At 49.1% G+C, this 53,236-nt stretch carries 72 protein-coding genes and 2 tRNA genes (2 of these 74 only partly in view); 38 read left to right on the top strand and 36 right to left on the bottom strand.

Annotated elements, in window-relative coordinates:
• Positions 1 to 31, top strand: partial view of a phage virion morphogenesis protein gene (locus tag BUC01_RS16280; RefSeq protein ID WP_025830949.1) — the 3' end only. It extends 575 nt beyond the left edge of the window; only the last 31 of its 606 coding nucleotides appear in the window; the start codon falls outside the window, past its left edge; the stop codon is at positions 29 to 31.
• Positions 32 to 55: 24 nt separating this feature from the next.
• Positions 56 to 523: a hypothetical protein gene (locus BUC01_RS16275; protein ID WP_025830950.1), complete on the top strand. Its 468-nt coding sequence runs from the start codon at positions 56 to 58 to the stop codon at positions 521 to 523.
• Here BUC01_RS16275 and BUC01_RS16270 read toward each other — a convergent pair.
• Entirely contained in the window at positions 510 to 749 is a 240-nt protein-coding gene (locus tag BUC01_RS16270) for a hypothetical protein (RefSeq protein ID WP_025830951.1), read from the bottom strand. The two genes, BUC01_RS16275 and BUC01_RS16270, sit on opposite strands and share 14 nt — an antisense overlap.
• 201 nt (positions 750 to 950) lie before the next feature.
• On the opposite strand from BUC01_RS16270, the gene BUC01_RS16265 reads away from it, so the two are divergent.
• The 3 genes from BUC01_RS16265 (at position 951) to BUC01_RS16255 (ending at position 2,839) form a co-directional block, all read left to right on the top strand.
• Positions 951 to 1,436, top strand: a complete 486-nt coding sequence (locus BUC01_RS16265) for an HU family DNA-binding protein (protein WP_073314227.1) — start codon at positions 951 to 953, stop codon at positions 1,434 to 1,436.
• 120 nt (positions 1,437 to 1,556) lie between these two features.
• Positions 1,557 to 1,787 (top strand): DUF4248 domain-containing protein, encoded by a 231-nt coding sequence (locus BUC01_RS16260; RefSeq protein ID WP_025830952.1) that lies wholly within the window; start codon positions 1,557 to 1,559, stop codon positions 1,785 to 1,787.
• Between the two features lie 188 nt (positions 1,788 to 1,975).
• A complete protein-coding gene (locus BUC01_RS16255) occupies positions 1,976 to 2,839 on the top strand; it encodes a hypothetical protein (RefSeq protein WP_073314225.1) in 864 nt (287 codons plus the stop codon).
• A gap of 367 nt (positions 2,840 to 3,206) precedes the next feature.
• Here the strand turns inward: BUC01_RS16255 and BUC01_RS16245 are convergent, their stop codons facing one another.
• From BUC01_RS16245 to BUC01_RS16180, 14 genes are all read right to left on the bottom strand, one after another.
• A complete protein-coding gene (locus BUC01_RS16245; protein WP_051568742.1) occupies positions 3,207 to 4,151 on the bottom strand; it encodes a phage integrase SAM-like domain-containing protein in 945 nt (314 codons plus the stop codon).
• Between the two features lie 76 nt (positions 4,152 to 4,227).
• Complete coding sequence (locus BUC01_RS16240) at positions 4,228 to 4,494, bottom strand: hypothetical protein (RefSeq protein ID WP_025830955.1); 267 nt, start codon at positions 4,492 to 4,494, stop codon at positions 4,228 to 4,230.
• Entirely contained in the window at positions 4,491 to 4,748 is a 258-nt protein-coding gene (locus BUC01_RS16235; RefSeq protein WP_025830956.1) for a hypothetical protein, read from the bottom strand. Before BUC01_RS16235 ends, BUC01_RS16240 begins: the two co-directional genes overlap by 4 nt.
• A gap of 3 nt (positions 4,749 to 4,751) precedes the next feature.
• On the bottom strand, positions 4,752 to 5,036 hold the full coding sequence (locus tag BUC01_RS16230) for a hypothetical protein (protein WP_025830957.1): 285 nt from the start codon (positions 5,034 to 5,036) through the stop codon (positions 4,752 to 4,754).
• Entirely contained in the window at positions 5,017 to 5,208 is a 192-nt protein-coding gene (locus tag BUC01_RS16225; protein ID WP_025830958.1) for a hypothetical protein, read from the bottom strand. The genes BUC01_RS16230 and BUC01_RS16225 overlap by 20 nt, the downstream gene beginning before the upstream one ends.
• Positions 5,189 to 5,716: a host-nuclease inhibitor Gam family protein gene (locus BUC01_RS16220; RefSeq protein ID WP_073314223.1), complete on the bottom strand. Its 528-nt coding sequence runs from the start codon at positions 5,714 to 5,716 to the stop codon at positions 5,189 to 5,191. Before BUC01_RS16220 ends, BUC01_RS16225 begins: the two co-directional genes overlap by 20 nt.
• 19 nt (positions 5,717 to 5,735) lie before the next feature.
• On the bottom strand, positions 5,736 to 6,032 hold the full coding sequence (locus BUC01_RS16215; RefSeq protein ID WP_034524075.1) for a hypothetical protein: 297 nt from the start codon (positions 6,030 to 6,032) through the stop codon (positions 5,736 to 5,738).
• A 14-nt stretch (positions 6,033 to 6,046) separates the two neighbouring features.
• On the bottom strand, positions 6,047 to 6,634 hold the full coding sequence (locus BUC01_RS16210) for a helix-turn-helix domain-containing protein (protein WP_073314229.1): 588 nt from the start codon (positions 6,632 to 6,634) through the stop codon (positions 6,047 to 6,049).
• A 7-nt stretch (positions 6,635 to 6,641) separates the two neighbouring features.
• Positions 6,642 to 7,106 (bottom strand): hypothetical protein, encoded by a 465-nt coding sequence (locus BUC01_RS16205; protein ID WP_025830960.1) that lies wholly within the window; start codon positions 7,104 to 7,106, stop codon positions 6,642 to 6,644.
• Positions 7,107 to 7,119: 13 nt separating this feature from the next.
• Positions 7,120 to 7,782, bottom strand: coding sequence for an AAA family ATPase (locus tag BUC01_RS16200; RefSeq protein ID WP_025830961.1), 663 nt, complete (start codon positions 7,780 to 7,782; stop codon positions 7,120 to 7,122).
• The gene (locus BUC01_RS16195) at positions 7,779 to 8,672 is read right to left on the bottom strand and encodes an AAA family ATPase (RefSeq protein ID WP_025830962.1); all 894 of its coding nucleotides are present in this window, start codon (positions 8,670 to 8,672) and stop codon (positions 7,779 to 7,781) included. The genes BUC01_RS16200 and BUC01_RS16195 overlap by 4 nt, the downstream gene beginning before the upstream one ends.
• A gap of 38 nt (positions 8,673 to 8,710) precedes the next feature.
• On the bottom strand, positions 8,711 to 10,834 hold the full coding sequence (locus BUC01_RS16190) for a hypothetical protein (RefSeq protein WP_073314221.1): 2,124 nt from the start codon (positions 10,832 to 10,834) through the stop codon (positions 8,711 to 8,713).
• Positions 10,835 to 10,952: 118 nt separating this feature from the next.
• Entirely contained in the window at positions 10,953 to 11,138 is a 186-nt protein-coding gene (locus BUC01_RS16185) for a hypothetical protein (RefSeq protein WP_025830963.1), read from the bottom strand.
• 13 nt (positions 11,139 to 11,151) lie between these two features.
• The gene (locus BUC01_RS16180; protein ID WP_025830964.1) at positions 11,152 to 11,358 is read right to left on the bottom strand and encodes a hypothetical protein; all 207 of its coding nucleotides are present in this window, start codon (positions 11,356 to 11,358) and stop codon (positions 11,152 to 11,154) included.
• Between the two features lie 105 nt (positions 11,359 to 11,463).
• Between BUC01_RS16180 and BUC01_RS25535 the strand changes: the two genes are divergently transcribed.
• Positions 11,464 to 11,634, top strand: coding sequence for a hypothetical protein (locus tag BUC01_RS25535; protein WP_159106492.1), 171 nt, complete (start codon positions 11,464 to 11,466; stop codon positions 11,632 to 11,634).
• Between the two features lie 150 nt (positions 11,635 to 11,784).
• Here the strand turns inward: BUC01_RS25535 and BUC01_RS25900 are convergent, their stop codons facing one another.
• A complete protein-coding gene (locus tag BUC01_RS25900) occupies positions 11,785 to 12,210 on the bottom strand; it encodes a hypothetical protein (protein ID WP_243462343.1) in 426 nt (141 codons plus the stop codon).
• A 10-nt stretch (positions 12,211 to 12,220) separates the two neighbouring features.
• On the bottom strand, positions 12,221 to 12,496 hold the full coding sequence (locus BUC01_RS16170; RefSeq protein WP_025830966.1) for a hypothetical protein: 276 nt from the start codon (positions 12,494 to 12,496) through the stop codon (positions 12,221 to 12,223).
• A gap of 80 nt (positions 12,497 to 12,576) precedes the next feature.
• On the opposite strand from BUC01_RS16170, the gene BUC01_RS16165 reads away from it, so the two are divergent.
• Both BUC01_RS16165 and BUC01_RS16160 read left to right on the top strand, forming a co-directional pair.
• Positions 12,577 to 13,137 (top strand): hypothetical protein, encoded by a 561-nt coding sequence (locus BUC01_RS16165; RefSeq protein WP_025830967.1) that lies wholly within the window; start codon positions 12,577 to 12,579, stop codon positions 13,135 to 13,137.
• Positions 13,138 to 13,215: 78 nt separating this feature from the next.
• The gene (locus tag BUC01_RS16160) at positions 13,216 to 14,175 is read left to right on the top strand and encodes a hypothetical protein (RefSeq protein ID WP_025830968.1); all 960 of its coding nucleotides are present in this window, start codon (positions 13,216 to 13,218) and stop codon (positions 14,173 to 14,175) included.
• Positions 14,176 to 14,495: 320 nt separating this feature from the next.
• Here BUC01_RS16160 and BUC01_RS16155 read toward each other — a convergent pair.
• Positions 14,496 to 14,568 (bottom strand) — tRNA-Met (locus tag BUC01_RS16155).
• Positions 14,569 to 15,040: 472 nt separating this feature from the next.
• On the opposite strand from BUC01_RS16155, the gene BUC01_RS16150 reads away from it, so the two are divergent.
• The 7 genes from BUC01_RS16150 to BUC01_RS16115 all read left to right on the top strand — a co-directional run bounded on the left by BUC01_RS16150 (position 15,041) and on the right by BUC01_RS16115 (position 22,528).
• On the top strand, positions 15,041 to 15,250 hold the full coding sequence (locus tag BUC01_RS16150) for a hypothetical protein (RefSeq protein ID WP_025830969.1): 210 nt from the start codon (positions 15,041 to 15,043) through the stop codon (positions 15,248 to 15,250).
• 623 nt (positions 15,251 to 15,873) lie between these two features.
• Positions 15,874 to 17,643 (top strand): signal peptide peptidase SppA, encoded by a 1,770-nt coding sequence (gene sppA / locus BUC01_RS16145; RefSeq protein ID WP_073314219.1) that lies wholly within the window; start codon positions 15,874 to 15,876, stop codon positions 17,641 to 17,643.
• 12 nt (positions 17,644 to 17,655) lie between these two features.
• A complete protein-coding gene (lpxK, locus tag BUC01_RS16140) occupies positions 17,656 to 18,759 on the top strand; it encodes a tetraacyldisaccharide 4'-kinase (RefSeq protein WP_025830970.1) in 1,104 nt (367 codons plus the stop codon).
• Positions 18,716 to 19,525: a purine-nucleoside phosphorylase gene (locus BUC01_RS16135; protein ID WP_073314217.1), complete on the top strand. Its 810-nt coding sequence runs from the start codon at positions 18,716 to 18,718 to the stop codon at positions 19,523 to 19,525. The genes lpxK and BUC01_RS16135 overlap by 44 nt, the downstream gene beginning before the upstream one ends.
• A gap of 2 nt (positions 19,526 to 19,527) precedes the next feature.
• Positions 19,528 to 20,601 (top strand): thiamine-phosphate kinase, encoded by a 1,074-nt coding sequence (thiL, locus tag BUC01_RS16130; RefSeq protein ID WP_025830971.1) that lies wholly within the window; start codon positions 19,528 to 19,530, stop codon positions 20,599 to 20,601.
• Between the two features lie 141 nt (positions 20,602 to 20,742).
• Positions 20,743 to 20,818 (top strand) — tRNA-Phe (locus BUC01_RS16125).
• 474 nt (positions 20,819 to 21,292) lie between these two features.
• Entirely contained in the window at positions 21,293 to 22,528 is a 1,236-nt protein-coding gene (locus tag BUC01_RS16115) for a site-specific integrase (RefSeq protein WP_025830972.1), read from the top strand.
• A 103-nt stretch (positions 22,529 to 22,631) separates the two neighbouring features.
• On the opposite strand, the gene BUC01_RS16110 is transcribed toward BUC01_RS16115, so the two are convergent.
• The gene (locus BUC01_RS16110; protein WP_025017658.1) at positions 22,632 to 23,039 is read right to left on the bottom strand and encodes a hypothetical protein; all 408 of its coding nucleotides are present in this window, start codon (positions 23,037 to 23,039) and stop codon (positions 22,632 to 22,634) included.
• A gap of 121 nt (positions 23,040 to 23,160) precedes the next feature.
• On the opposite strand from BUC01_RS16110, the gene BUC01_RS25895 reads away from it, so the two are divergent.
• From BUC01_RS25895 to BUC01_RS16050, 12 genes are all read left to right on the top strand, one after another.
• Positions 23,161 to 23,391, top strand: a complete 231-nt coding sequence (locus tag BUC01_RS25895) for a hypothetical protein (RefSeq protein ID WP_005792615.1) — start codon at positions 23,161 to 23,163, stop codon at positions 23,389 to 23,391.
• A gap of 60 nt (positions 23,392 to 23,451) precedes the next feature.
• A complete protein-coding gene (locus BUC01_RS16100; protein ID WP_025017656.1) occupies positions 23,452 to 23,748 on the top strand; it encodes a hypothetical protein in 297 nt (98 codons plus the stop codon).
• Positions 23,733 to 24,875 (top strand): hypothetical protein, encoded by a 1,143-nt coding sequence (locus BUC01_RS16095; RefSeq protein WP_033892262.1) that lies wholly within the window; start codon positions 23,733 to 23,735, stop codon positions 24,873 to 24,875. Before BUC01_RS16100 ends, BUC01_RS16095 begins: the two co-directional genes overlap by 16 nt.
• Positions 24,876 to 24,878: 3 nt before the next feature.
• Positions 24,879 to 25,766, top strand: coding sequence for a hypothetical protein (locus BUC01_RS16090; protein WP_025017654.1), 888 nt, complete (start codon positions 24,879 to 24,881; stop codon positions 25,764 to 25,766).
• A 69-nt stretch (positions 25,767 to 25,835) separates the two neighbouring features.
• Positions 25,836 to 26,087: a hypothetical protein gene (locus BUC01_RS16085; protein ID WP_025082009.1), complete on the top strand. Its 252-nt coding sequence runs from the start codon at positions 25,836 to 25,838 to the stop codon at positions 26,085 to 26,087.
• A gap of 50 nt (positions 26,088 to 26,137) precedes the next feature.
• Entirely contained in the window at positions 26,138 to 26,635 is a 498-nt protein-coding gene (locus BUC01_RS16080) for a DUF4313 domain-containing protein (protein WP_025017653.1), read from the top strand.
• Between the two features lie 47 nt (positions 26,636 to 26,682).
• Positions 26,683 to 27,282 (top strand): hypothetical protein, encoded by a 600-nt coding sequence (locus tag BUC01_RS16075; RefSeq protein WP_007219083.1) that lies wholly within the window; start codon positions 26,683 to 26,685, stop codon positions 27,280 to 27,282.
• Positions 27,279 to 27,578 carry a hypothetical protein gene (locus BUC01_RS16070; RefSeq protein WP_005789935.1) on the top strand — a complete coding sequence of 100 codons (300 nt, stop codon included), beginning with the start codon at positions 27,279 to 27,281 and terminating at the stop codon, positions 27,576 to 27,578. Before BUC01_RS16075 ends, BUC01_RS16070 begins: the two co-directional genes overlap by 4 nt.
• Positions 27,554 to 27,763 carry a hypothetical protein gene (locus BUC01_RS16065; RefSeq protein ID WP_005789937.1) on the top strand — a complete coding sequence of 70 codons (210 nt, stop codon included), beginning with the start codon at positions 27,554 to 27,556 and terminating at the stop codon, positions 27,761 to 27,763. The genes BUC01_RS16070 and BUC01_RS16065 overlap by 25 nt, the downstream gene beginning before the upstream one ends.
• Before the next feature lie 13 nt (positions 27,764 to 27,776).
• Positions 27,777 to 28,796 (top strand): LPD29 domain-containing protein, encoded by a 1,020-nt coding sequence (locus tag BUC01_RS16060; protein ID WP_005789939.1) that lies wholly within the window; start codon positions 27,777 to 27,779, stop codon positions 28,794 to 28,796.
• A 10-nt stretch (positions 28,797 to 28,806) separates the two neighbouring features.
• Positions 28,807 to 29,508 carry a hypothetical protein gene (locus BUC01_RS16055; protein ID WP_025017652.1) on the top strand — a complete coding sequence of 234 codons (702 nt, stop codon included), beginning with the start codon at positions 28,807 to 28,809 and terminating at the stop codon, positions 29,506 to 29,508.
• A 1-nt stretch (position 29,509) separates the two neighbouring features.
• Positions 29,510 to 30,220 (top strand): hypothetical protein, encoded by a 711-nt coding sequence (locus tag BUC01_RS16050; RefSeq protein ID WP_005789944.1) that lies wholly within the window; start codon positions 29,510 to 29,512, stop codon positions 30,218 to 30,220.
• Positions 30,221 to 30,278: 58 nt separating this feature from the next.
• Here the strand turns inward: BUC01_RS16050 and BUC01_RS16045 are convergent, their stop codons facing one another.
• Positions 30,279 to 30,623, bottom strand: a complete 345-nt coding sequence (locus tag BUC01_RS16045) for a hypothetical protein (protein WP_025017651.1) — start codon at positions 30,621 to 30,623, stop codon at positions 30,279 to 30,281.
• A 330-nt stretch (positions 30,624 to 30,953) separates the two neighbouring features.
• Between BUC01_RS16045 and BUC01_RS16035 the strand changes: the two genes are divergently transcribed.
• The 7 genes from BUC01_RS16035 (at position 30,954) to BUC01_RS16005 (ending at position 36,682) form a co-directional block, all read left to right on the top strand.
• Positions 30,954 to 31,244 (top strand): DUF4120 domain-containing protein, encoded by a 291-nt coding sequence (locus tag BUC01_RS16035; RefSeq protein ID WP_005789949.1) that lies wholly within the window; start codon positions 30,954 to 30,956, stop codon positions 31,242 to 31,244.
• Between the two features lie 281 nt (positions 31,245 to 31,525).
• Positions 31,526 to 31,804: a hypothetical protein gene (locus BUC01_RS16030; protein WP_025017650.1), complete on the top strand. Its 279-nt coding sequence runs from the start codon at positions 31,526 to 31,528 to the stop codon at positions 31,802 to 31,804.
• A complete protein-coding gene (locus BUC01_RS16025; RefSeq protein ID WP_025830973.1) occupies positions 31,791 to 32,597 on the top strand; it encodes a DUF4121 family protein in 807 nt (268 codons plus the stop codon). Before BUC01_RS16030 ends, BUC01_RS16025 begins: the two co-directional genes overlap by 14 nt.
• Position 32,598: 1 nt before the next feature.
• Positions 32,599 to 33,366 carry an N-6 DNA methylase gene (locus tag BUC01_RS16020; RefSeq protein ID WP_025017649.1) on the top strand — a complete coding sequence of 256 codons (768 nt, stop codon included), beginning with the start codon at positions 32,599 to 32,601 and terminating at the stop codon, positions 33,364 to 33,366.
• Positions 33,367 to 33,378: 12 nt separating this feature from the next.
• Positions 33,379 to 34,608, top strand: a complete 1,230-nt coding sequence (locus BUC01_RS16015) for a hypothetical protein (protein WP_025017648.1) — start codon at positions 33,379 to 33,381, stop codon at positions 34,606 to 34,608.
• Positions 34,609 to 34,620: 12 nt separating this feature from the next.
• Positions 34,621 to 35,502, top strand: coding sequence for a hypothetical protein (locus BUC01_RS16010; protein ID WP_005789960.1), 882 nt, complete (start codon positions 34,621 to 34,623; stop codon positions 35,500 to 35,502).
• 25 nt (positions 35,503 to 35,527) lie between these two features.
• Positions 35,528 to 36,682 (top strand): hypothetical protein, encoded by a 1,155-nt coding sequence (locus BUC01_RS16005; RefSeq protein WP_005789963.1) that lies wholly within the window; start codon positions 35,528 to 35,530, stop codon positions 36,680 to 36,682.
• Positions 36,683 to 36,750: 68 nt separating this feature from the next.
• Here BUC01_RS16005 and BUC01_RS16000 read toward each other — a convergent pair whose 3' ends face one another.
• The 16 genes from BUC01_RS16000 to BUC01_RS15925 form a co-directional block, all read right to left on the bottom strand.
• Positions 36,751 to 37,230 (bottom strand): glycoside hydrolase family protein, encoded by a 480-nt coding sequence (locus BUC01_RS16000; protein WP_005789964.1) that lies wholly within the window; start codon positions 37,228 to 37,230, stop codon positions 36,751 to 36,753.
• Positions 37,227 to 37,688: a DUF3872 domain-containing protein gene (locus BUC01_RS15995; RefSeq protein ID WP_025830974.1), complete on the bottom strand. Its 462-nt coding sequence runs from the start codon at positions 37,686 to 37,688 to the stop codon at positions 37,227 to 37,229. The genes BUC01_RS16000 and BUC01_RS15995 overlap by 4 nt, the downstream gene beginning before the upstream one ends.
• A 21-nt stretch (positions 37,689 to 37,709) precedes the next feature.
• Complete coding sequence (locus BUC01_RS15990) at positions 37,710 to 38,297, bottom strand: conjugal transfer protein TraO (protein WP_005789969.1); 588 nt, start codon at positions 38,295 to 38,297, stop codon at positions 37,710 to 37,712.
• Positions 38,294 to 39,208, bottom strand: coding sequence for a conjugative transposon protein TraN (gene traN, locus BUC01_RS15985; protein ID WP_025830975.1), 915 nt, complete (start codon positions 39,206 to 39,208; stop codon positions 38,294 to 38,296). Before traN ends, BUC01_RS15990 begins: the two co-directional genes overlap by 4 nt.
• A 49-nt stretch (positions 39,209 to 39,257) precedes the next feature.
• Entirely contained in the window at positions 39,258 to 40,565 is a 1,308-nt protein-coding gene (gene traM / locus BUC01_RS15980; protein WP_025017642.1) for a conjugative transposon protein TraM, read from the bottom strand.
• Complete coding sequence (locus BUC01_RS15975; protein WP_073314212.1) at positions 40,516 to 40,815, bottom strand: TraL conjugative transposon family protein; 300 nt, start codon at positions 40,813 to 40,815, stop codon at positions 40,516 to 40,518. The genes traM and BUC01_RS15975 overlap by 50 nt, the downstream gene beginning before the upstream one ends.
• The gene (traK, locus tag BUC01_RS15970) at positions 40,812 to 41,435 is read right to left on the bottom strand and encodes a conjugative transposon protein TraK (RefSeq protein WP_025017640.1); all 624 of its coding nucleotides are present in this window, start codon (positions 41,433 to 41,435) and stop codon (positions 40,812 to 40,814) included. Before traK ends, BUC01_RS15975 begins: the two co-directional genes overlap by 4 nt.
• Positions 41,436 to 41,560: 125 nt before the next feature.
• Complete coding sequence (traJ, locus tag BUC01_RS15965) at positions 41,561 to 42,574, bottom strand: conjugative transposon protein TraJ (RefSeq protein WP_025017639.1); 1,014 nt, start codon at positions 42,572 to 42,574, stop codon at positions 41,561 to 41,563.
• A gap of 2 nt (positions 42,575 to 42,576) precedes the next feature.
• Positions 42,577 to 43,206, bottom strand: coding sequence for a DUF4141 domain-containing protein (locus BUC01_RS15960; RefSeq protein WP_025017638.1), 630 nt, complete (start codon positions 43,204 to 43,206; stop codon positions 42,577 to 42,579).
• Positions 43,203 to 43,559 (bottom strand): DUF3876 domain-containing protein, encoded by a 357-nt coding sequence (locus BUC01_RS15955; RefSeq protein WP_005636939.1) that lies wholly within the window; start codon positions 43,557 to 43,559, stop codon positions 43,203 to 43,205. Before BUC01_RS15955 ends, BUC01_RS15960 begins: the two co-directional genes overlap by 4 nt.
• A complete protein-coding gene (locus BUC01_RS15950) occupies positions 43,556 to 46,090 on the bottom strand; it encodes a TraG family conjugative transposon ATPase (RefSeq protein ID WP_025833201.1) in 2,535 nt (844 codons plus the stop codon). Before BUC01_RS15950 ends, BUC01_RS15955 begins: the two co-directional genes overlap by 4 nt.
• The gene (locus BUC01_RS15945; protein ID WP_005789987.1) at positions 46,087 to 46,413 is read right to left on the bottom strand and encodes a DUF4133 domain-containing protein; all 327 of its coding nucleotides are present in this window, start codon (positions 46,411 to 46,413) and stop codon (positions 46,087 to 46,089) included. Before BUC01_RS15945 ends, BUC01_RS15950 begins: the two co-directional genes overlap by 4 nt.
• Positions 46,414 to 46,418: 5 nt before the next feature.
• Positions 46,419 to 46,721 carry a DUF4134 domain-containing protein gene (locus BUC01_RS15940; protein WP_025830977.1) on the bottom strand — a complete coding sequence of 101 codons (303 nt, stop codon included), beginning with the start codon at positions 46,719 to 46,721 and terminating at the stop codon, positions 46,419 to 46,421.
• A 257-nt stretch (positions 46,722 to 46,978) separates the two neighbouring features.
• Positions 46,979 to 47,647, bottom strand: a complete 669-nt coding sequence (locus BUC01_RS15935) for a DUF4122 family protein (protein WP_025830978.1) — start codon at positions 47,645 to 47,647, stop codon at positions 46,979 to 46,981.
• Positions 47,635 to 48,084 (bottom strand): DUF3408 domain-containing protein, encoded by a 450-nt coding sequence (locus BUC01_RS15930; RefSeq protein WP_025830979.1) that lies wholly within the window; start codon positions 48,082 to 48,084, stop codon positions 47,635 to 47,637. The genes BUC01_RS15935 and BUC01_RS15930 overlap by 13 nt, the downstream gene beginning before the upstream one ends.
• Before the next feature lie 8 nt (positions 48,085 to 48,092).
• The gene (locus tag BUC01_RS15925; protein WP_005789995.1) at positions 48,093 to 48,887 is read right to left on the bottom strand and encodes a ParA family protein; all 795 of its coding nucleotides are present in this window, start codon (positions 48,885 to 48,887) and stop codon (positions 48,093 to 48,095) included.
• Between the two features lie 166 nt (positions 48,888 to 49,053).
• On the opposite strand from BUC01_RS15925, the gene BUC01_RS15920 reads away from it, so the two are divergent.
• From BUC01_RS15920 to mobC, 4 genes are all read left to right on the top strand, one after another.
• A complete protein-coding gene (locus BUC01_RS15920) occupies positions 49,054 to 49,263 on the top strand; it encodes a hypothetical protein (protein ID WP_073314208.1) in 210 nt (69 codons plus the stop codon).
• Between the two features lie 350 nt (positions 49,264 to 49,613).
• A complete protein-coding gene (mobA, locus tag BUC01_RS15915; RefSeq protein WP_025830980.1) occupies positions 49,614 to 50,036 on the top strand; it encodes a conjugal transfer protein MobA in 423 nt (140 codons plus the stop codon).
• The gene (mobB, locus tag BUC01_RS15910) at positions 50,021 to 51,277 is read left to right on the top strand and encodes a conjugal transfer protein MobB (RefSeq protein ID WP_025830981.1); all 1,257 of its coding nucleotides are present in this window, start codon (positions 50,021 to 50,023) and stop codon (positions 51,275 to 51,277) included. Before mobA ends, mobB begins: the two co-directional genes overlap by 16 nt.
• 36 nt (positions 51,278 to 51,313) lie before the next feature.
• Positions 51,314 to 53,236, top strand: the 5' portion of a protein-coding gene (mobC, locus tag BUC01_RS15905; protein WP_073314206.1) for a conjugal transfer protein MobC. The gene runs 114 nt beyond the window's last position; 1,923 of the gene's 2,037 nt are visible here — the first part of the coding sequence; the start codon lies at positions 51,314 to 51,316; the stop codon falls past the right edge of the window.

Here is a 53,236-nt window from a genome sequence, read left to right as displayed (position 1 = left end):
AGCGGATGCCAATCGACAGACAGTTTTTTAATTATCAATTCTTAATCTGCATAAAATGAGACGTTTTCTTTATCTCAGCCTCATTGACCGGCTGAAACAAATGACAGACAAGACCGGAGAACCGGTTATCAAGACGTTCGACCTTTGGAACGAACAAGTGGAATTCATCGAACAGGAAGAAGTGTTCGACACGCCCGCCATCTTCATCGAGTTCATGCCCGTGAAGTGGAACACGCTGGGTGCCGGTACACAGCGCGCCGATGCCACCATCCGCCTGCACATCATCACCCCCTGGGACGGAAGCACCCGCGACGGCAGCCAATTCCAGCAGCAAAGCCTCGAACGCTTCGACCTGCTGGATCGCATAGACCGCCACCTGTTCAACCTGACAGGCAGCAACAGACAGACGGAATTCAACATGTTCCGGCGCACAGGCAGCAGTACCAACCACAACCATGAGGAACTGGTGGAAGATATCAGCGATTATACATGCATGGTGATGGATAACATCAGAAAAGAGTAAGTTGTGCCCGCATCTCTTCCTGCTTGCGGATGATCCGCGGGTCGGCACTGGCATTGATGATATTGTAGAAAGTCTTTTCGCAGATGTGGTATTTCGGCCAGATATAGCGGCGCAGGATTTCACGGTTGCTAAGGCCGCTGCGTGCATGTTCGTCGTAGATGCGTACAACGTCTTCCACACGGAAGGCATAACTGCACCCGACTATTTTTGTCCGATTCTTCTTCATACGTTGGCAAGAAATGAAAAAATGAATAATGAAAATCCCTGAAAACCTTGTTACAAAGGTAACCATAATAACATATTAATACAACTAAACCCGCATAAAAGCATGTTCTACCACACCGGATAACCCGTCTTCACCACCTTTGCACCGTCTTTTTCGCGAAACGACACGGATTTAATTATTAATTCTTAATTTGACGAAGTTATGGTAAACTATTCCCTTGCTCACATGAGCACCAAACCGGGCGTTGAGAATGCCCCCAAGAAGTATTACGCCAAAGCCCAGGCCAACGGCGAAATCACCATGGACGAGATAGCCGAGGACATCTCATACGCCACTTCTCTCACGGACGGTGACGTGCTGAACGCCCTTCGCGCCCTTATCCAGCAAATCAACAAGAATCTGGCGGCAGGAAAGATCGTCCGCCTGGAGAACTTCGGAACCTTCCAGATACAGTTATGCTCGGAAGGGGCCGAAACGGAAAAGAAATTCACCAGCGCCAACATCACCGGCGCTTCCATCCAGTTCCGTCCCGGCAGGCCTATCAAGGCGGCAACCCGTGCGGGTGATGGCGGGCTGACGTTTCACCGTGTAGCAAAGAAAGGAGAAGCGGCGTTGCCCGATGGTCCGGACGGTAACGGCGGCAGCGGTTCCGGCGGAGGCGGATTAGACGAAAATCCGTTGGGCTGACAAATTACCTATAAGTAATCAGTCCTCTACCCAGTAGTAGTGAATAAACCACCCGGTAGTAGTTATAAAATTACTACCGGGTAATTTTTTGACCCATTTTAAAAGAAAGGAAAACGCACAATGAATGAAGAAAAGAAACATCCCGGTGGCATTTACCTGAGCGACCTTGCACAAAAGTACTTTCCGGGCAGTACGCCACGGAGTGCGGTGAGCCAACTACATCGCTGGATTGTGCTGAATACGGAACTGACCAGACGTTTGGAAGAACTTTATTATAAGCCGCGGCAAAGAGCGTTGACACCACTGCAACATGAGGCGATGATTGAATGCCTGGGGGAGCCGGGGGAATGAAATCGTTTTCTAATGTCGGGAAGACGATAAAAGAGAGTCACTGTAAACTTTGCAACGACTCTCTTTTTATCTTAATTACTCTATTTTATTTTCAATAGTGTACACCGAGCTTATTGGTTTTAATTAGTATTCCTATAATAATGGCACACTTTTTGTTCATACTTCACTATAACATATAAAAAAGTATTATGAAAACATTTGAGAACATTATCAACATTCCACTCCTAATTAGGAGGTTAAATCAAGGTACTAAAGTCATTCGGGTAAGACCACACAAAATGATTAATCAAATTTTTAAATATAAAAAAGATGTGTCATACCCACCGTCTGAATTTGCAGGCTTAATGAGAGCTAATTTTGAAAAGCAACCAATGTTTTATGGGGCAATTTTTTCTGAAGACCCCAAAGACAAAGATATCCCAAGAATGACATGTCTTCTTGAAACATGCAAAGAGATTAAAGATGATTCATTTATTGGGAAAAAAGATTTCACATATTCTTTGTGGGTTAACAAAAGGCCTATAAATCTTTTTGTTATTCCTGTCTTTGACAGTTATAGTAATCCCCCTATAGACTTTGTTTGGTATTTTGAAATGTGGGAGAAATTAATTAGTGAATTTAAGCTTAGCGAAGATATTGTTTCTGAATTGAAAGAACTATCCCGAAAATTCTCATTTATTGCAAAAAATGAAGAAGAGGAAAGAGAATGTTATACTTATACAGCAACTTTCACTAAGGCACTATTAGATGCTCATCCAGAAATAGATGGAATAATGTATCCAAGTGTAAAGTTGATTGAAGAGGGTATGGGAATTAATGTTGCACTACGTCCAGAAGTTATTGATATTGCTTTTGAACTTAAAGGAAGTAGCATTTGTCGATACTTTAAACAAAGTAAAGAGCAACAAACCATATTGAATTACAAGACTGCCCATATAGCACCAAATGGTAAGCTTCGTTATAGAATGGTTGGTGATTACTTTAGAGGTTTAGATTATATAGACAATGTGGATCCAAGTCATAAAATAAAGGAACTCGAATTCAAATATTAAGGAACTCTATATATTCGAAGGGAGGGCTATCCTTCCCTTCTTCTACATCCTATCCCTTCCTTCTTAGTTATTCTTTAAACCCTAATAAATTACTATACTTATCCAATATCTCGGATAGCCTTTCTGGGTCTACTTCACTCATATCTCTCAGCAAACAGATATCACAAGAGCAATCGTAGAATAGCTCACGAATTTCTGACATAAAGCGGAGACACTCAAAACGTTGCTCATTTGCCTGGTTATTCGTTAAGAGCCTCATGATGGGGGAACGTCTTTTTAATTGCCGGATTCCTACCGGCCCATCCGTTATTGGCTCGTTTCTATCTTATTATGAGCCTCCCCCGAATAACCGGGGAAGGCCCGGTTATTACTTTCTAAAATACATATCTCCACTTATGGCTCGTGCCATGTCATCACCCGTCAAACGGATATAGCGGAAGAAATTCTGTTCTGTCCGATGACCCGTCAATTTCATGATTTCCAGTGTCCTCATGCGTCCAGTGAGATACATATTAGTTGCGGCACTTCTACGAGCCGTATGGCTACTGATAAGTTCCCATTTCTCACGGGTGACGGTTTGTAATTTTCCGCCTTTGGTAAATGAGTAAGTAACCTTATCATTCAGCCCGATCTCCCGCATGATTACCTTCAGGTACTTATTAAAATACTGAATACACAAGCCACAAGGAATGCTACCGTTGTACTTCGCAAAGATTTCCTTTACGTAATCATGTGCCGGAATCTTCACATCAACATTCGTCTTTTTCGTCCGTTTGATGATATAATCACCCTGATAGTTATCTTTCGTCAGTGTGGAGTAATCAGAATAACGAAGAGCAGTGAGACACCCTACCACAAACAAATCACGGATGCGCTCTTTAGCCCTGCGTTTATCTTGTTTCTCGAACTTATAATAATAAATGCGCGTAATCTCATTCATGCTGAGGAATACGGCTGAGGTTTCCTCCAGCCGGATGTCAATCCCTTCATAAGAAGGGTCTACCGCATAATTATACTGACTTGCTTTTCGTACCATAGACTGAATTTTTAAGATGTAACCTACGATTGTATTATGTCGTAATCCGCATTCTTCGAGATAGACAATGAAATCATCCAGAAACTCCTCAGTGATCGAGTTAGTGAAGATACAGCAATCATACTCTTCTGAAAAGCGGTTGATGTGCCTGATGACAGCATCATAAACGGCGGGATATTGTGCAGACTTGCGTCTGGATTTCTTTTCGACTACCTCACGGATAAAGTCCGCGAAATAAACGCCTTCGAGCGGTTTGCTCTGCCTGAAATGATTGATATAGTCCTTTCTTGGCTTGGCCGCAAGGACCGGAGATAAAACTGCTAATGTTGTTTTGGCTTTTCATATTTAAAGGTTAAAACAAAAACACATCCTCCACCGTCAGCGGTTTCTTCGTCCCTTGCTCATACATCCGGGCATTCAGCCGTTCGCAAAGCATATAGACAAAGGAACCAGCATCGGCATTGTTCATCTTGACCAGTATGGCAGTCAGCCTTTCCGTATTGGCACCCATTTGCAGGAACTTGCATGGCTTTCCGTATTGCGTCCAATAGTATTGCACTTGCCCCAGATAACTGTCCTCCACCTGTATTATCAAGTCTTTAGGTTCACGGTATATCATGGCTTATCCTCCTTGAAATAGGACTTAACTTCACCATCCGGTACCCAATCCACTGTCACGATTCCTTTCACTTTCCCAGTACCGCCACATTTCGGACAAGGCGTTTTCACGCGCTCATTGACAATATCAGGGTCAATGAAATATCCCGTGCCTTGACAATAACCACAACCGTATCCGGTGAAATAACCGACCGTTTCCTTTCCTGTTCCGAAAAGGGGTGCCGTGAGGAGCACCCCGTTCTGTTTCTCGCTCATACACTATTCAATATAATAAGTCTGTACCAACTGATGATTCCTATAGATATGCAGCACTGTCCTGCCTTCGTCCGTACGAATTTCTGTTTTCACCTTCTCCGCGCGGATATTGCCGAGCGAACGTTGTGCCGCTATCTCCGCATTGACGAAGGCTTGCAGGTTCTGGAAGTCCCGTTCACTGCCTTGCAGGTTCATGCGCCCCGTGGCAGCGGCTACCGACTGCTGCACATTCAACAGCCACTGAGGCTTATCATTCGGAATGATTGAACTATACTTTATCTGTGCCATTCTTCTTTAATTTATAATTACCTTTCCTTACCTCGCTTTTCGCGTCCTCCCGGCAGAGATACGTCCCGATATGCTTTCCGGTGGAACCGGTGGTGTCCCGCTTCATGAGGTACACCGCCCAGCATCTGCCTTTCGGCCGGTACTCATACCACTCATCCGGCTGCCGGAGCATCGTTTTCCTTTTTAGGTTCAACAAAAAAAGTCTCATCCTGCACCACCTGCACGCCAATCTTCGGGAAGTATTCCGCCACTTCGGGCAGTTCGCGATCCGCCAGTAGCTTGTCCTTCGCCAGTTCTTCCGATGTGCGGATATACGAAGGGAGAAGCTCTTTGCAGAGGTTCGTCACCGCCGCCCAGGTAAAACCCTTCAAGTTCTTCAACTTCGGGGTTCCGGTGCGGAAACCAAACACGCCATGGGCGCTCTCCACGCTTTTTTTCTTGGAGAATAGCTCGTCCTTGTTCTCCACCGCATAGGCCTGCACAATCTCGAAAGCCGCTTCTTTCCGGGCGTTCTGTTCCGCCAACTGGTCAGCATACTTCTCGCGGATGCGGGTCATCTCGATGTCCATCTTGGACGTAAGGTTCTGTACTTTGGCGTCGGCCGCCGCAAAGTCTGCGAATGCCTGTTCTGCCTGTTCGCGGCTGATGCCGCTGACTACTGTTTTCTTAGTTCTTGCCATAATTCCTTTTTTTATTGGGTTAATAGTTAATTTTCTCTCTTCTTTCCCTGTTCAGCTTGCGCCGCTTCTCCTTATTTTCCGGCGACTTTTTCGGTTTTTCCAGCGCCTCCAGTTCCTCATCCAAGCGGTCGTAACGTATTTGTTCTGCCCGGTAGGCATCCAGCAGGCGGTCATATTCGGAAGGCTTCAGTTTATCGGTGCCATTTATCAGGCGTTCCTGAAGGTCGCAGATGCGGTCGGCACTGGCTTCCAGTCGTCCGGCAAGTTCCTGAAGGCGGTCGGAGTTGTCCGGGGTTTTGCGGATATAGTCTCTCATAGTTCTTCCTCCTTTCATTTCAAGCTACGGAAGTTCTGCACTTTGGGGCTACTTTCCAGTTCACTCTTACTATAGTACACCCGCCCCGCCTTTCGATAACCGGTGATAAATCCCTTGCGTTGCCAGGAGTTCAGCGTCTCGCGGCTGCAACCGACCCATTTTGTAGTCTCTTCCTGGCTGATGAAGTCTGCCCGGTTCGTGTCCGGCTTCTTCTGGTATTCGGCACGTTGGCGGCGCTCCTTGCAAAGTTCGTCCACAAGTCCTTCCAGCAGGTTCACCCGCCGCATCAACGCCTGATACTCCTGATAGGATACCGTCTGCCGCTCCTTCTTCTGCGCAGGTACAAGTTCCACCGGATATTTTTCTGCATCAGGTATCAATTCTTCCAGTTCCAACCCGCCTGCGGCAAAGCGTGCAGCGTCACGCAAGGCATAAAAGAACTTGTCATCCTTCTTGTCTTCACCGGCGGACACCACGAATTCTTTAAAGAGCTGCGTTTCCGTGCGTCTCTGTTCCAGTACTTCCGCCTGGGCCACACTGATCCGGTCGCCCTTCTTGCGGAGAATGGCTGCCGCACGGTTGATTTCTTCTTGCTTTCTCATGATCTGATTATTTTTTTGTTTTTCGTTCTTCACGTCTCATAAAGGCCTCCAGTTGCTTCTTCGTCTCCTGGAGTTCCCAGAGTACCATTCGTGTCACATCCTTGCGGGCTTTGGTATATTTCCTTGCCCAAACATTGAGTTTCGCCACGTTCATCTGGTATTCCTCTTCGTTGGCACTGGTGAAACCTTGGTTTAGCTGAGGTATCAGGAATGAAAGGCGGTAGATGTCGCGGAACACCATTTGCGCTTCCTTGCGTTGAAGTTCGCGAGCTTTGTCATCCATCGGGTTCAGCTTCCCCAGCAGTTGCTGGGCTTCACGTATCGTCAACTCCTTGCTGCTCTGTGTCCGCCCACCGGTGAAAGAATAGATGCAACCGTGGCGGGCATCAGCATCCATACGGAGCGTGTGGAAGGTGGCGTGCAGGGCTTTGAGTTGCTGCGAGGTAATAGGCTTATCTTTCGTTGTTCTCATTGCTAATCAATCACTAAACATTATTCATATCCTCTCCGCGGAATTTAGCCGCCTCCTCCGGCCAGATATCATAGTATCCCTTCGGTCCGATAAACCGTCCCTTGGAAAATGCCCGATACCCCTCAACGTATATCTTCAGCGAAGCATCAAACGCTACTTTCTTCGCACTACGACCGTCCGGATTCTTACCGCTGGCATGGCTGATGAAGATAAGCAACTTGTTGCGGTGCTGTTCCTTGAACCTGATATACTGCGCATAGGTCATCTGCGTATATTGGAAACTGTCTATCACCACGAAATCGGGAGCTTTCTGGCGTTTCAGCCGCAGGCTTAACTGATCCAGTGGCTCCGCATCCAACAACAGGAAGCGCCGGTTCACTTCCTGCATATTGAAACGCTTCAACGTGTTCTGCATCGTCAGGCAGGCACCCTCTTCCAAACTGTCATAGGCCACGCGCCCGAAACGGCACAACTCCTTGCAAAGTTGCATTACGAAAGAGGTTTTCCCGTTTCCGGTGTTGCCCCACACCATCCACACACCCCGGCGTTCCGGTGTGCCGAAGGCATCGTACCACGCACCTTCAAAAGCCAGCGTCTCGAACTTCATGCTCAGCAGTTCCCGCACCCCTTTAGCGTTGCGCTGGAAAGTCTTTGCATCATTCACTGTCTCGTTCATGCCTGTTCTCCTTTCATCCGCTGGGCTTCTTGGATACGCTTGCAGGCATGCACCACGCGCTTCACACGGCGAAGGTCATACTCGCCCTGGGCAGCCTCACGCTGAACACGCTTTATCTCTGCAAGATCGGTCAAGCCGTTCGCCTGGCAGATGGCATAAATATCCTGTTCCGTGGCTACATTTACATCGAAAAATTTGCGACCTATGCGGCTGTTAATCTCCTTATATCCCTTCTTGTTATAACGCAAGCCATTCTCCACACGGCGTTTGATATAATCGGTGGAAAGGAATACAATACCGGACTTGTTTTCCAGCCTATTGTAAATAGAGATGAAGTAGCTGAACACGCTATCGGTCAATTTATCGCCTTCATCAAAGATGATGAGCGGGTTCTGAAGGAAGGCAATCATAGAGATGGCATACTCCAAGATATCCCGCAGGTTCGTCCCGTCCACCGGTGCGCCTACCTGCTTGGCTATCTCACGCACGAAGTCGCTTTTCTTCATGTCCTCGGAGCAAAGGATATAGAAGACATTGCGGTGCGTGCGGCGGTATTCGATGGCGGCGGTGGTCTTACCACAACCTGCATCGCCCACTATCCAGGTAGTATTCTTGTATGCCTGCGCATCTGTCATGTAGAAAGTGATCCGCTTGAAGGCATCGCTGTCCGTCAGCGTCCAGCGTTCCAGGCTGTAGCCGATTTGTGCGGCTATGCGGCTGAACATGTCGTCGCTGATACTGGTGTACTTGGAGTTGCAAATCTGCGATACCGTGGCGGCACTCACACCGTTCAGGCTCTCGCTGGCGCGGTTCTGCGAGGGGTAGTTGCTGCAATACTCCATCAGGGCATCCCGAATGGCATCCTTGTCTTGTTTACTTAGTTCTTTCATTGTTTTTGAAGGGTATTTAATTGATTATTGAATACTGATTAATTGGTGCCGAAGAAGGATTGGTACATCTCCACATCGGTCATGCCGGAAGCCTGTTTGGTATATTCGCCAACAGAAGCAAGCCCGGCAGGCTCTTCTTCCGGTTCGTCCCTGTAGGTTCCCGGTCCCACACCTTCGGGATACTGCACCGGGGCGGTCAGTTCTTCATTGGCATATTCTTCACGCTGGCGATCCATGCTCTTCTGGGATTCACCTACCGGAATAGGCATCACAAGTTTCGTATAAGCTTCGCTCATGCACTCTTCGAGTAGAAGTTCTTCACAGGCGATGTAATGTCCGACGAGGGCACGCTTGTTGGCGTGTATCTGGGCGAAAAGCCTGCTGCTTTCTTCTTCCGTCCGGTCTGCCGTGGCACGATGGATGACAACCTTCGGCGTGGCGGTGGCGGCATATTTCAACGCGCCCTTGGCACCTACTTCCCACAGTTCCACGGCAGTCATATCTTTTGGATCGTAGCGGTAACGGAAACTGTTGCCGATGTTCTGCATGTGGAAGTTCATGTCTACCAGCCCGTCTTCACCGTATACCATGTAGCGGTATTCCTGCTTGTTGCGCTCGAAGATGAAGCCGTGCTTGTTGTACTTCACGCTGTCCTTGCTCAGGAGCATGAAGAGTTCCTGCACCCCGAAGTCATCCAACGGCTCAGCGTTCGGACTGCTGAGTGTGGTATACATCTCCATACGGGTCATGCCTGTTTCAGAAGTGGGGTGCAACATCTCGTTCCATTCTTGGCGACATGCCAGATATTGTTCTTTCATCTCTTCCAGAGTGGGAAGCTGGGCGATGTTCTTCATGATCAAGTCCACGTTGACGTGGCTGTTTTCTTTTGTTGCGGTGATATTCTGTCCGGTGTAGTTATAGAGCTTGTGCATCACCTGCATCTGGAAGCGTCCGAAAGCGCTTTCGATGGTTTTGGACTGGCCGTTGTGCGGCATGGTGGTTTTGTGCAGGTGACAGATTCTCTTAAAGAAGTATTGCGCTTCCGGCTTCTTGTGTCCACCCTGGTTATCGGTCACAATTTCGTAAGGTTTCACCTTCCATGTTTCCAGTGCCATGCGGTAGGCATCATACTGGGTGAGGAAATTTTCAGCACCGAAAGAATATCCCAAGAAGACTTCCGTACAAGCGTCCATCACCTCGTACACGTCAATGGTGCGTGCCACCATGCGCTTTTGCTTCTTGTCGTACTCTTTATAATAGAGGTTCAGCTTCGTACCGTCACCATACCACAACGTATTCGGCATATCAGGAAGCTTGGTGTCGAACTGGGGCATGAACTCGTTCTTGAAAGCAATTTCACCATGTACGACGCCATACCACCACAGCTTGATGCTCGTTTTATACAGGTAGTTGATGACCGTCTGGGGAGATGCGATCGGTTTCAACTTATCTTCTTCACGGGTGGCGCGTGCGTTCCGCTCCTCTACAATGCGGTTGAACTCCTCGAATATCTGCATGTCGGTATATACCGGGAACTTGCTCCGCTTCAGCTTCAGCAACAGGCGACCTTCCATCGGTCCCACCTTGCGAGCGGACTGGTTGCCCGAATTGCCGTTGACGAGCACCGCATAGCCGTACTTCTTGTAAGCGGCATACTTTTCCATCAGGCGGGCTTTCGGAAGTGTGTGCCGGTATCGCTCGCGCAGGTTTTCGCACAGGGCAATGACTTTTTCGCGTATTTCCTTGTTGTTCTGAAATCCGCACTTGCCCTGCGCGTCGCGCATGCTCACCTCCAACGCTACCATCGCATTCAGCACCTTGACATTCAGGACGTATTCCGTCTGGCGGTCCAGTGATATCTTCGGAGTATACTTTTTGTAGAATTCAACAGCTTTGCTGTCGCTTTTTAATCGGTGGTCCATGGGATTGATTTGTTGTTTTTTGATTTTGTCTTTAGCGCCGGGATTCTTGGTGTCAATTTCAGTGCGAATTTTGTCAGGCAATTTATCGTAGATAATAAGCACTTTCCTGCCATTACCGCCCCGTTGCATGAAACTGAACTTTTCTTCACGAACATACCTTTTATAATTAGCTTTGCTCATGACCCCACTTCCTACAAGGTCGTCAAACGTCACACATAGTGTCTTCCCAAACATTTCCATAATCAGAAACTTTATCTTATTCAACTTGTACAGGCCCCGGCATCAAACCGGGAAGCCATCCACTTCCTCCACCAAGAGCTAATTACCTGAGGAAGTTCCGGACCTGCTATAGCAACTTTTACACTGCTTCCGTGTCTTTCTTATCCGGTGTAAACATGGATATCGCCACCACACACGCCAACGCCACTATCACAAATGCACTCCGTGCATCCGCATCCGTCGCGTCCACGTTACTACCCAGCCAAAGCCCGTAAATCATGCCTACGGCAATGGCTATTTTTTGAATTCGTCTCCAAGTTTTCATATACGCATTAAGTTTAAGAGTTCTTTAAAATCAGTACATCAAGGTCGCAGAACGAATTAATCTTATGAGGCAGCACAACCGGTTCCTGGTCATCCTCATCATAATCAATGTCTATGCACACCGTGTCGTTTTCAGCACTCAGCAAGGCATTGTGCTTTTCCATCAGTTCCCGCAAATCCAGCAGGAACGCCGTTTCATTTTCTGTCAATTTCCTGTCCATATCACTTTAATCTTTAATTCTTAATTGAAAAATCTACCCCTATTCATCCCGAACCGGGATAGTTTCGCTACATTTGTAGCATGTCTAACTAAAATTTATATAATCATGAATGATCAAGACTTAAAGCGTCTCATGGCTCAAAATTTTCTTATCTACAAAAAATTAGTTGAAATTCAAGACAAGGTAAAAGGGAAAACGGTATTTCACGCCGATAACTTGCTTGTAAAAGAGTTCAATGATGAAGTAGATAAGATTATGAGGACACTCAATGTGTAAAGTATTCTCCGCTCCATCCCTTAGGCGGATAGAAACAACTCTTCTTATACAATAGGATGCCAAACACACGGCATTCTATTGTTGAACTGGTTATATAACCATCTACATTCGAACTGGTCTTAAATGTAATTTTTATCATATCTATATCATTTATAAGGTTACTACTTTCTCATACGGATTCTCCGCCTCTTCAAACAACTTCCCGCCATGATTCAGCGCCCATGCACGAATTTCATTAGCCAGTTTTGACTGAGTTCTATAGTTCAAGGCATCCCATATAGCGATATTTGAAACAGAAAACTTCTTGGCCATCTCCTTTTTGACACTTGTGGAGACTTTCACCATTCTATGTCCAAAATCCTTGTTAGATATTATTCTTTCTCTGTATCTATACAATCCCATAGAGGTTAGGTGATACGCAATGGTTCCCGAAGAACGCAAGCATCTCCAGCCATTCCTTATTGCATTATCATTATAGATAGGCAGCATTTGAGCGAAAGGCATTTCCGGATTATCTTGATACAGTTTACGGATAAACTGTAACCCGGCTCTATTCATTTTACTACATCCCGGCATAATGATGAATTTATAAGGTTACTGTATCATTAGCTATCACCGCCTTCACATTCCCCTTAGCATCCAGCACCTTCACCTGCCGTTTCAGCTCATCAGTCACATCAATAATCTGTACCAATGACCCGCCATTGATTAAGGCTGCCTCTCTGATTTTACAAGCCTGCACGCTATTCCGCTTGTACAGTAGTGCCTGACTTACATTCTGAACTGTCACATCGAATGTCTTAGCAAGCTTTGCCTTACCGGCTGCACCCAGTTCAATCTTCTGTCTGATTTTCTTTTCCATATCTAAATACTGATTAAAATTATTCTTATCTTTGGAGCTGTTTCATTTGAACACACTGCAAACTTACAGAATATTCTGATATGAACAAAGAAAAAGAAAACAAAAATGCAGAAATTTCTGCAAGAATAGCAGAAATCCTGCAATATACAGGTGACACGCGCAATGGTTTCGCTGTAAAGCTTGGATATGAGCGCGCCCAGACAGTCTATGATGTCATGAACATGAAGTCCGCACCAAGCTATGATTTCTTTCGGCGCTTCTCGTTATCAGAATATTCTGATACAATAGACTTAAAGTGGCTACTATCTGGTGAAGGTTCTATGCTCCGTAAGGATATTCCGACACCCAATGAACCCGTATCAGCACCCTCTGACGCTATAGCTATGCGCCTCATGGATAAACTGGATCAGAAGGATGCCGAAAACAAGCACCTCCAGTCTGAACTCCGTACCCTGACCGCAGAACTTGCCGCCATGAAAGCCCAGCACTCTCAATCTCAGAATAAGGAGTCTGACCATCACATGAAGATAAACGAAGTCATCGAGAATTTTACCTCCGACTCATCTGGCGACTATGGCGAAGGCTACCCACTCACGAAAAAGCCTACTTCCTCAAAGAAATTATCGGCTGGGAAAATGTAATCGTATTGCTAATCAAACTACTTAGCAATACATAGAATTCAAACGACAATTAACAACCCTTTAAATAAGAAATAAGGTATGAGACTAATAGATATAAAGCGTAGTATAAACATCGCCTATGAAAATTTTCATCCTAAATTCAGTTCCAATAATACCAACAACACTTACTACATTGATGATATCCAAAAGGTAAAAGTTGCCATTAGAGAGTTAGACCATATTGGCTTTTTGCATATTAAAGACAGTAACGATGATTTATTGGCTCAAATAAATGCAAGTATAACCAATCGTTTTATATTAAATGGTACTCAAAATGAAGCTTACAAAACTTTATTCGACAAGCTGAGTTATAGTATTGTTATGCTTCATCAATGGATCAACAATTATGTTACAACAGAAGAAACAGAAACGACTATTAATATAAAACTTCCACAAATTGATAATTTGAAAGATTTTGCAGCTGCTGGAAATACTATAAAAAAAGCTCTTTCCCGTGTTATTCCAGAAGTTGGAGGAGAAGTAAGAGTAAAGCAATTCGACCATGGCTCTTATTGGTTAATAATTGATGTTGGAGTAATAGAAGCTGTCCTTATGATTGGTGGATTAGTAAGTACCGCTTTTGTCATACTAAAAAAAGTGTTGGGAGTTGTAGAATCTTTTAAAACAATTCAATCATTAGATTTGGATTGCCAAATCAAAAAGATAACGATAAAAGAATTGGAAGAGAAAACCATAAAGAAAGAAGCTTTGGAAAAAGCTGCAGAATTGAATAATAAATATTTCGAAAAGAAAAACCAAGAAGATAGTCAAACCGATATCAATGAACGCATTGATAGACTAAGCACGTCATTATCAGAATTAATAAAGTTATTAAAAGCTGGTGGTGAGATACATCCATCTTTAATTGCTACCCAAGAAACAGAAAATCTTTATCCAAGATTTGAAGATAAATCTCTACCATTTACACCAATTGGTCTACTGACAACTGAAAATTATAATGGAGAAATAAATGAAGAACAAGAGGGAGATGCTGAATAATATAATAGGATATATAATAAATAGAAACAAGCGTAATATATCAAAACACAATCTTATAGTTACCTTAAATACATCCGGCAAAAATAGCATAACTCCTTTAGTATTAACCTTAATGTTTCTTATTCTGGCAAATATAAGTAACATCAGGACGTTGACTTTTAATATATAATCTGTCATAAACTTGCAATTAAGCTCCCGGTACAATCACCGGGAGCATTTTCCATCAACAATCAATCAATAACCTTAAATCTCCGTACGTTTTATCCCTCAGTCGGAGTCCTGATCAGCGGGAACGTTACCAACACCTTCAATAAACTTTGTGGCAGGAACAAGGCTCGAACTTGTGACCTCATGGGTATGAACCATGCGAGCTACCTACTGCTCTATCCTGCGATATTTAGCGACGCACACACGTTTACGTCGCTAAAATACCACTTATTACGCTAATAGATACTACAAATCAACCACTTATGCAAGCTTTGCAATATCAACACTTCTAAAAACTACTATACTATCCCCCTATAAATAGTTATTAAAACGCCGCAAAACATTATCTCAAAAGAAACATCACATCCAAAACACGCAAAAAAACAGGGTCAAAAAGTATCCCCAACTTTTATAAAGGTAAACTATATAGACATAAAAGTATCCCCAACTTAATATCCCCAACAGTATCCCCAACTCATATTTAACACTTCCCCACTTCGCAGACCACCATTAAAAATTTCTCTATTTACTAATTTCGGATCATCCAAACAAGGAGGCTATTTAAACGCTCTAAACAGTACATATTTTTAGCCCAAATACTTCTATATAATTATTATTCGGAATATCTTTGCATTAGAAACTTCTAAATACTAACAATATGACCAAGATCATCCATGTACACCTCATTTTCGAGAAGAAAGACTATTATTTCGGTAGCATCAGTGCCATTTATACCGTTCTAAACGCGGCTCAAATAGGCATAAAACAAAGCTCACTACTCCATGCCGGTTTATACGATGGTGGCGTCAAGATAACCCGTAGAGCCATTATCAAACAATCCCACCTTATTCGTAGTACTCAGGAGTAGATTCTATGCCCTACAAAGAAAAAAGGCTGAATTGCGCCTCAAAAAGCATCAATTCAGCCCTCATTTTATTTAAATGTAACTTATAACTGTTTAGAACCCTTTTATATTCCGTTTACTGTAACTCTTATGTAACCCAAAAGACACGAATCGTTTTGATATCCTTCATACTGTGTAATTCGCTTCAATCTCCCTATACATCGGCGTTCCAGCCTCATTCAGACCTTCCATACTTTACATACAAAGTGTTTTACCCCCCTTAGTTTTGATAGATTAAACCGAATTTGTAACATAGAAAATCCGGATTTAAAAAGAATAGGGGATAAAAGAAGAAAATCGAATTCGCAAGATAAAAAAAAGGTTTCTTCAGAGTCTCGAGACTAATAGTTCACAGGGCCTGTCAAACTAATCGGAACAGGTTTGGCTAAAACGGCCGACACGGGGTTTGCCTATTGCGTTATAGCGGATTCGCTCGCGGATTTCAATACATCTTTATTCCTTATACTAATTTTCTATTTAGAAAGTGTGACTAAAATAAAAAGCTTGCGACAGATAGGGTAAATATCAACTCAATTATTTATCTTTGTTAGCTTTTATAAGTTAGCATACAAAAAACAATAAATGCAATGAAAGATTTTTTTAAATTTACGCTGGCCACCATTACCGGTATAATAGTGTCAAGCGTCGTGTTGTTTTTCGTCAGTATTCTGATAGTATTTGGTATGCTGTCCTCATCAGAGTCTGAAACTCAGGTACGTAAGAACTCGGTGATGATGCTCGACCTGAGAGGCATGCTCTCCGAACGCAGTCAGGACAATCCGTTCGACATTTTCCTGAGCGAAGATGAAACAACATACGGGTTGGATGACATCCTTTCGTCTATCCAAAAGGCTAAAGAGAATGAAAACATCAAGGGTATTTACCTGCAAGCCGGAACCCTGGGCATAGGTTTCGCCTCACTGGAAGAGATTCGCAAAGCATTGGCCGACTTCAAGACCAGCGGTAAGTTCGTAGTAGCTTACGGCGACCAATATACACAGCGTCTTTACTATCTGGCAAGTGTGGCCGACAAAGTGCTGTTGAATCCTCAAGGCTCAGTCGGCTGGTACGGTCTGGCTTCCACTCCGATTTTCTACAAAGATTTGCTGGACAAAATCGGTGTTGAGATGCAGGTATTCAAAGTAGGTACTTACAAATCAGCAGTTGAGCCGTTCATCTCCACAGAAATGAGCCCTGCCAACCGTGAACAGGTGAGTGTATTCCTGAATGGTATCTGGGACCAGATGTTGAGCGATGTTTCCGAATCAAGAGGCGTGAGCAAAGAAAAACTGAATGAAGCTGCAGACAAGATGCTGATGTTCTATCCGGCAGAAGATTGTCTGGAGTACGGACTTACCGATACATTAGTATATAAGAATGATGTGCGCAATTATCTGAAGACCATGGTCGGCATTGATGAGGATGACCGCATGCCGGTACTGACCCTGAAAGATATGATAAACGTGAAAAAGAATGTTCCGAAGGACAAGAGCGGAAATATCGTTGCCGTGTATTATGCATACGGAGCCATCGACGGTGGAAGTTCCCGCGCTGGTAGCGAAGAAGGAATCAATTCCGATAAAGTAATCCGCGACTTGCGTAAGTTGAAAGATGATGAAGATGTGAAAGCCGTAGTGCTGCGCGTGAACTCTCCGGGTGGTAGTGCTTACGGTTCGGAACAAATCTGGTATGCAGTGACTGAGTTGAAGAAAGAAAAGCCTGTGATTGTTTCAATGGGTGACTATGCTGCTTCAGGCGGTTACTACATCTCTTGTAATGCGGACAGCATCGTGGCTGACCCGACAACACTGACAGGTTCTATCGGTATCTTCGGTATGTTCCCCAACGTGAAGGGGTTGACGGATAAGATCGGTCTTTCATTCGATGCAGTCAAGACAAATACGTATGCTGACTTCGGCATGATGGGACGTCCGCTGAACGACGGTGAAAAGGCTTTGATGCAGAATATGGTGAACGAGGGTTACGAACTGTTCGTGAAACGCTGTGCTGAGGGTCGTGGTATGACAACGGATGAAATCAAGAAAATAGCCGAAGGCCGTGTATGGACAGGTGCCAAAGCCAAAGAACTGGGCTTGGTGGACGAACTGGGCGGACTGGACAAAGCGCTGGAAATGGCCATCGGAAAAGCCGGACTGGAAGCATACACCGTGATGTCTTATCCGGGCAAGAAGAGTTTCTTTGAAACGCTGATGGATACGAATCCGGGTGGATATATCCAATCACGTATGCTGAAAGGCAAAGTCAGCGAAATCTATAACCAGTTCAACTGGCTGAACAATTTCGAGAATTACGATAAGATTCAGGCACGCGTTCCGTTTGAGTTGAACATCAATTAAAGAAAGGAGTGGATGGAAGAACCGCTTGTTAAGATACACTATTGGCTATACCCCGTCTCGTGGCTTTACGGGATAGGGGTATACCTGCGAAACAAACTCTTTGATTGGGGATATTACCGGTCAAAGAGTTTTGACGTACCTGTGGTATGCGTCGGAAACCTTGCCGTGGGCGGTACGGGCAAGACGCCACACACGGAGTATCTTATCAAGTTGTTACAACAAACGGGAGCGCACGTAGCCATGCTGAGCCGGGGTTACAAACGGAAAAGCAAAGGATACGTGCTGGCTACGGACGAAACAGACGTAAAGCGCATCGGCGACGAGCCTTATCAGATAAAAACAAAATTTCCCGATATACGGGTGGCTGTGGACGAGAATCGTTGCCACGGCATAGAACAGTTGATGAAACTGGAAAATCCCAAAGTGGATGTGGTGTTACTGGATGATGCCTTTCAGCACCGGCATGTAAAAGCGGGGCTGAACATATTGCTGACGGATTTCCACAGACTGTTTTCAGACGACACACTGCTTCCGGCAGGGCATCTGCGTGAACCGGAAGACGGCAAGAACCGGGCACATATCGTAATCGTGACAAAATGCCCGGAGGACATCAAACCGATAGACTTCAATATCATCACGAAAAGACTGAAACTGTATCCGTATCAGCAACTTTATTTTTCATCGTTCAGGTATGGTGCACTAACCTCGCTCTTCGGAGAGAAACGGCGGGCACTTGCTTCGCTCAGAAAAGACGAACGGGTATTGCTGGTGACGGGAATTGCCTCGCCTGCCACATTGGTGGAGAAACTGAAAGTACATACCCCCCACGTGGATTTATACCAGTTTGACGACCATCACGATTTCAGCCATAAAGACCTGCAATTGATAAAGGAACGCTTCGAATACCTGGAAGGAGAAAAGAAGCTGATTGTCACCACAGAGAAGGATGCGACAAGGCTGCAACACCATCCGGCACTGACCGAAGCGTTGAAACCGTACTTGTACGTTTTGCCGATAGAGATAGAATTCTTACAAAATCAACAACATATATTTAACCAAAATATTATTGGCTATGTTAGAGCTCATTCAAGAAACAGCGGCTTACCTGAAAGGTAGGATGCACACACAACCAGAGACAGCGATTATCCTCGGAACCGGTTTAGGCAGTCTTGCCACTGAAATCACCGAGAAGTACGAAATAAGGTATGAGGAAATACCGAACTTCCCCGTATCGACGGTAGAAGGACACAGCGGAAAGCTGATATTCGGCAAGCTGGGTAACAAGGATATCATGGCAATGCAAGGCCGTTTCCATTACTATGAAGGTTACTCGATGAAGGAAGTGACATTCCCCGTACGTGTGATGCGTGAGTTGGGCATCAAGACCCTGTTCGTTTCCAATGCGAGCGGCGGCACAAACCCGGATTTTGAAATCGGCGACCTGATGATTATTACAGACCATATCAATTACTTCCCCGAACATCCGTTGCGCGGCAAGAATATTCCGTACGGACCACGTTTCCCGGATATGAGTGAGGCATACAATAAGGAAATGATTCGTAAGGCTGATGCAATTGCCGCGGAAAAGGGTATCAAAGTGCAACATGGTGTATACGTCGGCACACAAGGCCCGACGTTTGAGACGCCGGCTGAATATAAATTGTTCCATATCTTCGGTGCGGATGCAGTGGGTATGTCTACAGTGCCGGAAGTGATTGTTGCGAACCATTGTGGAATCAAAGTGTTTGGTATCTCTGTAATCACCGACCTCGGTGTGGAAGGCAAGATCGTGGAAGTGACGCACGAAGAAGTGCAGAAAGCTGCCGACGCCGCCCAGCCGAAAATGACGGAGATTATGAGAGAATTGATAAACAGAGCGTAATCATGAGAACAGAAATAGCAAGCCTCGGTGAATTCGGCCTCATCCGCCGCCTCACCGAAGGCATTGAACTGAAAAATGAATCGAGCCGGTATGGTGTGGGCGATGATGCCGCCGTACTCTCCTACCCTGCCGAAAAGCAAGTGCTGATTACCACTGACTTGCTGATGGAAGGTGTACATTTCGATTTAGTCTATGTCCCGCTGAAACATTTGGGCTATAAAGCTACCATCGTGAACTTCTCCGATATCTATGCCATGAACGGCACGCCGAAGCAGATAACGGTTTCCCTGGCCCTTTCCAAACGTTTCTCTGTAGAAGATATAGAGGAGTTGTATGCCGGTATCCGTCTGGCATGCGAGGAATATGATGTGGACATCGTAGGTGGAGATACTTCGTCTTCTCTTACGGGACTGGCAATCAGTATCACTTGTATCGGCGAAGCAGACAAAGATAAAGTAGTTTACCGAAATGGTGCCAAAGAGACGGATCTGGTTTGTGTGACCGGTGACTTGGGTGCCGCGTACATGGGATTACAATTATTAGAGCGCGAGAAGATTGCTCTCAAAGGCAATACCGATTTACAGCCTGATTTTTCCGGCAAAGAATATCTTCTGGAACGCCAATTGAAACCGGAGGCTCGTCGTGACATTATTGAAAAGCTGGCAGAAGAGGGCATCCAACCCACTTCCATGATGGACATTTCCGATGGTTTATCTTCTGAATTGTTGCATATCTGTACGCAAAGCAAAGTGGGTTGCCGTGTCTACGAGGAGCATATCCCCATTGATTATCAGACGGCTGTCATGGCTGAAGAGTTTAATATGAATCTGACTACTTGTGCTCTGAATGGTGGTGAGGACTACGAATTGTTGTTCACCGTTCCCATTGCCGACCATGAGAAGGTTTCAGAAATGGAAGGGGTAAAACTAATCGGGCATATCACCAAACCGGAGTTAGGTTGTGCGTTAATTACCCGCGACGGTCAGGAGTTTGAACTGAAAGCACAAGGCTGGAATCCACTGAAAGGAGAAACATCCGAAGAAGAAAAAGCAGACGAAAACGGAGAAACTGAGTAGAAATCGACTTTTTCTCTCTTTTTAGAGAAAATATAAACGCTGATAATTAGCCACATAGGCATTTATCAGCGTTTTTTATTCCCAAAGCTCTTGCATAGTCCAAAACTTTCACTACCTTTGCAACCGCAAAAGAGAAAACATGGTGCCATAGCTCAGTTGGTAGAGCAAAGGACTGAAAATCCTTGTGTCCCCGGTTCGATTCCTGGTGGCACCACCAAAGCAAAGTACATAGTTGCTTCTAACGCATGAAAACCCTTGAATTAGAGATAGTTCAAGGGTTCTTTTTTTACCCTCGCTACGCATTTCATTACATATTTGTGAAGTTGGATTTCGCCAATTCAGTGGCTTTTTTTAAGGCTTTTGAAAAAGCCATAAATATGCATCATACTTCATTGTTTTTCAACTATTTGACAATTTTAATCTCCGGTGTGAAAAAGTAATTTTGCACACATGACCGGATGGAGTTAGAAATGTGAAAGAAATTTAAAAATTCGGTATTTCCCATCGGGATAAAAAAAGGAATCGAACCCGGGATACAAAAGGCAATTCGAACCTGATAAAAATGGGATTTTTATGGCTATTCCACAAGTCCCTCAAAAAAGCCACCGAATTTAACATTTCGTTTCACGTCCTCATGCCATCCGGTTTTGACGAAACAATTGGATGTAACACCTCTAAAAAAACAAAAGTGATGAAACAAGGAACAATGAACATTCTTTTTTTCGTGCTCAAAACGAAATTGTTGAAAAACGGTGAGGCCCCCGTACTGATGCGGATAACCATCAACGGGAGCTACGACGATGCCCGTATCCAAAGAAGCGTGCCTCTGAACTTATGGAATGCGGCCAAAGGATGCAGCAAGGGCAGGGACAGGGCATCCATCGCATTGAATACCTATATTGCGGAGTTACACGCACGTGCCCTTGAGAAACACAAGGAACTGGTATTGGAACAGGCCCTGATTACCCCGAAACTGATCCTGAAACGTGTTTTCGGGAAAGACACCGAAATGCGTACATTGCTCGGTTCCATGCAGGATGGCATCAAGGAAATGGAAACACTGGCAGGCATAGACTACTCTCCCGTTACGATCAACCGGTACAAGAACGTGGTGAAGAAATTGCAGCGGCTTATCCCCTCTTATTACGGCAAGGAGGATATCACCTTCCATGAGCTGACACCGGAGTTCATCCGCGCGTTTGACATTTACCTGAAAACGGAGGGGGGACTGTGCCGTAACACGATAGTCCGCTACATGAAATGTTTCAAGAAATTCACCAACATGGCATTGGCAAAGGAATGGATGCGCAAGAATCCCTTTTACGGTTACAAGATGGAACAGGACGAGACCGATCCGGTATTCCTGACCTACGACGAGTTGCAGGCCGTCATGAAAAAGAAATTCACCATCCCACGGCTCGAGCTGGTCAGGGACATATTTGTCTTCGCGTGCTTCACTGGTCTGGCGTTCTCCGATGTCGCCACTCTGAGTGGTGAAAACCTGGTACAGGACAATCTCGGTGACTGGTGGATAAGGAAGGGAAGGGTCAAGTTGGAACACCGCAGAAAAGCGTCTTCCATCAGCAACATCCCGCTGCTGCCCGTTCCACTGGCCATATTGGAGAAATACAGGGAACATCCGATCTGCGTAAAGAAAGGATGCTGCCTGCCTGTCATGTGCAACCAGAAAATGAACAGCTACCTCAAGGAAATCGCCGATTTCTGCGGCATAAAGAAAAATCTGACCACGCACGTTGCCAGGCACACTTTCGGGACCACCGTCACGCTCGCCAACAATGTACCCTTGCAGGACGTGTCCGTCATGCTCGGACATGCTTCCACACGCATGACGCAGCATTATGCGCGGGTCATGAACAGCAGCCTGAAAGAGGCGATGAACAATGTGAAGGAACGTCTGGAATGGTAAATATGCAACCGGCCCGTCATTGAAGGTATCTGAAAAGGATACCTTCTTTTTGTTATACTGTCTGTTATCCATTTTCTCTGGAAAACATCTTTGGTCTTCATAATCATCCTGTACTGGCGAAATAATTCATCATGGACACTACATATCCAAGTAACGGTATCAGTACACCGATTACATATACCATAGCGTACCCCAAAAGGACGAGAGGTAATATTTTACGGTAAAGACCGGCGATGACAAGAAATATAAACAAAAAGCAAGAACCATAAACTCCTATTTGAAAACCGGGCATCAATTCATAAACGGGTACGGGCTCGGGGTTAAGCATGGCTCCGGCCACAATGGAATAAAGACTTGCCAACAATATAAACAATGTATACAGGCAGCTCTTAAAAATCCCGGGATCGTTTCTTTTACAATAGAGAATTGTTTGGATATCACTCCTAAGAAACTCAATACCCAGCAAGAGAGCTACCATGACACCCGTATCAAAAGCAGAGAATGTATTCATTTCAATCAATCACCTTTGACGCGAAGATATGTATTTATTCCGGAATGCCACGCCTTCGCTTGTTTTACGATATGATATTGATATCCGATAGTTTGGAAAATATTTGAAAAACCTTCGTTGTATGCTTTTAAATTTGCTCATTACACTTATTACATGTTGTATCCGACAAATTGAAAATCCCAGCCATTCTTTCAATTTCTTACCTGCAAATATAGCCCTTTGCCGGGTTGATTGCGCAAGGCGGCCCCTTTCAGGGGCTGGTTGGCTAAAAGAAAATCATCCTCGCTTCGCTGCGGTATTTTCTTTTGCCAAGCCTTGCGCAATCCCCGGCAAAGGACAGTCCGGCAAGTAAGAAACCGAAAAACCGGCTCCACGGAGCCGATCATGTCAAACAAACTAAAAAAATGAAGGTATGAACAGAGAGACAACAAGCAAAGTCCACAAAGGACAGCAGGGTGCCAATCCGAAAATGAGAATGTTGGTTTATCGGGAAAGGAACTATCCCGCACGGAAGGTACAAGGCAGGGACGGAAGCTATACGATTGCCGCAGACAGCCTGGTGCCGGAACTGCTGGACGGCATCAGAAGCCTTGACCCGGCAGCTTTCAAGCTGGACGAGGAAATCGCCTGCTATTGCTCGGACGAGGAAATCCAAAAACTGGCGGACGAAGAACTGGTAGAAATAATTTGTGAATGGCAACGGTTATGACTGAAACAACAACAGCAAAGGTCCGGGAAGAACAAGTAACGGGCCTTACCGCAGAGAATGCGCACCGGGTCACGATGATCCGGGAAAAGGGTACGGACCATCCTCCCGTACCGTTCCATTTCAGAAAGGAGCATCATGGAACGGGCAACTATGTACACCTGTACGGAAATCCGGAAGATCGGAATGAATTGCATTCCAGGGACTTCAAAGACTGGGAAGCCGTAGCGTTCAAACATCCTGGCTATCTGGAGGATATGTGGAAACAGGCTTGCGACGCATACGCCTGGAGTTCCTTCGACCCGGAGATTCGTGGCGAGACGGACATCATGATTTACGGGGAGGAGCTGCACAACGACCTGCAACTCATGCAGGAAGAGGAACGGGATACATACATCGCCGCCTACCGGAAAAAGCTATCCGCCCAGCTCTCGGCCCTCTCACGCTGCGCCAACCCGATGGTGACGGGACGGGGCGGATTTGATTACCACAGGCAGGAGAATACGAACAGAAGCTATCAGAACCGCTACGAGGAGTTCCGCAATTGGCGGCAAAAGGTTCTTGAAGCCGTCAGACGGAAAAAGGAAGCCGCACGACCGGAGGAAGAAAAACTGGAAAAGGCATGGCAGACGCTCAAACGCGACATCAAGAGCAGCGCCGACACCATCCACGGGATTGACACCGGACAATGCCGGGGTTATAACCGTGCCCTGTTCGTCAGCAGCATCCTGAACAAGGTATCCACCTTCGCCAATCACGGGGAAGTGGAAATCGTCCGCAGGGCCGTGGACTTCATTTCCGAATATAACGCAAGGGTAAGGAAACCCGTCATCACCCCAAGAAACAAATTCTTCCAATTGCCGGAACTTGCGGAACGGATGCGCGAAAGGCTGAAAGCGGTGCAAAGCCGGGAAAACAAGGAAGTGCCGTTCGAGGGCGGGACACTTGTATGGAACTATGGGGAAGACCGCCTTCAGATCCTGTTTGACAGGATTCCCGAAGACAACATACGAAAGGAGCTGAAATCCTCCGGATTCCGCTGGTCACCCAGAAACAAGGCATGGCAACGGCAGCTCACCTCCAACGCCCTCAGTGCCGCCAAGAGAGTGTTGAACCTTCAAAACATCTGAACCATGAATAACGACAAACTGAAATTCGTAGTCGATTCACGCAGTTTTGACGGCAGCTGCGTGACCACCATGTCTGACGGAATACACGGCGACTACCATCATGAGACACTGGAGGAACTGAGGGACAGGGAAAAGAACCCGTACCTCATAGCCGTGTCCGGAAATACCGTCCGCAAGATGATACGCATCCACCTGCAATCCCTCTGCGCCCCGTTCAGTGAGATTACGGAAGAAAGATATTTCGACTACATGGATGTCTTGCCCCCCATCCGCCATACCCGGAATTTCTTTTTCCTGGGAGAGCCTTATCATGCGGACATCTACCGGTTCTGCTTCCGGGCGGGCGGACGCTACTTCACGGGACTCCGCTCCGTTACCACGCCAAGAAAGGAACTGGAACGGCAGATGGACAACCATTACCGGAACATTACCTTCAAAGGAGACATCCTGAAAGAAAAGCCGATGGTCATCTCTGACCACGCACGGCATGCCTCTATAATTATAGTTCCTTATCTGTTTCTTGACATAAATGGCGAGAAGAAGTTCATCTGCAACCTGATGAGAGGAACGGACGAATCGTCAGGCAGGGATGTAAGGCTGGAAACCGCCAAAATCCTGCGAAGCCTGCGCCGTCATCATTTCCTCTACTTCTCCGGCTATGAGGAAAACGACGATATGGACAAGTTCCTAGGCGAAGTGATGAAGAAAAAGCACATCCTGCTGGCAAATGGCAACTTCCTCCAATATCCCGTGAACCGGGAGTCCGTGTCGTTTACCGGAACGGTCAGGGAAACAGGCGAGCCGTTCTTCTTCCGAATTTACGACAGGGAGCTGTTCCTGCACCTGTTGTACGTCCTGAGAGGCATCAAAAGGGAAAAAGCTAAAATATAACGTGACACATAACGACGGTATGGTGACTGTCTTTCCGACCCGTCACCATACAAAAAAAACAATGAGATCATGAGAACTGTGACCGAAGAATCGTTGCGACGCAGGCCGGCCCGTCTGGAGTCGGCCCTGGAAAGCGAAAAGGCACGCCTGAGAAAAGTATGCGGCGGCATCCCCTGGGGAGCCGGGATGAGGCGTACCAAATGTACCCCCTCATTCCGAAGGGAGGACGAACTGATTGGGAAAATCAAGGCGGTGAGACTGCAACTCTCCCAAATGTCCGCAGGCGGTGACAATCACACGTTTAAAGAAACAGGCAGGTGAATGCCGGCCAATTAACTTGCAAGTCAATAATTTTAAAACCAGTTACGAATATGAACACCCGATTGGCTATAATCCGTTCAGAGGGAAAAGAACATCTCTGTTACCGGGAAGAGGAATGTTTTGTCGATGTATCCTATCCGATGGTGACATTTACCAAAGGGGAGGATGATTTTGAAATTGTCAAATGCGACCATCCGTCCATGGAAGAGACTTTCCTGTATCAGGAAAGCCGTCTCTCAATCGTGATTGAAATGTACCATAACGGCTGGCCGGCATTGTCTCTGAAAGATCCCGTGACCCATGAGATATACACGGTCCTGACGGTCAACTTAGAAGATAAGGCGGCATTCTCACTGCCTGACAGGGCATTCGTGGACATCAACAACAATCCTGATGCCATGGAGTTCCTTCTGTCCAACAAATTGGCTGAGGATACAGGTTATAGACGTCAGAGCGGCTGGGTAAGCTACCCGATGGTCACACTTAACCTTCCGACGTTTTACAGGCTTGACCCACATGCCTTTAGCGCAATATTGAATATCCGGTAATCCTTCCGGGCAATGAATCTGGTATCAACAATCAAATGGAAAGAATCATGAAAAGATATGACATAAGAGTAAGGTATTCCTTCGAGGGCACTTACACGGTAGCGGCAGAAGACCGCGATGAAGCAAAAAGAATGGTAAATGACGATTGCGGTCTTGTTTTGGGCGGCGATATCCACACGACACGCGATGACGATGAAGTGTTGGACTGGGATTTCTGTATCCATCCCGACACGCGGATTCTCTCCTTGCAGGAAAGAGGCGGAAAAGGAAGTTTACCGTCAGAAGCCGTTGATTTCAGCGGCAGGATCAAGGAACTGCGGGGGGACATCATCGACGCGATACGGCAGTTGCTCCATGCTCACTGCATGAAAGAAATTCGTCTTCCGGAAGAGGATTATGATCCGGTCTGGGTGATATGGTTTGGCAAGAACGGAGAACCATATGAATGCAGGGTGACAGGACTCCGGGTAACGGCGGACAGCCTGACCGTCCTTGCCGAAGAGAAAGAAAGCGGTGACGAGGTGCAGTGTCACAGCCCGTTTGAACTCGGCGCAAAGAACATAGACTGGCTTCATGAGATGTATGAGGCTGTGTGGCATCAACTGAGAGAAACAAACAATGTAGAATCACAAATAGAAGAACCATGAAATATCAAGCGGAAAATACCGTCTCCAGTTTCTTCTACTACATGTGGAACGCCTGGAGCGAGGAGGAATGCAAAGCCGTGTATGGCGGCATGTACCCGCATTTCTGGGAAAAATGGTGCGTGGCGACAGACAAGGGCACATTCGGCGCGGCGGAACGGTTCTACCTGGAACTCTCGGAAGACAACCGCAGGATTCTGGTGGAACGGGCCGTCTCGATATATGACGGACGACGCTTCAGAAAAAGGAACAGTAACCCCAAAAATCAAACAGTATGCGAGGAAACATTATCAGTCTGATCGGCAGCTCATGCGGTTGCAGTCAAACGGAAGCACGGGAATACCTGGACTCCGAAATCCGGTATCTGCGCGAATTGCAGGAGGCAGATGATTTGAGGGAAGATGACATGGAAACGGCCTGTCTCAACCTCGGTCTTGACCTTGACTACCGGGAATATTTTATCAACCGCCTCGCAGGGGCATAAAAAACTTATGGCTATGACCTATTTTCAGAACATACACTCTCTGGCGGACTTGAAGAAGGAGTACCGCCGACTGGCATTGCAGCACCACCCGGACAAGGGTGGCGACACCGCAATCATGCAACGGGTGAACACCGAGTTTGAAAGGCTTTTTGAGGCTTGGAAAGACAAACCGGATGTCTTTGCGACTTCAACCGGATATGAATATGACTATCCGGGAGCCACGGCAAAGGAATACACCGAGTACGTGTATAACGAATATCGCTGGAAAGGCCGCAATTACAAGGGACAGCACGCACCGGAAATCGTGGAACTGGTACGGGCATGGCTCAAGGAGACCTATCCGGGATACAAGTTCTCTGTCAGACGGGAGAATTACCTCTCCATCCATATCCGGTTGATGAAAGCGGATTTCGAGGCGTTCACCAAAGAGTCCGGAAAAGTTCAAGGTGATGTCAACCACTATCGTATCGCTTCAGACAAATCATTGACAGACAGGACAAAAGAAGTAATGATGAATATCTACGATTTCATCATGTCATACAATTTCGATGACAGCGACCCCATGACGGACTATTTCCATACCAACTTTTACCTGACGCTCGGAATCGGAAGTTACAAACAGCCGTACAAGGTGGAACCACCCAAACTCGGCAGCAAAGACAAGCCGGAGGTATTCAAGCATCCGGAAGGTCCGGCACACAAGGCAATGCGCCGGGCATTGGGCAAAGCGCGTTTCGGCTTCATCGAAAGCCGGAAGTATGCCGGGGAAATAATTCTGGGGGAAGACTGTTTCGGCTCACGGGGCGAACTCTATTTTTGGCCGAAGGAATATTCAAGCGCAAAAATGGCCCAAAAACGCATCGACAAACTGGAGGAAGCCGGAATAAGGTGCGAACTCACCGGCTATAACGGAGGATACATCCGCCTGCTCGGGTACACCCCTGAGATGAGAGATTCCCTGGAGCGGGAACGTCAGGAGTATGCCGCCGCGTATCAGGCATGGTACTCAAAACAGAATTTGAAAACAATCTGATTCAGAAATTATGGATACAAACAATTTGGACAAGTGGTGGTACGGACTTCCGGAAAACACCAGACAGGCTATAGGAAACGATGAGATATGGGAAAAATTGGATATGCCATCCCGTTCGGCGCTACACCGGTATTCCCTGCTTAGAATTTACGGAACGGCAAAGGACAGGGACGGGGAACGCACGCTGCTCAATGAAATCGCGTGCGGACTGGGCGACCTTGCCCTTGTCCGTAAAAACGGCATCGCGTTGGAGGAAATGTGCAACGGGAGCGGGGAATTTTACGATGAATACCAGGATCAGTTCAATATATTATATGACAATTACGGACACATACTAGAAAATATAAGCTGGCCGGACTGGATCGGACATACAATTCCGACAAACAGGGAACTGGTCCGGTTATTGGAACATCACGGTTACAAGCGTATGGGAATCGATACCGACAGAAGAATCCCGAAAACTTTCTATGTTTTCCGTCGTGGTTTGCACATCAACGCAAGCGAGGACCTGTCTTACCACATCGTACCGCAACAGGACAGTTTCGGACTGGGGCGTTTTGCGGTATGCGCTACCAAAGACGGTGAAAGCTCCCAGCTGGGAACTGACTGTGCCCGGCTCTTTTTGAGGCGCTTCCTTGCTTTCCTGAAGGGTGAAAGAAGCGGGAAAGAGATCATAGATGAAATATGCAACAACCGACAAACTGAGCGATAGTATGAAAGCAAAAGTATTCAAGTACAAGTCTGACGGGAATACCGTCGTGGCTCCTTATATGGAACTGGAGCCGTACGCGGAGAATGTATATCTCTCCCTGTCGAGAAAGAACGAATATGGGAATGAGGACGATGACTGTTTCCATGTGGTCTGCCGGATTGAAAACGTTTATTTTTCCAGCGGGCAGTATTCACGCCGGTTCCTCAACGGAGAAAACCGCAGGGAGGAAGCCGCCGCCTATTGCAGGAACTGGATCGCGGATACGCTTCAGGGAGCGGAAAGAGGAGCCTTCGTCAGGTTGATCTCCGTCCGCGTGTTCGAGGCTCTCGGACTTGACACCGCACCCTTGATGCAAGCCCGTGAGGCATACAAAAGGAGGCAGGAACAGAAACGCAGGGAGCGGGAGGAGAATGAGGCGGAAGAGCGCAGAGCGCGGGAAGAGCAACATCAGCGGCTGCTCGATGAACAGAAACAGAAATTCCTGGACGGGGAATGGATCACGGGAGGAACATTCCTTGAAATCACCGGAAGGGACGGTTTTGACATCCATATCAGAACCAAAGGGACACTCTACAGGCATGTGAGGGGCATAAATAAGGACGGAACCATCAGCTACCGGAAAATCAAAGGCCACCGGACTCCGGACTTTACCGGATGTCATAAGGCCGTGGACGATTATCTTGCATTTATAACAGCAAGAGAGGGCAAATAATAAAACCTGGCGGTAACGGCCTGCTCCATGCGGCTGTTACCGCTGCCATCTTCCGGCCTCACAATTCGCGGTTCAGCGCCATCGCCAGCGGAAACATCAACCGGTTATAGGCTTTAAGCTTTTGTAGGTTCAGCACATATCCGGCATAGGGACTGGTCAGATCGGTATAGAAGAATACGTCGGTAAATCCCGCGTGTTCCTCCACAATTTCACCATCCAACGGAATCTCCTCCACATTGAACCGCTCCAGAGGCAGCTCTTCCAGACGGGCATGCTCCACATTGCCCAATACGTTTAGGTTGCGGTTAAACAGCACGAACCCTTTCTTCCTGTAATCCACACGCATACCATACGGACGCTCCACAAGGAAAGCATCCGCCGCTTTCTTTAGATAGTTTTCCATAATCCTGAAATTAGAAATTGCAAAAATACAGCATTTGTCCGGCAATGGCGAACAAATCAGGAAGATTATCTAAGGAATCCACACAAAATCCCACAACAAAAAACAACCGTATATTTTATTTCTCACCCTGCAAAGGTAGTCCCGCGTCCTGTGTACCCGTACAAGGTCAGGCCCCTTCGGGGTTGGCTGAAAGAAAATCATCCTCGCTTCGCTGCGGTATTTTCTTTCGCCAAACCTTGCGGGTACGGCCACGGGACTGTCAGGCAGGCGAGAAATAAAAATACCGGCTCCCGGAGCCGGACGTGTTTAACAGATAAGAATACAAAAGTCATGAAAATCCTGAATGAAGAACATTTCGAGAATGTAAGACGTTATGCCGAATCCATCGGTGACACCTCGCTTCAAAAATGTCTGGAACGGTTGAAAAGCTGGGAAGAAAACCCTGATTATCCCTGCGAAATCTCACTCTACTATGACCATGCCCCGTACTCGTTCGGCTTCACACAGCGCTATCCCGACGGAAGGACAGGTATCGTGGGCGGCCTGCTCTATCATGGAATACCTGACAGATCGTTTGCCGTGACATTGCAGCCGTTCCACGGATGGCAGATACATACCTGAAAAACATGAGACTCGACAATGACCGAAAAGCAGACTTCAGAACAGAGAATCCGAGGTCTGCTTTTTCATTTCTTGCTGTAAAGATAGCTGTTTCCCGGGCTGATTGCGCAAGGCGGCCCCTTTCAGGGGCTGGGTTGGCTGAAAGAAAATCATCCTCGCTTCGCTGCGGTATTTTCTTTCGCCAAGCCTTGCCGCAATCCCCGGAAAACAGACTGAAAAGACATCAAGAAATAAAAATGCCTACCCATGTAGGCCGATGTTTTACTTAAAAAAGAACAGAAATGGAAACACTGGATTATAACCGGCTGCTGCTTGTCTCCCTGTGGCAATACAACCACCATGGGGATGAAGGGCAGACTCCCGCACTTTTCGAGGAAACGTTCGGAAAGGTCTATGGAAGTCACTATTACGAAAAATGGACCGGCTGCTTCAAGCAGAATCTCTGGGACATGATTGCCTATTTCAGAAGTGAGAAGGAGAACGGACAGAAGTTCTGCGACATGGTTGCCCGTCAGGTCAAATTGTATCAACAAAAACGATCTCAATATGAAGTACGCTAATTTTTATGACCTGGAAAGTCTGACCCGGCTCAACAGGCATGAAGGGTGTGCCTGCTCCATAAAGGAATGTGATGTGGAGAAAGTGAACCGGCTGATTTCAAGGATGCGGGAGGACAGGGAAAGAGTCAGTTTACCGACCGCAGGAGATGTTGTCACTTATATCACCCGTGGCGGTGACTATTATCCGCAGGCACACATTGAAAGGGGCGATGACCGGGAAGTCCATATTTGCCTTCTCCCACAGACACCTTTCTGCCATGAAAATGAAAAGTGTACCGGTTACAATACGGAAGGAGGCCCTTGGGTTATAACCGGTCCGGAATTGCTGCTTCCCGATGGCATACGCAGCAAACAGTTCCGGATGTGGGGGCATACCGGAAGGCACAAGAACGGTGCCGTCCTCTTCCACACATTCGTCAGGGCATGGAAATACACGGAACCCGATCCTCTGTACGGAAAGTACACCACAAAAGAATGGACGAGATACATCATCGAGTGTCAGCCGGATATTGAACCGGCTGATGCCTTTGTCTATCGGAATGAGTCATTCACCCTTTACTCGCGGGAAGAACTGGAGCGGCTGGTCGGGATTCTGCACGGAGAACTTTTCAACGGATTCCGTCCCGGTCTGTTCATACTCTGGGCATACCGTATGGAATGGAAGGAACTTCCCGCATGGGAATGGAACATGCTGAAAGCGGACACCCATCTCTCTTTCCTTGACATTTCTCCCGTCAGGATACAGACTGACCATAAAAGACATATAGTAACAATCTATAAAAAATCAGAGTAATATGGCACCATACAACACACCGCAGGCGATACGTCCGCTTGAGAAAACGATCTGTGATTTCGCCTATTCGAACGGCTACGATCCGATATCCGTTTTCAACGATTTCCTGCGTTATGTCATTCACGGGTTCTCTCCCGGCGCACCGCCCCTTATGGATTGGAAATACAAACGGCAGCAGAACAGGCATTTTATGGAGATGCTTACCGGATGGATACGGCTCATGCAGCGGGAATTGCAATCCGGCGGATGGTTTGATGCGTTCGGTGACCTCTTCATGGCAATATCTTCCAAAATCGGTCGGCAGGTGAACGGACAGTTCTTTACCCCGCCGGATATCTGCGACCTGATGGTCTTATGTACCGATTCGGGGGAGACAGCGACAGGAAAACGTATCTGTGACCCGACATGCGGAAGCGGAAGGCTACTGCTGGCATATCATGTACGCCACCTAGGTAATTATCTGGTTGCAGAAGATGTCAACCGTACCTGTTGCCTGATGACCGTTTGCAACATGCTCGTACATGGCTGCATAGGTGAGGTCATCCACCATGACAGCCTCTTCCCCGAAAACTTCATGGACGGCTGGATGGTAAACCATACACTGACCCAGACGGGCATTCCTTCCATTCGCCGGATGAGCGAGGAGGAATATCGGACAAGCAGGAACATGTCCGTTGACCTGCTCAGAAAGCGGAAAGAGAAATTGCGCCAAATGCAGCCGGACAAGAAACAATCGCCATATAAACATGGCAGAATTTATAAACAATAAACCGAATGATGTATGAAACTGAATGTTAGCAATGAATTGAAATCCCGCCTGATGCATGCGGCGGAAAACGGGAGTGTGATAGCCAAAGACATCCTTTTGGAAGTAAAAAAGAACGTACCGGTGGAAGAGATCATACGCGGTACCTACAACTGCTTCTCCACCAAACGCAAACGGACGGAAGCCGGCACGTTCAAGAAAATCCGGATCGTGTTCACGGCATGCAACAAAGATTTGGGCCATCCCAATTTCCCGGACCGGAACAATCCGCAGGCACCCTGGTTTCCGGAGAACCGAACAGATCTGGAACCGTCTACGTTTGCCGAGCTGTTCAAAAACCTAGGACCGTACCAGCCCGATGAGATCAGCTATTTCTGTAGCGCCATTTCACTGGACAGTAAGGTCACGGTCAGGCTGCATGAAAGCATGAACGACTTCATGGAAGCCTATCTGGAAAGCAACTACAGCCCCATCGCCGACAGTGACACATCCAGCCTGCACAGTTCCTGTATGCGGTATGAGGACAAGGCACGCAACGCCGCTGACTTCTATACCAACTTCGCCGGCGCTAAAATCCTTGTGGCAAGGGACGAGAGCAACAACATACTCGGACGGGCTGTCGTATGGAACGAGGTAACCTTGTGGAAATCAATAAACACACCGATTGCCGCCTCCCTGCTGGACCGCATCTATTCCTCACACGCATTCGTCGCCGAACTGATCCGCAAGCAGGCGCAGGAGGCGGGCATCCTGTTGCGACGCAGATACAACGATTATACACATACAACAGATTTCACCGTACTGAATCCCATTGAGGGGCAGGAATGGGCGGTCGGAGACAATATACAGGTTTCATTGACGGTGAAAGTGCCCGCCTGCAGGTGGCACAAGAAAGGGGTGCCTTACCTCGACACGTTCTACAGCCTCCATCTAACGGACGGCAACCTGGAACTGAGAAATACGGAGGGCGACACGAGCATAGCCTCCTGCCGGAGCACGGAAGGGTGCGCAAACAGGAGAAAATATGTATGTCCCAAATGCGGAAAAATACATCCCTTTCCGGATATGGCATTCTGCAAGAATTGTCAGGACATGTTCTATATATTCACCGTATTCGGAAAAGTACTGAAAGGCACGTCGGTGGAATACAAGGGAAAGAAATATCCGTCCTTCCTCTTCAAGAAGGGACGTCCCGTACCGGAGTTCAGACGGTACCTGCAAATCGAAAAGTTGTTCATCTCCTAAAAAGTCAGTATCATGGAAAAATTAATGGCTCTTTACAACATCTCCTCCCCCTCCGGCAAGGAGGGGAAGATAGCCGGGTTCATCATCGGGGAACTCAGGCGGATGGGGATTCCTTTCCGGCAAGACCGGCACGGAAACATCTACGCGGTCAAAGGCAACCGGGAAAGCTACCCCTGTGTCGTGGCGCACATGGACGAGGTACACCGGCGCAAGACAGGCTCCTATGTGGCCCATCTTGTGGCGGACTCGATGATTGTCGGCTATGATCACAAGCGTAAACGGATGACTGGAATCGGCGCGGATGACAAGAACGGCATCTGGATCTGCCTGAAATGCCTGGAGGATTTCAAGGCGGTGAAATGCGCCTTCTTCGTACAGGAGGAGGTGGGATGCATAGGCAGCGGCCATGCCGATATGTCCTTCTTTTCCGACTGCCGTTTCGTGATTCAGTGTGACCGGAAAGGGAACGGGGATATGGTAACACAAATCAACGGAATGAAGCTCTGCTCCAATGACTTCATTTCAGCTATAGATTTCCGGAGGTACGGCTACAAGCCGGCACAGGGACTGGCTACGGATGTGGCGGCCTTGAAAAGGAACGGGCTGGAAGTATCCTGCGTCAATCTCTCCTGCGGATATTATGAACCTCATACGGACAACGAGTACACCATCCTGGCGGATCTTTGCAAGTGCTACCGGTTTGTCCGGCACATCATCTGTTGCCATAAGGAAACCAGCACGCATATACCGGAAACGGAAAGAAAACCCTTCCCCGGATATTATGAACTGTTCGGACCGGCCGGATATAGCGAAAAGGATTATATCCGTCTGTCAGAAGAGTACAGATCTGAATTTACTAAAACAAGCAAGACAAGCCATAAGAACAAATTGTGATTTATCAACTTTAAAAACAAAAAATATGGAAGCAACAGTCATGCCGGCCACTGCACCGGTACAGAAACAGCAGGGACTCAACCAGGTAGTCATCAACAAGGTACGGCGAATGATAGAAGGCAGGCAGGGGGATGTCATGGACACCATCAACCGTCTGCTCAGTGAGGGGCGGATCGCACAGGATTTCATCGCTCCCATCGGGGTAAGCCAACGTAGCAAGGAACGCCCCGTTATCTCCTTCAAAGCGGAAGGAAGGGTACAGATGGCAATGCCCGAAGGGAACTTCAACCTGCACGGCAACGCCATAAGCCAGATTTCGGAGAAGATGGGCATTCCCGCCAAATACCTGCGCGAGCTTTCCGCCGGAGATGCCTGGCAGAAACAGTTGTGCGCCACCATCCTGAACGAACATTCGGGATGGACCGAGCGCACACGGGTACTGATACGTGCGGTAGGCATGGAGGTCCGGGGCGTGTTGTCGGACTCCTACCGCCGGCTCAACTCGGTGGACATCCTGACCGCTTTCATCCGTGAGGCGGGAGGACAGGGGGCGGTCGTGTCCGACGCCTATATGAGCGACACGAAAGTATGGTGCGAAACGATCCTGCCCACTCCGATAGAGATACCCACCCGTAAGAACGGGACGGTCATCATCTTCGCAGGAGCACGCTTCTCCACATCCGACTATGGCAACGGCTCGGTGGACATGCGGTCGTTCCTGCTCAACGGGGCGTGCCTGAACGGGATGGTCCGGGAATCCGTCATGCGGCAGGTGCACCTTGGAGGCAGACTGCCGGATTCCCTGTCCCTTTCCCAAAAGACCTATGAACTGGACACGCAGACCACCGTATCGGCAGTTTCCGACCTGACCAAAGGGCTGTACAGCAAAGACACCATCATGCAGAAGGCCATCGAAATTCAAGGCGCATCGGAAATTGACGTGGATTTCGACAAGGAACTGAAGAATCTGGTGCAGAAAGGAGCCTTGTTGAAAAACGAAGGACGCGAGGTGGAAAAACTGCTGATGAACAACAATCCTGACGACGGAGTGACAGGCGGGGCCACGCTCTGGAAACTGACACAGGGAATCACCGCCTTTGCGAGGGAACAGCAGCCGGAACGCTGCCGGGAGCTGCACGAAATATCGGGGCAGCTGATGAACCGGGTAAAGGTAAATTAAGAGTGGCTAAGACTAAAGCCGTGAACGGCGATGGCAAGCGTCCGTTCACGGCTTTGCATAATTTCAATCTAGGGTATATAGAACAGTTCAAACTCCTCTTTCCTTCTTCTCTCTATGCTTGGAATGACTTTTCCCCGATAACAGCGGAACGATATATATTCCCTGTAAATATCCCGATCGCCACTTTCCAGTTTTTGAATCAGTCTGCTTTTGGGTATCTTCCCGTCTCCAACCAGACGGTAACAGCCCACATTAAAGCCTAACAGACTTAAAAGAAGCGAGTCTTTTCCATATTTACGGAATACCTTCAGGCACCGTTCAAGGTCGCATCTCAAAAGCGAGTCCGCCTGTGCCTCGCTCAGGTTCTCGGTCAGCTTCTCATGGGGGAGCAGGCGGTGTCCGTAACCGATGTAAGGCATTTTCCCCCGGTGCCAGCCTTCCCACCGCTTGATGCAGGCTACTGCCTTATCCTTGTCAGACGGGGGATTTTCTGCCTTGCCATACAGAACAAGTGACAGAAAAATCATAATAACCGGTATTCTTTTCATGCGGCCTCCGTATTATTATTGTCTTCCTCCGCTTCCTTTCCATTGAAATCATACGTCAGCTGTTGCAAGTTTCCCCAGTTGTCCTCAAAATAGAGGTCAATGGTCTGCGCCTCCTTGTCGCTCTGCGAGGTATAGTAGAGCCGGAATTTCCATTCGTTCAACAGGTAACGGTCATTGGGCTTCAGTACCGTGCCGTCCTCCATCTTCAGACTGCCCTTTCCGTCAGGCTGGAAATACCTCAGTGTATAGACCGTTCCGGTAAAATTTCCAGACGGCTTGATTTCCAGACGGATTTCCACCGTCTCATCATCGGCTATCTCATCCGCCACCGGCATGGACTCCACCGTGAACGGGTATTCCTGCTGAATGTCCAGTTCATTGTCACAAGCGGCAAGACCAAGGAAGGAAACCGCCATGCAGCAGGCGGCCATCACCATATCAAGGATTCTTCTTTTCATGGGTATCTGTTCTTTTTAAGGTTAGAAAATGTATTTGATTCCGGCTCCATACTGGAAATGGCAGCGGCCGGATGCGCCACCCCACATGAAACGCTCACGCAGGCGTATCAGCAGGGCTATCCTGTCCGACAGGTATCCCTCCGCTTCCAGTGTCACCGCGCCTCCATAGATGAAGGACTCACACTTGCGCAAGGCGGCTCCGTCATCCAACAGGCGGTTTCCGTTGTTCACGGCCTCGTAGCCCAACAAGGCGGAAGCGCCGAGGTTCAGAAAGAAAGACTTGCCGGATGTGGAAAGGATTGTATGATAATAACCGCCTTCCCCTGTATACTGCGACAGTGGGACATACGTGTTCCGATAAGGGTTATTACGTTGTAGCATCTCACAGCCAAACACCCACTGGTTCCCCTTCTTTGTGTAAGTGGCAACAGCCAGCGAAAAGGCGTAGCCCGCATCATGGCGGTCTGCCCGGCTGTAAAAGCCGTCGGCCATTTCAGCGGTAAAGCGGACGGCTTTCATCCCCGGCAGCCGGCGCTGGGCTTCCGCCTGCCCCGTAAAGAGGGCAAGCAGGAGGATAATAAAGATGAAGTTTCTTTTCATGGCACTCATCTTACTTTCAGTTCATTGACAGTCCCGGCGCGTACCAGGTCTTCGTTCTCCACCTCAAACGACTGATGGCGGCCACCCTGTTTCTCGTACATCTCCACGACCAGCTTCTTGCCGTCGGGGATGGTGAACTTGGGCAGGGCGAACACCGTCCGCTCGTTCTTCTTCCCGTCCACACGGGTCACATAGTTGAAGGCACGCAGCGGATAGATGATCTGCTCCTGCATGGCGGTACGCTTCACGATTTTCTTGTCTACAATCTTGAAAGTTACGAAGTCCACATCGAAAGGCACGTGCGTGGCGTTCTTCACCTCGGTATGGAAATAGAGCAGCTCGCCATGTGCGTAAAGCCCCTTGAGCAGGTATTGAACCCCGAACCGCTTGCTGCCGATGTGCTTGACCTTGCGTTTGTCCTGCCTATACACGGATTTCATGATCAGCCGTACCAGACGGGGAGACTCCCCGGCGAGTTCCTGCAAGTAGATTTCCATCGCATTGTTCGGACGGTTAACCGACTCCCCGTCATGGATGAAGTCGCACATCTCCACGTTCAGCAGCAACGGCTCGTCGGCATACTTGACGTTGAATGTGTAAAAGTTGCCGTCCTCGGTTATCACGCTCATATTGGTTTCACTGCGGAAATGTTTCCGGGTCGCCTTCACACGGATGACGTTCTCCGCACCGTCTGCCTTGCCCGCTATCAGGTTGGGGGAACCCAAATCCACGTATCTTACGGGAGAGGGGAAAATTATATGTACGGTCTTGTCATACGTGATTTCCAGACCATGCGGGGGAATCATTTGGTTGAAGCCGATCTTGCGGCTCAATCCCTCGTAATAATCTCCGCTGCTTTGCTGCGCGTATGCAGCCACTGCGCCCATAATCAGGGCAAACATCATCAGAATCTTCTTCATGTGCGTTCTTGATTGGTTGGTGAATAAATGGTTGGTTTCTTTTCTCTTTTCATTTTTCGGGAGAGTGCAGCAACAGCCGGTGTCCGGCTTTCAGGGTGATTTTCACCGCACGCATTTTCTTTTCCACATATTGCGACACGCCCTGTATTACCCCCTTGCCCACGTCCGAGGCAATCTGCGCCCCGGCATCCGTCGAGATGTTGATGCTGCTCCCCATTGAGGTGCCCATACCCGCGGCTATCTCACGAGCTGCGTCATACTCCATCGAGTTCGGCACGAGGATTCCCTGCTGTCCGTCGGCATCATATACCTCCAGTTCCACAGGAAACAGCGTGCCTTTGTATTCCACCGTCTCTACAAGGATGTCCATCCGCTCCCCCTGGATGCGTGTACCGCCGGTCAATACCGTCCCTTGGGGAATGAGCCGGTCGTCCACCGCCATCGGCTCCAGCAACCGGATGCGTAACACCTGCCCGTCCGATACGGTCTGCGTACCATGTACACAGGCGGCGATGGTATTCCTGCCGGAAGGGAGTGTCCTGCCTATAGGGGTGTGGAAACCGGTATTCCTCTCTCCCGCAAATTCGGCGATGAAATCCTCATTGCCCATAGGTTGTGCAAGCGATGACACCACCTGATTCTGTACCTGTTTCACCGGGCGGACGGCTGTCCTGTCTTTCCGGGCGCTCCGGCCATTCACGGCAGCCGGGGCATCCGGCTGCTTCCCGTTGTACCGGGCGGCCAGCTCGTAAGACTTTTCCAGCAGTGCCATCTTTTCTTCCAGGGTCTGTCCTTCCGGCTGTCCTTCCGCCGTTCTCTTTTCTTTTTCCAGTTCCTCTATACGGCGGAGCAGATCGGCATCTTGTTGATTTTCATTCCGGGTATATACAGCACCTAGCGAGCGGTTCATATTCCGGTAGGCTTCCGCAGAGGAATGGACGGAGCCGGGGGATTTCCCCGTTTCCAGTTCCGGCGGAAGTTCCGTGTTGGCTTTTCCTGCGGTAAGGCCGGCAGTATCCTGACTGTCCTTGTTGAGCAGTTCGGACATCTCCTGGAAGGTTCCCCTGCGCCATTTTTCCTTTTTCGCCAGTGCTTCCTGCTCGTAGGCACTTACCTTGTCGCCCTCCATTTCCGAATCTTTCGGCGAGGGCATCTCCACGTTGAATCCCTTGCCCTTTTCCTTTTCCGCCTTCTCCTTTTCCGACGGGCTGAATACCAGCAGGAGGAATCCGGCGCACAGCAGGCAGAAGAACGGATAGACAATATACCTCGCGCGTCGGCGCTTCTCCTCGGGAGTCAGCGGCTTGTCACTCGACAGCCCCAGCCGTTCCCTGATTTTCTGAAAGTCCATTTTCATGTTTCTGGATGTTTGAATGAATGGTTGTTGTTTCCGGCCGTAACATGACGGGCCGGATATGCCCGGATTTCATGTCGCCCTTCCGTTCCCCCAAACGGGACACGGAAGAGACAACCGAGTACAGACAAGCTGCCGTGAACAGAAGCGAGACGACACTTGTCAAGACAATGCGCTGCTTTCCGGTCAGCCGGCGGCAGAACAGCCGGATACGGCTGTCCGCACGTTTTAAGACGGCAGGTTTCCTTCTCATCGTTCCACACTCCTTATATCCCTGTTCTCCAGTATGGTGAACTGCTCGATGATGAACCCGTTGGGATTGTCGTCCGAACGTCCCGTATTCTGGAGCGAACAGGAGGTGACAAGGCTCCGCTCGGTCACGTTGCTCTCACGGATGATCAGCTGCCGGGCATATGTATGCGCCTTGTAGGGATAGGCGGCAAAGTCGCACACCACGCTGTCCACGTGTACCACCTGGTTGATGTTGCCCGAAATCAGCCGGTTGTAATATCCCTTTTCGGCAAAGTCCACATAGTAGTGATAGGCGCTCTTGTCCGCCAGCTGCAGGGCACGGCCTATATTGTGCTCGATCGCGTCCTTCTGCGGGGAGAGCGAGAAGAACAGCTCGTGAAAGCGCCGGACGTGTTCCCGCGCCTCGGCGGGGCGGTTCTGTGAAAGATCCTGCGAGAGGGCGAGCATCAGCGACTTGCCCTTATCCAGCACATAGATCTTTTCCCGTTGCTTCTCGGCGAAACGGTACGAGCTCCACAACGCATAGCCGGTGACGAGCGCACAGCAGCCGGTAAAGACAGCCAGCATCAACCGGATACGCCTGAAGCTGCTCTCAATGTTGGTCAATGACTTGAATTCCATTTAGCGAATGATTGGTTTGAATGAATAAATAAATGTTTCCGGTATGACCGGGCGGCTCCTTCCGACAAGTCGCCCAACCCGGTAATCCAAGTTGCCCGACTCACGGAAACGGGTTGCCATAGAGCCTATTTGCCCCGCAGTCTTCCCCCGATATTCCCCAGTACGGCACCGCCCGCCCCGGCAGCGAAACCGCCCGCTTTCGTGGCCGTGCGGTTCAGGTTACGGCTGAAGTTTCCGGCTCCGCCCGCCTGTACGATCCAGCCCGCTACCGTCGGGACGGTGAAGTACCCGATAATCCCTATCAGCATGAATATGATATAGACGCTATTTGAGTTGTCTATCGAGTAGTCGGGGTTGTTCTGTAATTCCAGAATGTCATTTTGGAGCATCAGCACCTGGAGCTTGGCGAGCAGGGTGCTGAACAGGTCGCTGACCGGAAGCCAGAGATAAACGGATATGTACCTCGTAAACCACTGCCCGAGCGTGGACTGGAAACCGTCCCATACGCTGAAGGCGAACGCCACCGGTCCCAGTATGGAGAGCACGACAAGGAAAAAGGTCCTCACGGTGTCTATCAGCAGCGATGCCGCCGCGAATATCAGTTCCAGCAGGCTGCGGAAGGCGTCACGGATTTTCTTCTCCAGATTGTACATCCCCACCTCCACGTACATGCCCAGGCGGGAGGCGGTGTCCACCGTTGACCAGCCCAGCTCGTCCAGCTGACGGTCGAATTCCTCGTCGCTCACCAGGTAGGCGGTTTCGGGATTGCGCAACATGGCCTCCCTTTCCAGTTCCTCCTTCTGCGCCCTGTACTGTTCCATATCCAGCGTCTGCCCCTCAAGCATCTTGTGCGCACCCTGTACTATCGGGCTGAGCACGGTGTTCAGCGTGCCGAGCACCAGCGTGGGGAAAAGCAGGATGCAGATGCCGATGGCGAAGGGACGCAGCAGGGGATAGACATCTATCGGTTCGGCACGGGCCATCGACTGCCACACGCGGACGGCGACATAGAACAGGGCACCCAGCCCGGCAAGTCCCTTTCCCACGTCCATCATGTCCTTGCAGAGGGGCAGCATATCGTCATACAGGGTCGCCAGTATGGTATGCAGGTTGGCAAAATCTATCGACAACGGCATCATGGCTACCAGTATTTGGAGGTTTCATTCCCGTAAAGCCGCATCACCCGGTCCAGGTCGTTCTTCTTTCTGGCACGGAGATAGCTCACGGCGATGTTCTTGTTCGTGTAGTAGCTTACCAGGTTGCGGTAGCGGCGCATCTCATAGTAGCAGTGGTCCACCACGTCCATGCGGTCCTTGTCGGTCATGGAGAGCGTGCTCACGTTGATGACCTGCCTGAGATCCTGCAGCACGCCGTTGCTCTCCTCCAGCAGGCGGGTGTAGCCGAAGGCGATGGCGTCCAGCTCGCGGGGCGAGAAGTTCCCGTCGTTCATCATCTTGCCGAAGTTCGTTACATAGATGTCGGACACGTCGCCCACCATCAGGATGATGTCACGCACCTTGCGGGCGTCCTGTATCAGGTCGTTCACCGCCTTTAACTGGTCGTAATACTTCTTGGCCTGCTCGTAAATCTTCACCGTCTCCGCAAAGCTGTCGGCCGTATTGACCGCCGTTTTCGAGGTATGGGCGATGTTGTCAGACATGTTGATGATGCTTTGGGCAAGGTTGCCGGGATCGGTCACCACCCACTGGGCATTGGCGCCGGTGCCGCACAGGGCGAGTACCGTTCCGATCAGGAGTGACTTCGCTTTCATGGGCGTTCCTCCTTCCGCACATAGTCACCGTTCGGGGAGAAGGTCAGCACGTCGGCGGCCTCGTTGTAGGAGATGTCGATGCGGTGCCCCGTGTTGATGAACAGGTTCCCGTTCTCCTCAACCAGCAGGTAGGTCTGAGGCCTGAGACGGCGCATCTTTCCGCTGCGGGCGAACACCGTCACCTTGTAGGCTTCCCCTTCCTTATATACCAGCACGTCCGGCTTGCCTTCCACGCTGCTCCACGAGCCGCAGAGCTTGTCACGGTCGGTGCCGCTCTCCGAGCAGCCTTGCAATACCATGGCGGCCATACCGATCAGGCACACCGCCAGTCTCATAAGGGATTTGTTTCTCATTGTTCTCTTTTTGGGGTTGATACTTGTCTTTGTTCCTCTCGTTTTCTCTCTGCCATCCGGCGGATGGCAAGTTCCAGGTTGCCGTCCAGCACCTCGGCAAGCCGTTGCACTTCCAGCTTCTCGGACTCTTCCGTCGTGAACGTGAAATACTCTTCCGCACTCACTTCCGTAGCATAGACCGCCGAACGGGTGCCACCAAGCCCTATCCAGACTTCACGGTAAAAACGTCCGGGATGGTTCGCCTGGTTGATGGAGAGTATCTGGCTTTTCTCTTTCTCCGTCAGGCCGAGCAGCCGCTGGATATGCTCGAACTTGTTCATATATTTCCGCTGGTCCAGAAGAATCTTGCAGTCGGAGTTGTTGATGATGGCCTCCTTCACAATCGGGGAGCTGATGATGTCGTCCACCTCCTGGGTCACCACTACGGCCTCACCGAAATATTTACGGACGGTCTTGAACAAATATTGGATATAGCCGCTCATGTTGGCGGACATAAGGGCTTTCCAACATTCCTCTATCAATATTACCTTGCGGATTCCTTTCAGACGGCGCATCTTGGCGATGAAGGTCTCCATGATGATCAGCGTCACCACAGGCAGCAACACCTTGTTGCCGCTGATGTTGTCCAGCTCGAACACGATGAACCGCCTGTTTGTCAGGTCCAGTTCCTTGTCGGAGTTCAGCAGGAAGTCGTAGTCGCCCCCCTTATAGAAAGGCTCCAGCACGTTCAGGAAGCCGTCGATGTCGAAATCCTTCTCGCGTACCTTCTTTTCCGCTATCATCCGGCGGTAGTCACCGTCAACGAACTCGTAGAAGCCGTTGAAGTCCGGCCTTGCCTCCCGATTCCCGGTAATTTTACGGATATAGGCGTTCACCGCTCCCGAGAGCGCCACCTCTTCCGAACGTTTCGGTGCCTCGTCCTCCCGTTTCCACAAGGTCAGTATCAGAGTCTTGATGCTCTCGCGCTTTTCCACATCGAACTGTCCGGAATCGGTGTAGAACGGGTTGAAGGATATCGGATTGTCCTCCTCATACGTGATGTAGATGCCATCCCCGCCACGTGTGCGCTCGTGGATCATCCGGCACAATCCCTGATAGCTGTTGCCCGTGTCCACCAGCAGGATATGCGCTCCCTGCTCGTAATAGTTACGCACCAGATGGTTGGTGAAAAAGGACTTGCCGCTGCCGCTTGGTCCCAGGATAAATTTATTGCGATTGGTGATGATGCCGCGCTTCATCGGAAGGTCGGAAATGTCCACGTGCACCGGAATGCCGTTCTGCCGGTCCGCCATGCGGATGCCGAACGGACTGGGCGAACTTCTGTAATTGGTCTCCCCGGCAAAGAGGCAGACCGCCTGCTCCAGGAACGTGTAGAATGACTCTTCGGCAGGAAAGTCGCCCGCATTGCCCGGAATACCCGCCCAGTAAAGCACCGGGGTGTCGACGGTGTTGTACCGGGGAGTGCATTCCATCATGGCAAGCTGGCTGCCCGTGTCGTTCCTGATACGGCGGAACTCCTCCGCATCCTCCGCCCAGGCAATGACATTGCAGTGGCATCTGACGGGAAGCACTCCCTTGGTATGCGCCTCGTCCAGATACATCTCCGTCCATTCCTGGTTCACGGCATTGCTCCGGCTGTACCGTGACAGAGAGAGCATGTTGCGCGAGTTCTTCTCCATCATCTGCAGGATTTCCTGCGCGTTGTCGATGAACACGTACTGCGAGTAGATGTGGTTGCAGGAGAGTAGCAGCCCCACGGGTGCGGCGAAGGAAAGACGGCAGTCACTCCTGTCGGTGGACATACGCTCGTAGCGCATGTCGGTGGAGAGCTTGCCCGGCAGGTCTTCCGTATCCGAAAGTGTGTGCAGGCAGAGCCGCTTGTCCCCGATACGCATCCGTCCGGGCTTGAGGCAGATGTCCTGCAGCACGGCGGTTTCGTCCTCCATCGAGAGGGAGAGGTATTTCTCCACCAGCCCGGGACGTTCCTTCGTGCCGGTAATCTCCTCCGTTTCCAGGCGGCGCAGCCGGATATGGCCGGAGTCGTTCACGATATGCTCGAACTGCTCCACCGCTTCCAGGAAACGGGCCGCCATGTCCTTGTCGGTAATCTCCCTGGGCAGCAGGAATCCCCGGCAGAGGGTGCTGAAGTCGCTTTGCCGGCGGTTGCGCTCACGGGTGGTCTTTGTCAGATACAGGAAACAGCGGTGGTTCAGGTACGGCCTTTCGTTGAAGTGCCGCTCATAGCTGCGCGAGAGGAAGCTCTGTTCCTCCCCGCCGTTTTGGGGACGGTAGCTCTCCTTGGTGAACCAGTCCTGCTTGCAGACGATGCTGTGTTCGGGCAGTACCCTGGCGGCTTTTATCCAGGTGGAGTGCATGGCCTCATACTCTTCCGCCGTCACCGTGTACAGCTCGGGAAGCTCCACCTCGAAGGCCACGGTCAGGTCGGCATCCTTGCTCACGATGCAGCCGTTCTCCACCGAGAGCAGGGGGAACTTGCGTTCCAGCGTTTCCGCTTTCAATACATTTCTCATGATTGTCGTTTTTTTCTTTTTGCAAATAATCTGAAAACTCTCTTGCGGTGGATCAGGTAGCGCGGATGGCGTTTCTCCGCCAGCAGCTTCATAAGACCGTGTTCGCCGTAGCGGGCGTTCAGCCGGAACACCGCCCATGCCAGCAGACCGCCGGATACGGTCCCGAAAGGGATGCATATCCATTGGTCCACGCCTGCCAGGTAGAGGATGACCACCGCCAGAAGCACCGTCACCATACCGCCCGCAAAGACGAACAGGTATTGTGACTTGAGCCCCTTGAACTCGACGGGATTGCCCGCCCCCTTATTTACAGGATACTCCATACCGCTTAGAGGAAGAAGGAACGCAGGATGGTGGCGGCTACAATCAGAAAGATGCAGGCAAAGAACCAGCTGGCGGCGGTTTTCGAGGTGTCGGGATCACCGCTGGAGAACTTGCCGTAGGTCTTGATGCCGCCCACCAGGCCGAGCACCGCACCGATGGCATAGCACAGTTTGGTGGCGGGATCGAAATACGAGGTCATGAGGCTGGTCGCCTCGTTGATACCGGCAAGGCCCTGGCCTTGGCCCTGCGCGAAAGCACTGGCGGCAATCGCCGCGCACATCACTGAAAAAAGGATTCTTTTCTTCATTGTCGAATCGTTTGGGTAAGACATAAATTTGAATTCGACGGCGAAGATAAAAGGGAATAATACGCTGTGATTCAGAGGTGTCATCATATGTCACCAGATGTCATCAAATGTCATCCATCGTACGGCTTTATGTAAAGTGAATGGAGAAGGATATGGGCGGCAAAGCCGGTCAAATTCAGGATACCCCCGTTGCACATGATAAAAAAATCCCGTACACTTCAACGCGTACAGGATTTTCCGGACATGATATTGCCTTTTCAGACCAGCTTCCTCCAGTCTGCGACAGGTTTGGAAACGTTCCTCTCTTTTTTTAAAGGCAGAGCATTCCCTTCCTCATCCACATACTTTTCCATCAGCTCCTCTATCAGTTTCTTGTTCTCCATCTGGGAGGAGAACAACTCGAACATGTCCGTTTCCTGGATGGCACGCAGTGTCATGGCGGCCCGGTATGATTTGTTCTCATCTGAACCGGCACCATCCAAATTGAACAGCACGTCACCTACATTGAGCAAGTCGGCGGGAGTAACTGCCGGAACAATGGCTTCCGTCTCGGGAGAACGGCTGTCCAGTTTTTCCTGTTCGTCTTTCAGCATTCTCATCTCCTCCAAAGGCAGTTTGCATTCCACTTCATCTTCCGGAATATCCTCATCCTTGCCGATAAGGTCGCTTCCCATTTCCAATTGCTGGCTCATGTAAGGGGCAACGGTCTTTCCTGCATTCTCATCCAGATAGACAAAACGAGTGGCACCCATCACATCTGCCGCATTTTCCGGATTCCGGTGGTGGTCCTTCTCCATTTCCGGTTTCTTACGGGGAGTATAAAGCAGGTCACATATCTTACCTATTCTCTTCTTCTGCTCCCATACCTTATATAATAGATAAGCGGTACAGCCGAGCCGTATCGATAAATAAACTATTTCTTCCATTCTATCGGTTTTTGTGTAGCTTCCTGGTTATATATCTCGTTGATGATGTCCTGATACCTTTCCAGATGGTCTGACAGGACACTGTTTAAAAACATCGGGACGGACATATCCGGAGCAATGACCGGCAATACTTTGGCAACAGTCCTGTATAATGTATCGTTAACATAGGTCTGCCTTCTTGTACCCGCCAGCTTTGCTTCCAGAAAACGTAGCCGGTATTCATTGGTACCGGTTACTTCATCCGGAAATTTCCTCGTTTGCTTTTTAGAAGGACTGACAGAAGCCTTTTTATCTTGCGTCTCCCGGAAAGGGACGGCCTCTTTTTCCAAAGCCCCAGCCGGTGGAACTGTTTCCTCCAATGCCGTGACATCCCCTGCCATCATGCGCTTCAAGGCATCCTCGTCCACCCGGTAATCCATTCTTCTCTTGGTAGTCATAATATTATCTATTTAAGTTTCAGTATGGTTTCCATCTCCGATACTAGCAAGTCCAGGTTGCTGCCTTTCAGTGCGGAGGAAGATGGAGGGAACAAGGTGCTGCGGAACAGAGGCCCCTTCATCCCGGAATCTTTGTTGTAGCGTTCCGCACTGGGAATGACGGTCTCCAGCACCGGTAGTTTCAGAGAGCGGAAAATTTCGGTATAGCCGTTATACAGGCCTTTGGACACCCGTTTGTCCATCCGGTTCCAGAACATATGGATGCCACGCAAGGGTACGTCCGCATGCCGGTGCATGTATTCCCTGATGGCAAGGACAAAAGACATGCTGCTCCGCATTACCATCCTTTCCTGTGTAATCGGAGTGAATACATAGTCCATATTGATCACGGATTGGAAGACACCGGGCACATTCACGGTACCGGGGAGGTCAAAAAGGACAAGGTCATAATCCAGCTCCGACTTTTCGAGAAAGAGGCCGGCCGTCTCCCTGGCTTCCTCCGGGGTGGAGTTCAGGATGCTGTAGGCTTTCCTGCCGCTTGTTCCGAACTGTTCCACCAGCAAGTTTTGCAGATGCACGTTCTTTTCAATGTTCCCCACTTCCCAGTCCCGCATGGCACTGATGCTGTGCTGTGGATAATCACAATCCACCACAAGTACGTTATATCCGTTCAGGTAATGGAAATAACTGGCGAGCAACACGGTGAACGTGGATTTTCCCACACCGCCTTTCTGGTTGCTCAAAGCGACAAATAAAGGTTCTCTCTTCATAGGCTTGAATTTAGAGTGTATAACTTGTTTCATATCTGTCTGGATTTTTTCGTTTCATCACACGGCAATGCATCCGTTGGTATATGGCAATGACACATTGCTTGCCTGTTTGCATGAATACATTGCATACCATATTGCATCAGTGTAATGCCGGTTGCCGGAGGGTGTTGCCGTATAAGGTGCATTGCATTCATGTAATATGGAGCTCAATGTACCCCATACTGCATTGCACGGATGCAATGTGTTCCGTCATGCAGGACTGCCATGCGGCATATATGGCATTGCGCATACATGGATGATACCGCATTCGCGTCATGCACCACCTGTGGCAGGCAAGCAATACATCTTACAGGACAATGTTCCAATGTATGCCCTCATGCACTGTGCCAAAAGTAGCGGCTATTCTTGAAACTTCCGCCAACATTTCCCCTACCTGACATCAGATGTCGTCAGATGTCATCAAATGTCATATCAAACGCTGTTTACCAATCGGTTATCACTGTCTAATTTTGCAAAATCGGAATCAGACAATGGAAAGGAACTGACTTCGCCGGACCACAGCACACCGTGAACGTCGCGCGGCAATCCGACCATAGGAGGATTCTCTGTTCAAGCGAACAGAGCAAGTTGTGTCCTTGTCCGACAAAAAGTCTTTTGTCCGACAAGAACCAACTTGCCCGCCCAGAGGGGCGGGGGAATCCGCTCCAAAGTCGCGGATTCCGGAAGAGAAAAAAAGTACAAACCAAAAATCTCATGTGTATGGAGAGAACAACAGGGACAAGGACGGGCAGAAAGCCCAAAAGTGATCCGGCGGACCGCAAGTACAGTTTCCGCCTGAACGCCGAGGAGAACACAAGATTTGAAAAGTTGCTGGCGGATTCGGGAGTCGGCAACCTCACGCTGTTCATCAAGAAATCCATCTTCTCGGGACAGATAAAGGTCGTGAAAATAGACAAGGCGACGATGGACTATTACATCAGGCTGACAGAATTCCACAAACAGTTCCAGGCTGTCGGCAATAACTACAACCAGGTGGTACGTGCCTTGAAGAACAATTTCGGGGAGAAACGGGCGAGGGCATTGCTCTATAAACTGGAAAGGTTGAGCCTCGAGCTGATGCTCGTCTGTAAAAAGGTCATGGCGCTAACCCAGGAATACGAGCGGAAATGGTTGCAAAAATAAGTCATGGCATGAGTCTTTACGGGGTGCTTGCCTATAACTACGACAAGGTAGCGGCTGGTACGGCTGAGATCCTTTCCGGCAGCCGTATGATCTCCGACCGGCTGGGGTTGCCGAGCGGGGACATACGCATGGCATTGCTCTCTTTCGAGAACTACCTGCTGGCAAACCGCAACACGGAGAAGCCCGTCCTGCACATCTCCCTCTCACCGGCACCGGAAGACCAGCTGACTGACGGGCGGCTGGCAGAACTGGCGGAGCGTTATATGCGGAAGATGGGGTATGGGAACCAGCCTTACATCACCTACAAACATGCCGATACACACAATACCCACATCCATATCGTCAGTGTATGTGTGGATGAACAGGGGAAAAAGATCAGCGATGCCTACGAGCACCGGCGTTCCATGACCGCCTGCCGGGAACTGGAAGCGGATTTCGGCCTGCGGAACGGAGCGGATGTGGAAAGGCGGAATCCGAAAGCGGAACTAAGGAAGGTGGACGCCTCCTTGGGAGATGTCCGCCATCAGGTAGGCAATACCCTTAAGGCCGTGCTGGAAAGCTACCGTTTCCAGACCTTCGGGGAATATAGCGCGCTACTGTCCACGCTCAACATCGAGGCGAAACAGGTCAGGGGAGAATACAATGGTGTATCATACACCGGCATTGTCTATTCGGCCACGGATGATACCGGCAGGGTGGTCAGTCCGCCGTTCAAGAGTTCCCGATTTGGGAAACGCTTCGGAAATGAACAGTTGGAAAAGCGGATGCTGATGAACCTGAAAGCCCTCAAGGAAGGGAAACGGGCACCGTCCATACAGGGGGACATCGCCCGTGCCTTGCGGCTGGCGGATTCACGGAAACGGTTTGTGGAACTGCTCGGGCAAAACCGTATCGATGTGGTCTTCCGTGAGAATGAGCGGGGACGTATCTACGGTGTCACCTTCATTGACCACAACCGCCGGGAGGTGTTCAACGGCTCACGCATGGGCAAGGAGTTTTCCGCAAATGCGTTCAACGACTATTTCAAATGGTTGGAGGGCATATCCGCAAATGAACGGGACGGACATACCGCCGCGGAGCTCTGGCGGCATCATCGTTACAAGGACGGACAGGAAAGTGCGCTCGAACTGGCAGCGGGTATCCTTTCCATGGAAACCAATCTGCGGGATTACGAGGAGGAGGCTTTCGCACGCCGCATGAAGAAAAAGAAGAAAGCCGGGCGTAAGTCACGTGGCATTTAGACAAAACAAGTATCAACCCGTTTATCCACAATTTTTATGCAACAGGAAGACGATTTGAGGGCTCTCGCCAAGATAATGGAGTTCGGCAGGGCCGTGAGTATTTTTCTTTTGGTGGTACACGTTTATGTGTACTGCTATCCAAGTATCACCGCATGGCATCTGAACCTTGAGGTGATAGACCGGATTCTGGTAAACTTCAACAACACGACCGGTGTTTTCAACTGTATCCTCTGGACCAAGCTGCTGGCGGTGCTTTTGCTGGCCACCTCCTGTCTGGGCACGCATGGGATCAAAGGGGAAAAAATCACCTGGCACAAGATCTATACGGCCCTGGTGGCTGGAAGCGTGCTGTTTTTTCTGAACTGGTGGCTGCTTGAGCTATCTTTGCCACACACGGTGGGCTCCATATTGTATATCTGCACGCTTACCGCGGGTTATCTTGGCCTGTTGATGGCGGGTCTGTGGATGAGCCGGCTCCATAAGCACAACCTCATGGAGGACGTCTTCAACATGGAGAACGAGAGTTTCATGCAGGAAACCCGTCTGATCGAGAACGAGTATTCGGTGAATCTCCCTACAAGATTTTATTATAACAGGCGGTGGCATAATGGATTTGCCAACATAGTCAATATTTTTCGAGCCTGCATGGTTATCGGGACGCCGGGCAGCGGCAAGTCCTACGCGATAGTCAACAGCTACATCCGCCAGCTTATCGCCAAGGGCTTCGCGATCTACATCTACGATTACAAGTTTGACGACCTGTCCACCATCGCCTATAACTCGTTATTGAAGAATATGGACAAATACGAGGTCAAGCCCCGGTTCTATGTCATCAATTTCGATGATCCACGCAGGTCGCACCGTTGCAATCCCATCAATCCGGAATTCATGACGGACATATCCGACGCGTATGAGGCGAGCTATACGATAATGCTCAACCTCAACCGCACCTGGATCGAAAAACAGGGGGACTTCTTCGTGGAGTCCCCCATCATTCTGCTCGCGGCAATAATCTGGTATTTAAAGATTTACAAGAACGGCATTTACTGTACGTTTCCCCACGCGGTGGAACTGCTCAACAAGCCCTACTCGGATCTGTTCACCATCCTGACCTCTTATCCGGAGCTGGAAAACTATCTTTCCCCCTTCATGGACGCATGGAAAGGAAATGCCCAGGACCAGCTCCAGGGCCAGATAGCCTCGGCAAAAATACCCCTTACGCGCATGATCTCCCCACAACTCTACTGGGTGATGACCGGTAATGATTTCTCATTGGATATCAACAATCCGAAAGAACCCAAACTGCTCTGTGTGGGCAACAATCCGGACAGGCAGAACATTTATTCGGCAGCGCTCGGATTATACAATTCCCGTATCGTCAAGCTTATCAACAAGAAAAGACAGCTTAAATGCGCCGTCATCATCGACGAGCTTCCCACCATCTATTTCCGTGGGCTTGACAACCTAATCGCGACGGCGAGAAGCAACAAGGTGGGCGTGCTTCTGGGTTTTCAGGATTTCAGCCAGCTGACACGCGATTACGGTGAAAAGGAATCCAAGGTCATCCAGAACACGGTGGGGAATATTTTCAGCGGACAGGTAGTCGGGGAAACCGCAAAAACGCTTTCAGAGCGCTTCGGCAAAGTGCTCCAACAGCGTCAGTCCGTTTCCATCAACCGTCAGGACGTATCCACCTCCATCAACACACAGCTTGACTCGCTTATTCCGGCATCCAAGATTGCCAACCTCTCGCAAGGCACGTTTGTCGGAGCTGTGGCGGATAATTTCGATGAGAGGATAGAACAGAAAATATTTCATGCCGAAATCGTCGTAGACCATGCCAGGATCAGCGCGGAAGAAAAGGCTTATCAGAGAGTCCCGGTCATCAACGACTTCAAGGACAGGAACGGTAACGACATCATGATGCAACAGATACAACGCAATTACGACCAGATCAAG

The organism is Bacteroides stercorirosoris (genome assembly GCF_900142015.1).
Taxonomy (GTDB): domain Bacteria; phylum Bacteroidota; class Bacteroidia; order Bacteroidales; family Bacteroidaceae; genus Bacteroides; species Bacteroides stercorirosoris.
Note: the sequence above shows the minus strand (reverse complement) of the source record. Positions and strands in the feature narration are given on the sequence as shown.

What these genes read in the sequence shown, in the direction of transcription:
- BUC01_RS16275 (WP_025830950.1), top strand. Translation starts at nt 56, where the DNA reads ATGAGACGTTTTCTTTATCTCAGCCTCATTGACCGGCTGAAACAAATG.
- BUC01_RS16270 (WP_025830951.1), bottom strand. Translation starts at nt 749, where the DNA reads ATGAAGAAGAATCGGACAAAAATAGTCGGGTGCAGTTATGCCTTCCGT.
- BUC01_RS16265 (WP_073314227.1), top strand. Translation starts at nt 951, where the DNA reads ATGGTAAACTATTCCCTTGCTCACATGAGCACCAAACCGGGCGTTGAG.
- BUC01_RS16260 (WP_025830952.1), top strand. Translation starts at nt 1,557, where the DNA reads ATGAATGAAGAAAAGAAACATCCCGGTGGCATTTACCTGAGCGACCTT.
- BUC01_RS16255 (WP_073314225.1), top strand. Translation starts at nt 1,976, where the DNA reads ATGAAAACATTTGAGAACATTATCAACATTCCACTCCTAATTAGGAGG.
- BUC01_RS16240 (WP_025830955.1), bottom strand. Translation starts at nt 4,494, where the DNA reads ATGATATACCGTGAACCTAAAGACTTGATAATACAGGTGGAGGACAGT.
- BUC01_RS16235 (WP_025830956.1), bottom strand. Translation starts at nt 4,748, where the DNA reads ATGAGCGAGAAACAGAACGGGGTGCTCCTCACGGCACCCCTTTTCGGA.
- BUC01_RS16230 (WP_025830957.1), bottom strand. Translation starts at nt 5,036, where the DNA reads ATGGCACAGATAAAGTATAGTTCAATCATTCCGAATGATAAGCCTCAG.
- BUC01_RS16225 (WP_025830958.1), bottom strand. Translation starts at nt 5,208, where the DNA reads ATGCTCCGGCAGCCGGATGAGTGGTATGAGTACCGGCCGAAAGGCAGA.
- BUC01_RS16220 (WP_073314223.1), bottom strand. Translation starts at nt 5,716, where the DNA reads ATGGCAAGAACTAAGAAAACAGTAGTCAGCGGCATCAGCCGCGAACAG.
- BUC01_RS16215 (WP_034524075.1), bottom strand. Translation starts at nt 6,032, where the DNA reads ATGAGAGACTATATCCGCAAAACCCCGGACAACTCCGACCGCCTTCAG.
- BUC01_RS16210 (WP_073314229.1), bottom strand. Translation starts at nt 6,634, where the DNA reads ATGAGAAAGCAAGAAGAAATCAACCGTGCGGCAGCCATTCTCCGCAAG.
- BUC01_RS16205 (WP_025830960.1), bottom strand. Translation starts at nt 7,106, where the DNA reads ATGAGAACAACGAAAGATAAGCCTATTACCTCGCAGCAACTCAAAGCC.
- BUC01_RS16200 (WP_025830961.1), bottom strand. Translation starts at nt 7,782, where the DNA reads ATGAACGAGACAGTGAATGATGCAAAGACTTTCCAGCGCAACGCTAAA.
- BUC01_RS16195 (WP_025830962.1), bottom strand. Translation starts at nt 8,672, where the DNA reads ATGAAAGAACTAAGTAAACAAGACAAGGATGCCATTCGGGATGCCCTG.
- BUC01_RS16190 (WP_073314221.1), bottom strand. Translation starts at nt 10,834, where the DNA reads ATGGAAATGTTTGGGAAGACACTATGTGTGACGTTTGACGACCTTGTA.
- BUC01_RS16185 (WP_025830963.1), bottom strand. Translation starts at nt 11,138, where the DNA reads ATGAAAACTTGGAGACGAATTCAAAAAATAGCCATTGCCGTAGGCATG.
- BUC01_RS16180 (WP_025830964.1), bottom strand. Translation starts at nt 11,358, where the DNA reads ATGGACAGGAAATTGACAGAAAATGAAACGGCGTTCCTGCTGGATTTG.
- BUC01_RS25535 (WP_159106492.1), top strand. Translation starts at nt 11,464, where the DNA reads ATGAATGATCAAGACTTAAAGCGTCTCATGGCTCAAAATTTTCTTATC.
- BUC01_RS25900 (WP_243462343.1), bottom strand. Translation starts at nt 12,210, where the DNA reads ATGCCGGGATGTAGTAAAATGAATAGAGCCGGGTTACAGTTTATCCGT.
- BUC01_RS16170 (WP_025830966.1), bottom strand. Translation starts at nt 12,496, where the DNA reads ATGGAAAAGAAAATCAGACAGAAGATTGAACTGGGTGCAGCCGGTAAG.
- BUC01_RS16165 (WP_025830967.1), top strand. Translation starts at nt 12,577, where the DNA reads ATGAACAAAGAAAAAGAAAACAAAAATGCAGAAATTTCTGCAAGAATA.
- BUC01_RS16160 (WP_025830968.1), top strand. Translation starts at nt 13,216, where the DNA reads ATGAGACTAATAGATATAAAGCGTAGTATAAACATCGCCTATGAAAAT.
- BUC01_RS16150 (WP_025830969.1), top strand. Translation starts at nt 15,041, where the DNA reads ATGACCAAGATCATCCATGTACACCTCATTTTCGAGAAGAAAGACTAT.
- sppA (WP_073314219.1), top strand. Translation starts at nt 15,874, where the DNA reads ATGAAAGATTTTTTTAAATTTACGCTGGCCACCATTACCGGTATAATA.
- lpxK (WP_025830970.1), top strand. Translation starts at nt 17,656, where the DNA reads ATGGAAGAACCGCTTGTTAAGATACACTATTGGCTATACCCCGTCTCG.
- BUC01_RS16135 (WP_073314217.1), top strand. Translation starts at nt 18,716, where the DNA reads ATGTTAGAGCTCATTCAAGAAACAGCGGCTTACCTGAAAGGTAGGATG.
- thiL (WP_025830971.1), top strand. Translation starts at nt 19,528, where the DNA reads ATGAGAACAGAAATAGCAAGCCTCGGTGAATTCGGCCTCATCCGCCGC.
- BUC01_RS16115 (WP_025830972.1), top strand. Translation starts at nt 21,293, where the DNA reads ATGAAACAAGGAACAATGAACATTCTTTTTTTCGTGCTCAAAACGAAA.
- BUC01_RS16110 (WP_025017658.1), bottom strand. Translation starts at nt 23,039, where the DNA reads ATGAATACATTCTCTGCTTTTGATACGGGTGTCATGGTAGCTCTCTTG.
- BUC01_RS25895 (WP_005792615.1), top strand. Translation starts at nt 23,161, where the DNA reads ATGCTTTTAAATTTGCTCATTACACTTATTACATGTTGTATCCGACAA.
- BUC01_RS16100 (WP_025017656.1), top strand. Translation starts at nt 23,452, where the DNA reads ATGAACAGAGAGACAACAAGCAAAGTCCACAAAGGACAGCAGGGTGCC.
- BUC01_RS16095 (WP_033892262.1), top strand. Translation starts at nt 23,733, where the DNA reads ATGGCAACGGTTATGACTGAAACAACAACAGCAAAGGTCCGGGAAGAA.
- BUC01_RS16090 (WP_025017654.1), top strand. Translation starts at nt 24,879, where the DNA reads ATGAATAACGACAAACTGAAATTCGTAGTCGATTCACGCAGTTTTGAC.
- BUC01_RS16085 (WP_025082009.1), top strand. Translation starts at nt 25,836, where the DNA reads ATGAGAACTGTGACCGAAGAATCGTTGCGACGCAGGCCGGCCCGTCTG.
- BUC01_RS16080 (WP_025017653.1), top strand. Translation starts at nt 26,138, where the DNA reads ATGAACACCCGATTGGCTATAATCCGTTCAGAGGGAAAAGAACATCTC.
- BUC01_RS16075 (WP_007219083.1), top strand. Translation starts at nt 26,683, where the DNA reads ATGAAAAGATATGACATAAGAGTAAGGTATTCCTTCGAGGGCACTTAC.
- BUC01_RS16070 (WP_005789935.1), top strand. Translation starts at nt 27,279, where the DNA reads ATGAAATATCAAGCGGAAAATACCGTCTCCAGTTTCTTCTACTACATG.
- BUC01_RS16065 (WP_005789937.1), top strand. Translation starts at nt 27,554, where the DNA reads ATGCGAGGAAACATTATCAGTCTGATCGGCAGCTCATGCGGTTGCAGT.
- BUC01_RS16060 (WP_005789939.1), top strand. Translation starts at nt 27,777, where the DNA reads ATGACCTATTTTCAGAACATACACTCTCTGGCGGACTTGAAGAAGGAG.
- BUC01_RS16055 (WP_025017652.1), top strand. Translation starts at nt 28,807, where the DNA reads ATGGATACAAACAATTTGGACAAGTGGTGGTACGGACTTCCGGAAAAC.
- BUC01_RS16050 (WP_005789944.1), top strand. Translation starts at nt 29,510, where the DNA reads ATGAAAGCAAAAGTATTCAAGTACAAGTCTGACGGGAATACCGTCGTG.
- BUC01_RS16045 (WP_025017651.1), bottom strand. Translation starts at nt 30,623, where the DNA reads ATGGAAAACTATCTAAAGAAAGCGGCGGATGCTTTCCTTGTGGAGCGT.
- BUC01_RS16035 (WP_005789949.1), top strand. Translation starts at nt 30,954, where the DNA reads ATGAAAATCCTGAATGAAGAACATTTCGAGAATGTAAGACGTTATGCC.
- BUC01_RS16030 (WP_025017650.1), top strand. Translation starts at nt 31,526, where the DNA reads ATGGAAACACTGGATTATAACCGGCTGCTGCTTGTCTCCCTGTGGCAA.
- BUC01_RS16025 (WP_025830973.1), top strand. Translation starts at nt 31,791, where the DNA reads ATGAAGTACGCTAATTTTTATGACCTGGAAAGTCTGACCCGGCTCAAC.
- BUC01_RS16020 (WP_025017649.1), top strand. Translation starts at nt 32,599, where the DNA reads ATGGCACCATACAACACACCGCAGGCGATACGTCCGCTTGAGAAAACG.
- BUC01_RS16015 (WP_025017648.1), top strand. Translation starts at nt 33,379, where the DNA reads ATGAAACTGAATGTTAGCAATGAATTGAAATCCCGCCTGATGCATGCG.
- BUC01_RS16010 (WP_005789960.1), top strand. Translation starts at nt 34,621, where the DNA reads ATGGAAAAATTAATGGCTCTTTACAACATCTCCTCCCCCTCCGGCAAG.
- BUC01_RS16005 (WP_005789963.1), top strand. Translation starts at nt 35,528, where the DNA reads ATGGAAGCAACAGTCATGCCGGCCACTGCACCGGTACAGAAACAGCAG.
- BUC01_RS16000 (WP_005789964.1), bottom strand. Translation starts at nt 37,230, where the DNA reads ATGAAAAGAATACCGGTTATTATGATTTTTCTGTCACTTGTTCTGTAT.
- BUC01_RS15995 (WP_025830974.1), bottom strand. Translation starts at nt 37,688, where the DNA reads ATGAAAAGAAGAATCCTTGATATGGTGATGGCCGCCTGCTGCATGGCG.
- BUC01_RS15990 (WP_005789969.1), bottom strand. Translation starts at nt 38,297, where the DNA reads ATGAGTGCCATGAAAAGAAACTTCATCTTTATTATCCTCCTGCTTGCC.
- traN (WP_025830975.1), bottom strand. Translation starts at nt 39,208, where the DNA reads ATGAAGAAGATTCTGATGATGTTTGCCCTGATTATGGGCGCAGTGGCT.
- traM (WP_025017642.1), bottom strand. Translation starts at nt 40,565, where the DNA reads ATGAAAATGGACTTTCAGAAAATCAGGGAACGGCTGGGGCTGTCGAGT.
- BUC01_RS15975 (WP_073314212.1), bottom strand. Translation starts at nt 40,815, where the DNA reads ATGAGAAGGAAACCTGCCGTCTTAAAACGTGCGGACAGCCGTATCCGG.
- traK (WP_025017640.1), bottom strand. Translation starts at nt 41,435, where the DNA reads ATGGAATTCAAGTCATTGACCAACATTGAGAGCAGCTTCAGGCGTATC.
- traJ (WP_025017639.1), bottom strand. Translation starts at nt 42,574, where the DNA reads ATGATGCCGTTGTCGATAGATTTTGCCAACCTGCATACCATACTGGCG.
- BUC01_RS15960 (WP_025017638.1), bottom strand. Translation starts at nt 43,206, where the DNA reads ATGAAAGCGAAGTCACTCCTGATCGGAACGGTACTCGCCCTGTGCGGC.
- BUC01_RS15955 (WP_005636939.1), bottom strand. Translation starts at nt 43,559, where the DNA reads ATGAGAAACAAATCCCTTATGAGACTGGCGGTGTGCCTGATCGGTATG.
- BUC01_RS15950 (WP_025833201.1), bottom strand. Translation starts at nt 46,090, where the DNA reads ATGAGAAATGTATTGAAAGCGGAAACGCTGGAACGCAAGTTCCCCCTG.
- BUC01_RS15945 (WP_005789987.1), bottom strand. Translation starts at nt 46,413, where the DNA reads ATGGAGTATCCTGTAAATAAGGGGGCGGGCAATCCCGTCGAGTTCAAG.
- BUC01_RS15940 (WP_025830977.1), bottom strand. Translation starts at nt 46,721, where the DNA reads ATGAAGAAAAGAATCCTTTTTTCAGTGATGTGCGCGGCGATTGCCGCC.
- BUC01_RS15935 (WP_025830978.1), bottom strand. Translation starts at nt 47,647, where the DNA reads ATGGAAGAAATAGTTTATTTATCGATACGGCTCGGCTGTACCGCTTAT.
- BUC01_RS15930 (WP_025830979.1), bottom strand. Translation starts at nt 48,084, where the DNA reads ATGACTACCAAGAGAAGAATGGATTACCGGGTGGACGAGGATGCCTTG.
- BUC01_RS15925 (WP_005789995.1), bottom strand. Translation starts at nt 48,887, where the DNA reads ATGAAACAAGTTATACACTCTAAATTCAAGCCTATGAAGAGAGAACCT.
- BUC01_RS15920 (WP_073314208.1), top strand. Translation starts at nt 49,054, where the DNA reads ATGGAGCTCAATGTACCCCATACTGCATTGCACGGATGCAATGTGTTC.
- mobA (WP_025830980.1), top strand. Translation starts at nt 49,614, where the DNA reads ATGGAGAGAACAACAGGGACAAGGACGGGCAGAAAGCCCAAAAGTGAT.
- mobB (WP_025830981.1), top strand. Translation starts at nt 50,021, where the DNA reads ATGGTTGCAAAAATAAGTCATGGCATGAGTCTTTACGGGGTGCTTGCC.